General features: G+C 73.6%; 50 protein-coding genes, 1 tRNA gene and 2 pseudogenes (1 of these 53 only partly in view). 26 read left to right on the top strand and 27 right to left on the bottom strand.

Translation table 11 applies throughout. From position 1 onward, the window contains the following. A protein-coding gene (locus OG956_RS34145; RefSeq protein WP_330341878.1) for a DUF2267 domain-containing protein crosses the window boundary here: on the top strand, window positions 1-336 show its 3' portion. It extends 99 nt beyond the left edge of the window; only the last 336 of its 435 coding nucleotides appear in the window; its start codon lies off the left edge, out of view; its stop codon occupies window positions 334-336. A gap of 197 nt (window positions 337-533) precedes the next feature. Continuing rightward, entirely contained in the window at window positions 534-902 is a 369-nt protein-coding gene (locus tag OG956_RS34140; protein ID WP_330341877.1) for an ANTAR domain-containing protein, read from the top strand. A 41-nt stretch (window positions 903-943) separates the two neighbouring features. Here OG956_RS34140 and OG956_RS34135 read toward each other — a convergent pair whose 3' ends face one another. Then, complete coding sequence (locus tag OG956_RS34135) at window positions 944-1,120, bottom strand: hypothetical protein (protein ID WP_330341876.1); 177 nt, start codon at window positions 1,118-1,120, stop codon at window positions 944-946. Window positions 1,121-1,362: 242 nt separating this feature from the next. On the opposite strand from OG956_RS34135, the gene OG956_RS34130 reads away from it, so the two are divergent. Next, window positions 1,363-2,097, top strand: a complete 735-nt coding sequence (locus OG956_RS34130) for a nitroreductase (RefSeq protein ID WP_330341875.1) — start codon at window positions 1,363-1,365, stop codon at window positions 2,095-2,097. Window positions 2,098-2,231: 134 nt separating this feature from the next. Continuing rightward, the gene (locus OG956_RS34125) at window positions 2,232-3,395 is read left to right on the top strand and encodes an AI-2E family transporter (RefSeq protein WP_443065632.1); all 1,164 of its coding nucleotides are present in this window, start codon (window positions 2,232-2,234) and stop codon (window positions 3,393-3,395) included. Window positions 3,396-3,418: 23 nt separating this feature from the next. On the opposite strand, the pseudogene OG956_RS34120 reads toward OG956_RS34125, so the two are convergent. Further along, window positions 3,419-3,829, bottom strand: a pseudogene (locus OG956_RS34120) (TetR/AcrR family transcriptional regulator); the annotation flags it as partial. A gap of 44 nt (window positions 3,830-3,873) precedes the next feature. On the opposite strand from OG956_RS34120, the gene OG956_RS34115 reads away from it, so the two are divergent. Together OG956_RS34115 and OG956_RS34110 are read left to right on the top strand one after the other, a co-directional pair. Continuing rightward, window positions 3,874-5,031 (top strand): FAD-dependent monooxygenase, encoded by a 1,158-nt coding sequence (locus OG956_RS34115; protein WP_330341873.1) that lies wholly within the window; start codon window positions 3,874-3,876, stop codon window positions 5,029-5,031. 116 nt (window positions 5,032-5,147) lie between these two features. After that, entirely contained in the window at window positions 5,148-6,278 is a 1,131-nt protein-coding gene (locus OG956_RS34110) for an FUSC family protein (RefSeq protein ID WP_330343023.1), read from the top strand. Here OG956_RS34110 and OG956_RS34105 read toward each other — a convergent pair. Beyond that, complete coding sequence (locus OG956_RS34105; protein WP_330341872.1) at window positions 6,275-6,772, bottom strand: molybdenum cofactor biosysynthesis protein; 498 nt, start codon at window positions 6,770-6,772, stop codon at window positions 6,275-6,277. The genes OG956_RS34110 and OG956_RS34105 overlap by 4 nt on opposite strands. A gap of 187 nt (window positions 6,773-6,959) precedes the next feature. On the opposite strand from OG956_RS34105, the gene OG956_RS34100 reads away from it, so the two are divergent. Further along, the gene (locus tag OG956_RS34100; RefSeq protein WP_330341871.1) at window positions 6,960-7,595 is read left to right on the top strand and encodes a LysE family transporter; all 636 of its coding nucleotides are present in this window, start codon (window positions 6,960-6,962) and stop codon (window positions 7,593-7,595) included. A 171-nt stretch (window positions 7,596-7,766) separates the two neighbouring features. Here the strand turns inward: OG956_RS34100 and OG956_RS34095 are convergent, their stop codons facing one another. Further along, complete coding sequence (locus OG956_RS34095; RefSeq protein WP_330341870.1) at window positions 7,767-8,606, bottom strand: lysozyme; 840 nt, start codon at window positions 8,604-8,606, stop codon at window positions 7,767-7,769. A 227-nt stretch (window positions 8,607-8,833) separates the two neighbouring features. Beyond that, window positions 8,834-9,490: a maltokinase N-terminal cap-like domain-containing protein gene (locus OG956_RS34090; RefSeq protein ID WP_330341869.1), complete on the bottom strand. Its 657-nt coding sequence runs from the start codon at window positions 9,488-9,490 to the stop codon at window positions 8,834-8,836. Window positions 9,491-9,796: 306 nt separating this feature from the next. Here OG956_RS34090 and OG956_RS34085 point away from each other — a divergent pair, with 306 nt between their 5' ends. Further along, window positions 9,797-10,714 (top strand): SGNH/GDSL hydrolase family protein, encoded by a 918-nt coding sequence (locus OG956_RS34085; RefSeq protein WP_330341868.1) that lies wholly within the window; start codon window positions 9,797-9,799, stop codon window positions 10,712-10,714. Between the two features lie 43 nt (window positions 10,715-10,757). On the opposite strand, the gene pgm is transcribed toward OG956_RS34085, so the two are convergent. Beyond that, entirely contained in the window at window positions 10,758-12,398 is a 1,641-nt protein-coding gene (gene pgm, locus OG956_RS34080; RefSeq protein ID WP_330341867.1) for a phosphoglucomutase (alpha-D-glucose-1,6-bisphosphate-dependent), read from the bottom strand. Window positions 12,399-12,554: 156 nt separating this feature from the next. Here pgm and OG956_RS34075 point away from each other — a divergent pair, with 156 nt between their 5' ends. Further along, on the top strand, window positions 12,555-13,175 hold the full coding sequence (locus tag OG956_RS34075) for a DUF4328 domain-containing protein (protein ID WP_330341866.1): 621 nt from the start codon (window positions 12,555-12,557) through the stop codon (window positions 13,173-13,175). 10 nt (window positions 13,176-13,185) lie between these two features. On the opposite strand, the gene OG956_RS34070 is transcribed toward OG956_RS34075, so the two are convergent. Both OG956_RS34070 and OG956_RS34065 read right to left on the bottom strand, forming a co-directional pair. Further along, entirely contained in the window at window positions 13,186-14,040 is an 855-nt protein-coding gene (locus tag OG956_RS34070) for a chitosanase (protein ID WP_330341865.1), read from the bottom strand. Between the two features lie 148 nt (window positions 14,041-14,188). After that, window positions 14,189-15,664 carry an MFS transporter gene (locus OG956_RS34065; RefSeq protein WP_330343022.1) on the bottom strand — a complete coding sequence of 492 codons (1,476 nt, stop codon included), beginning with the start codon at window positions 15,662-15,664 and terminating at the stop codon, window positions 14,189-14,191. Between the two features lie 222 nt (window positions 15,665-15,886). Between OG956_RS34065 and mgrA the strand changes: the two genes are divergently transcribed. The 3 genes from mgrA to OG956_RS34050 all read left to right on the top strand — a co-directional run bounded on the left by mgrA (window position 15,887) and on the right by OG956_RS34050 (window position 17,970). Then, window positions 15,887-16,930 carry an L-glyceraldehyde 3-phosphate reductase gene (gene mgrA / locus OG956_RS34060; RefSeq protein WP_330341864.1) on the top strand — a complete coding sequence of 348 codons (1,044 nt, stop codon included), beginning with the start codon at window positions 15,887-15,889 and terminating at the stop codon, window positions 16,928-16,930. A 172-nt stretch (window positions 16,931-17,102) separates the two neighbouring features. Further along, window positions 17,103-17,285, top strand: a complete 183-nt coding sequence (locus tag OG956_RS34055) for a hypothetical protein (protein ID WP_330341863.1) — start codon at window positions 17,103-17,105, stop codon at window positions 17,283-17,285. A 61-nt stretch (window positions 17,286-17,346) separates the two neighbouring features. Beyond that, a complete protein-coding gene (locus OG956_RS34050) occupies window positions 17,347-17,970 on the top strand; it encodes a DedA family protein (protein WP_330341862.1) in 624 nt (207 codons plus the stop codon). Between the two features lie 163 nt (window positions 17,971-18,133). Here OG956_RS34050 and OG956_RS34045 read toward each other — a convergent pair whose 3' ends face one another. Together OG956_RS34045 and OG956_RS34040 are read right to left on the bottom strand one after the other, a co-directional pair. After that, window positions 18,134-19,798 carry an MFS transporter gene (locus OG956_RS34045; protein WP_443065700.1) on the bottom strand — a complete coding sequence of 555 codons (1,665 nt, stop codon included), beginning with the start codon at window positions 19,796-19,798 and terminating at the stop codon, window positions 18,134-18,136. A gap of 134 nt (window positions 19,799-19,932) precedes the next feature. Next, the gene (locus OG956_RS34040) at window positions 19,933-20,355 is read right to left on the bottom strand and encodes a MarR family winged helix-turn-helix transcriptional regulator (RefSeq protein WP_330341861.1); all 423 of its coding nucleotides are present in this window, start codon (window positions 20,353-20,355) and stop codon (window positions 19,933-19,935) included. A gap of 160 nt (window positions 20,356-20,515) precedes the next feature. On the opposite strand from OG956_RS34040, the gene OG956_RS34035 reads away from it, so the two are divergent. Both OG956_RS34035 and OG956_RS34030 read left to right on the top strand, forming a co-directional pair. Next, window positions 20,516-20,689, top strand: a complete 174-nt coding sequence (locus tag OG956_RS34035) for a CsbD family protein (RefSeq protein ID WP_330341860.1) — start codon at window positions 20,516-20,518, stop codon at window positions 20,687-20,689. A gap of 275 nt (window positions 20,690-20,964) precedes the next feature. Next, window positions 20,965-21,399 carry an ATP-binding protein gene (locus OG956_RS34030; RefSeq protein WP_330341859.1) on the top strand — a complete coding sequence of 145 codons (435 nt, stop codon included), beginning with the start codon at window positions 20,965-20,967 and terminating at the stop codon, window positions 21,397-21,399. A 79-nt stretch (window positions 21,400-21,478) separates the two neighbouring features. Here the strand turns inward: OG956_RS34030 and OG956_RS34025 are convergent, their stop codons facing one another. Next, window positions 21,479-23,191: a thiamine pyrophosphate-dependent enzyme gene (locus OG956_RS34025; RefSeq protein WP_330341858.1), complete on the bottom strand. Its 1,713-nt coding sequence runs from the start codon at window positions 23,189-23,191 to the stop codon at window positions 21,479-21,481. A gap of 131 nt (window positions 23,192-23,322) precedes the next feature. On the opposite strand from OG956_RS34025, the gene qcrB reads away from it, so the two are divergent. Genes qcrB through nrfD form a run of 3 tightly spaced genes read left to right on the top strand, consistent with a single transcriptional unit; the run spans window position 23,323 to window position 27,045 of the window. After that, window positions 23,323-25,002, top strand: coding sequence for a cytochrome bc1 complex cytochrome b subunit (gene qcrB / locus OG956_RS34020; protein ID WP_443065631.1), 1,680 nt, complete (start codon window positions 23,323-23,325; stop codon window positions 25,000-25,002). A 16-nt stretch (window positions 25,003-25,018) separates the two neighbouring features. Then, the gene (locus OG956_RS34015; RefSeq protein WP_330341857.1) at window positions 25,019-26,035 is read left to right on the top strand and encodes a 4Fe-4S dicluster domain-containing protein; all 1,017 of its coding nucleotides are present in this window, start codon (window positions 25,019-25,021) and stop codon (window positions 26,033-26,035) included. Continuing rightward, a complete protein-coding gene (gene nrfD, locus OG956_RS34010) occupies window positions 26,032-27,045 on the top strand; it encodes an NrfD/PsrC family molybdoenzyme membrane anchor subunit (protein ID WP_330341856.1) in 1,014 nt (337 codons plus the stop codon). The genes OG956_RS34015 and nrfD overlap by 4 nt, the downstream gene beginning before the upstream one ends. Before the next feature lie 30 nt (window positions 27,046-27,075). On the opposite strand, the gene OG956_RS34005 is transcribed toward nrfD, so the two are convergent. Next, window positions 27,076-28,566, bottom strand: coding sequence for an MFS transporter (locus tag OG956_RS34005; protein ID WP_330341855.1), 1,491 nt, complete (start codon window positions 28,564-28,566; stop codon window positions 27,076-27,078). 219 nt (window positions 28,567-28,785) lie between these two features. Here OG956_RS34005 and OG956_RS34000 point away from each other — a divergent pair, with 219 nt between their 5' ends. Next, complete coding sequence (locus OG956_RS34000) at window positions 28,786-30,297, top strand: MFS transporter (protein ID WP_330341854.1); 1,512 nt, start codon at window positions 28,786-28,788, stop codon at window positions 30,295-30,297. A gap of 167 nt (window positions 30,298-30,464) precedes the next feature. On the opposite strand, the gene OG956_RS33995 is transcribed toward OG956_RS34000, so the two are convergent. Genes OG956_RS33995 through OG956_RS33980 form a run of 4 tightly spaced genes read right to left on the bottom strand, consistent with a single transcriptional unit; the run spans window position 30,465 to window position 33,631 of the window. Further along, window positions 30,465-30,986: a hypothetical protein gene (locus tag OG956_RS33995; protein WP_330341853.1), complete on the bottom strand. Its 522-nt coding sequence runs from the start codon at window positions 30,984-30,986 to the stop codon at window positions 30,465-30,467. Between the two features lie 7 nt (window positions 30,987-30,993). Next, window positions 30,994-31,353, bottom strand: a complete 360-nt coding sequence (locus OG956_RS33990) for a hypothetical protein (protein WP_330341852.1) — start codon at window positions 31,351-31,353, stop codon at window positions 30,994-30,996. Then, window positions 31,350-33,008, bottom strand: a complete 1,659-nt coding sequence (locus tag OG956_RS33985) for a cytochrome c oxidase subunit I (protein ID WP_330341851.1) — start codon at window positions 33,006-33,008, stop codon at window positions 31,350-31,352. Before OG956_RS33985 ends, OG956_RS33990 begins: the two co-directional genes overlap by 4 nt. After that, the gene (locus tag OG956_RS33980; RefSeq protein ID WP_330341850.1) at window positions 33,005-33,631 is read right to left on the bottom strand and encodes a cytochrome c oxidase subunit II; all 627 of its coding nucleotides are present in this window, start codon (window positions 33,629-33,631) and stop codon (window positions 33,005-33,007) included. Before OG956_RS33980 ends, OG956_RS33985 begins: the two co-directional genes overlap by 4 nt. 340 nt (window positions 33,632-33,971) lie before the next feature. Here OG956_RS33980 and fdh point away from each other — a divergent pair, with 340 nt between their 5' ends. Beyond that, entirely contained in the window at window positions 33,972-37,232 is a 3,261-nt protein-coding gene (fdh, locus tag OG956_RS33975; protein WP_330341849.1) for a formate dehydrogenase, read from the top strand. Here the strand turns inward: fdh and selD are convergent. Next, the gene (gene selD, locus OG956_RS33970) at window positions 37,229-38,272 is read right to left on the bottom strand and encodes a selenide, water dikinase SelD (RefSeq protein WP_330341848.1); all 1,044 of its coding nucleotides are present in this window, start codon (window positions 38,270-38,272) and stop codon (window positions 37,229-37,231) included. The two genes, fdh and selD, sit on opposite strands and share 4 nt — an antisense overlap. Window positions 38,273-38,309: 37 nt before the next feature. Between selD and OG956_RS33965 the strand changes: the two genes are divergently transcribed. After that, window positions 38,310-38,406 (top strand) — tRNA-Sec (locus OG956_RS33965). A 4-nt stretch (window positions 38,407-38,410) separates the two neighbouring features. On the opposite strand, the pseudogene OG956_RS33960 reads toward OG956_RS33965, so the two are convergent. Then, window positions 38,411-40,246 (bottom strand): annotated as a pseudogene (locus OG956_RS33960) (SelB domain-containing protein); the annotation flags it as partial. Further along, entirely contained in the window at window positions 40,246-41,685 is a 1,440-nt protein-coding gene (gene selA / locus OG956_RS33955) for an L-seryl-tRNA(Sec) selenium transferase (protein WP_330341847.1), read from the bottom strand. The gene selA and the pseudogene OG956_RS33960, both read right to left, overlap by 1 nt. Window positions 41,686-41,817: 132 nt before the next feature. Here selA and OG956_RS33950 point away from each other — a divergent pair, with 132 nt between their 5' ends. Continuing rightward, complete coding sequence (locus OG956_RS33950) at window positions 41,818-42,204, top strand: hypothetical protein (RefSeq protein ID WP_330341846.1); 387 nt, start codon at window positions 41,818-41,820, stop codon at window positions 42,202-42,204. A 109-nt stretch (window positions 42,205-42,313) separates the two neighbouring features. Here OG956_RS33950 and OG956_RS33945 read toward each other — a convergent pair whose 3' ends face one another. From OG956_RS33945 to OG956_RS33930, 4 genes are all read right to left on the bottom strand, one after another. Next, a complete protein-coding gene (locus tag OG956_RS33945) occupies window positions 42,314-43,363 on the bottom strand; it encodes an MASE1 domain-containing protein (protein ID WP_330341845.1) in 1,050 nt (349 codons plus the stop codon). Window positions 43,364-43,490: 127 nt separating this feature from the next. Then, the gene (locus OG956_RS33940; protein ID WP_330341844.1) at window positions 43,491-44,354 is read right to left on the bottom strand and encodes a PP2C family protein-serine/threonine phosphatase; all 864 of its coding nucleotides are present in this window, start codon (window positions 44,352-44,354) and stop codon (window positions 43,491-43,493) included. Window positions 44,355-44,473: 119 nt separating this feature from the next. Continuing rightward, window positions 44,474-44,794, bottom strand: a complete 321-nt coding sequence (locus OG956_RS33935; RefSeq protein ID WP_330341843.1) for a hypothetical protein — start codon at window positions 44,792-44,794, stop codon at window positions 44,474-44,476. A gap of 88 nt (window positions 44,795-44,882) precedes the next feature. Then, a complete protein-coding gene (locus OG956_RS33930; RefSeq protein WP_330341842.1) occupies window positions 44,883-46,091 on the bottom strand; it encodes a hypothetical protein in 1,209 nt (402 codons plus the stop codon). 184 nt (window positions 46,092-46,275) lie between these two features. Here OG956_RS33930 and OG956_RS33925 point away from each other — a divergent pair, with 184 nt between their 5' ends. After that, window positions 46,276-47,721 carry a glyceraldehyde-3-phosphate dehydrogenase gene (locus OG956_RS33925; protein ID WP_330341841.1) on the top strand — a complete coding sequence of 482 codons (1,446 nt, stop codon included), beginning with the start codon at window positions 46,276-46,278 and terminating at the stop codon, window positions 47,719-47,721. A 76-nt stretch (window positions 47,722-47,797) separates the two neighbouring features. Here OG956_RS33925 and OG956_RS33920 read toward each other — a convergent pair whose 3' ends face one another. Further along, complete coding sequence (locus OG956_RS33920) at window positions 47,798-49,777, bottom strand: collagenase (RefSeq protein WP_330341840.1); 1,980 nt, start codon at window positions 49,775-49,777, stop codon at window positions 47,798-47,800. Window positions 49,778-49,911: 134 nt separating this feature from the next. Further along, window positions 49,912-50,865: a LysR family transcriptional regulator gene (locus OG956_RS33915; protein WP_330341839.1), complete on the bottom strand. Its 954-nt coding sequence runs from the start codon at window positions 50,863-50,865 to the stop codon at window positions 49,912-49,914. Between the two features lie 256 nt (window positions 50,866-51,121). Between OG956_RS33915 and OG956_RS33910 the strand changes: the two genes are divergently transcribed. Both OG956_RS33910 and OG956_RS33905 read left to right on the top strand, forming a co-directional pair. Beyond that, window positions 51,122-51,691 (top strand): TetR/AcrR family transcriptional regulator, encoded by a 570-nt coding sequence (locus OG956_RS33910; protein WP_330343019.1) that lies wholly within the window; start codon window positions 51,122-51,124, stop codon window positions 51,689-51,691. Between the two features lie 21 nt (window positions 51,692-51,712). After that, window positions 51,713-52,879, top strand: a complete 1,167-nt coding sequence (locus OG956_RS33905; protein ID WP_330341838.1) for a GDSL-type esterase/lipase family protein — start codon at window positions 51,713-51,715, stop codon at window positions 52,877-52,879. 15 nt (window positions 52,880-52,894) lie between these two features. On the opposite strand, the gene OG956_RS33900 is transcribed toward OG956_RS33905, so the two are convergent. Next, window positions 52,895-53,650: a class F sortase gene (locus tag OG956_RS33900; protein ID WP_330341837.1), complete on the bottom strand. Its 756-nt coding sequence runs from the start codon at window positions 53,648-53,650 to the stop codon at window positions 52,895-52,897. A gap of 201 nt (window positions 53,651-53,851) precedes the next feature. Then, window positions 53,852-53,977, bottom strand: coding sequence for a hypothetical protein (locus OG956_RS33895; RefSeq protein ID WP_330341836.1), 126 nt, complete (start codon window positions 53,975-53,977; stop codon window positions 53,852-53,854). A gap of 6 nt (window positions 53,978-53,983) precedes the next feature. Between OG956_RS33895 and OG956_RS33890 the strand changes: the two genes are divergently transcribed. Next, entirely contained in the window at window positions 53,984-54,709 is a 726-nt protein-coding gene (locus tag OG956_RS33890; RefSeq protein WP_330341835.1) for a hypothetical protein, read from the top strand. 249 nt (window positions 54,710-54,958) lie between these two features. Further along, window positions 54,959-55,837: an SCO6745 family protein gene (locus OG956_RS33885; RefSeq protein WP_330341834.1), complete on the top strand. Its 879-nt coding sequence runs from the start codon at window positions 54,959-54,961 to the stop codon at window positions 55,835-55,837. The last annotated feature ends 324 nt before the right edge of the window (window positions 55,838-56,161 follow it).

Genomic DNA, 56,161 nt, shown 5'->3' with positions numbered 1-56,161 from the left:
GCGGAGCGGCTGCCGTCCGGGCTGGCCCGGCATGTGGCCGCCCAGTTGCCGCCCGACATGGCGGCGGCGATGCGGGAGGCGGCCGATGCCTCGGCCGGGACGGACGCCGGTGCGGCGGGCGAACGGTTCGGGCTGACGGTGTTCGCCGGACGCATCGCCGACCGTGCGGGCACCGACGAGGACAGGGCGCTGCGCGAGGCCGCCGCCGTGCTGGAGGTGCTCGACGCCGCGCTCGCCCCGGAACTGACCGAGCGGATGGCCGAGGCTCTTCCCCGGGACATCCGCGAGCTGCTGCCGGTGGCCCGCGCCACCGAGAGCGCACGCCAGGAGGCCTGACACCGGCGCGCGGGCGCGGGCGCACGGGCGCGGAACCGGCGCACGGATGTGCGCACCGTAAGAGAGGCCCGTGCGGCGTGACGGTGCCGCGCCCCGCTGGTTCAATTGGTGGTCAAGCGCTCATCGAGGGCCGGTGTGCCGGCGCCCGTCGAGGGCAGGCGTGGCAGTATGACGCCCTCCACCCGCAAAGGTGCTCCATGACCTTCTTCGCCCTCTCGCGGCATGAGCCGCTGGTCCTGCTCTCGAACACCGACCTCGCCGCGGAGTACGACCGGCTGGTCGCCGAGAACCAGCAGTTGCAGCGTGCGGTGACCTCGCACGCGGTGATCGACCAGGCCATCGGCGCCGTGGTCGTCCTCGGGCAGATCGCCCCGGAGGAAGCCTGGCGGGCGCTGCGGGACGTCTCCCAGCGCACCAACACCAAACTGCGGACCGTCGCCGAGCACATCCTGGACTACGCCCAGGGCGGCACCCTTCCCGAAGAGGAGCGCATCGAGCTGGGCCGGGCGATCGTGCGCTACCGGCGGTGCGCCGAGGGCGGCACGGGCAGCACGACCGACCGGTGAGCGGTGCGCCGAGGCGGCCTCCCGAGGAATCGGGGGCCGCCTCACGGCTGTTCGGTGACGCGGCTGTTCAGTGACGGCCCGCCTTGACTACGGCGGTGCCGGTGCGGCTTGGCCTTCCGAGCCGCGGGCGGCCGTACGAACCACCGGTCCTCGACCTGGTCGAGGCCGTACAGCAGGATGCTGAGCACGGGGAGCAACAACACGGCGACAGTTATCACGGCGGACTTCTCTCTGCCGGCGACACCGCCCGAGTGCCCCCGGCACACCCGGCCACCCGTCACATATGTGAATGTCCTGTGAGTGCCTTCCGGCGGCGTCGCCCACCGACTCCCGTCTGTGGCATGAGCGCGCGGCTGGGGCCGGCGTGGCGAGCCGCCCTCCGCGCGCCCACCTCGTCACATCCGCCGGCCGGCCTCCGTCAGTACGGCAGGAGACGCCGGACGGTCAGGAGGTCATACGGGTGGATGTGTACGAGGCGGTGGCGAGCCGGCGGGCGGTGCGGGCCTTCACGGACCGGCCGGTCCCGCGTGCGGCACTGGAGCGGGTGCTGACCGCCGCCGCGCGCTCGCCCTCGGGCGGCAACCTCCAGCCCTGGCGGATCCACGTGCTCACCGGCGCCCCGCTGGCCGAGCTGAAGCAGCGCACCGCCGAGCGCGCGGCGGCCGGCGATCCCGGGGACGAGCGGCAGTACCGGATGTATCCGCCGGATCCGAAGTCCCCCTACCGTCAGCGGCGCGCGGCTGCCGCCGCCCAGCGCTTCGGGGCACTGGGGATCCGGCGCGGAGACGGGACGGCCCGCCGTGCGGCCGTCGCCGCGAACTGGCGCTGCTTCGGCGCCCCCTGCCTCCTGCTGTCCTACATCGACCGGGACATGGGCGCGGCCCAGTGGGCCGACCTCGGGATGTACCTGCAGACGGTGATGCTGCTGCTGCGCGCCGAAGGGCTGCACAGCTGCCCCCAGATGGCGTGGTCGGTCTACCACCGGACGGTCGCGGAGGTGGTCTCGCCCCCACCGGAGCTGGTGCTGTTCGCGGGCGTGTCGATCGGCTACGAGGATCCGGCGGCGCCCTTCGCCCGTATCGACCGGGCGCCCCTCGACGAGACCGTCACGTTCCTCGGCGACGGCGGCGGTGGGGACACCGGGGCCCGGCGGGAGGCCTCGCCGGAGAGGAACGAGGGCACGGCGACCGGCTGACGGCACCGAAACGCCGCCGTCCGGCGGAAACCGCGCACGGACACGTTCCGCGCGCCCCGCACGCCGTGGGCGCTTACCGTTCTGTTCATGTGACCGGGCGTCATCAGGGGTGACGGAGAGGAGCCGGAAGCGTGGTGGGCGATCCGCGTCGGCGGGCGGCCTGGCCGGACGGCCGGCGCGGGCGGCGCGTGCTGGGGAGCCGGCCGGCGTACACCGTGCGGCTGCCGGCCGTCCCGCGCACCGAGCCGGTGCCGGCGGCCGAGCGCACGGTGCCGTGGCTCCGGGTCGGCGCGGCCTACGCCTGGCGGCTCATCCTCGTCGGAATCGTCGTCTACGGCGTCTTCAGCGTCCTCGGCAGCTTCCAGCTCATCGCCGTGGCCCTGTTCCTCGCGCTGATCGTCACCTCCGTGCTGCGCCCGCTCACGGATCTGCTGAACCGGGCCCTGCCGCGGCCGCTGTCCGTCGCCGTGGCCCTGGTGGGCAGCATCCTGCTGCTCCTGGCGCTGCTCGCGCTGGTGGGCAACGCCGTGGCGGGCGAGTCCGCCCGGCTCGCGGGCGAGTTCCGGGGCGGTGTGCACCGCATCGAGCAGTGGCTGCGGCGGCCGCCGTTCCATCTCAGTCCCGGCCGGCTGTCCGCGCTGGAGAACCAGGTGACGCAGTACCTCGCCGCGCACCGGTCCAGCCTGCTCAACCGCGCCGTCAGCGGGCTGACGCGGGTGATCGAGCTGGCCGCCGGGGGCGCGCTCGCGCTGTTCGCCTCCGTGTTCTTCATCCACTCCGGGGAACGCCTGTGGCGCTGGATCAGCGACCAGCTGCTGCCGGCCGGTGCGCGTCCGGCCTGGGACAGGGCGGGGCGGGCGGCCTGGCGGGCCTTCGCCGGGTACACCCGCGGGATCATCATCGTGGCCGCGACCAACGCCGTACTCGTCGGCGTGGTGCTGCTCGTGCTGCGGGTGCCGCTCGCGCTGCCGCTGACGCTGCTGGAGTTCTTCGCCGCGTTCGTGCCGCTGGTGGGGTCGCCGGTGGCGCTCGGCGTGGCCACGGTCGTCGCGCTCGCCGGGCGGGGGCCGCTGACGGCGCTGGCCGTGCTGGCGCTGATCGTGGTGATCGGCCAGCTGGAGGGGCATGTGCTGCATCCGCTGGTGATGAGCTGGGCGGTGCGGCTGCATCCGCTGGTCGTCGCCGTGTCGGTGATCGCCGGGAGCATCGTCGCGGGGGTGATCGGCGCCGTGGTGGCCGTCCCGCTGGTGTCGGTGGTGTGGGCCGTGCTGCGCGCACTGCGCGCGGTGCCGCCGTAGCGGGCGCCTGCCCGGCCGCTCGGTCACGCCGGCCGCGCCGCTCGGCGCAGAGCCGCCGTCACCAGTCCGCGGATCTCCTCCTCCGACACGCTTCCGCCGTTCACCAGCCGGTCGAAGACCAGGCCGTCCACGCAGGTCAGCAGCGTCACGGTGCGCTGCTCCGGGTCCGCCACGCCCTGGGCGGCGAGGAAGTCGGCCACCGCCCGGCGTGCCGCGTTGTCGCGGGGGACGAGGATCTCGCGCAGCTCCGGATGCCGCGCGCTCTCCACCGCGCACGCGTAGCGCGCCAGCGACCGCCTGCGGCTCTCCCCGGCGAGCCGTACGCCGGCGAACTCCACGAGCCCCGCGACCAGTTCCCCGGCGGTCAGCGGCGACGGCGCCCGCGACCCGACCTCCGCCAGTTCGGCCTGGTCGAGTGCCACCAGACGCCGGACCGGTAGAAGAACCGAGACGAACCGAGGTCGAAGGGGGTTCCGGGATGAGTGGCACGGCGGTGGTGGTCGGGGGTGGCATCGGCGGTCTCGCGGCGGCGATCGGGCTGCGCCGGGCCGGCTGGGACGTACGGGTCCTCGAGCGGGCCGGCACCCTGGCCGACGCGGGCGCGGGCATCTCGCTGCACGCCAACGGGCTGCGCGCGCTCGACGCGCTCGGCGTCGGCGCGGCCGTGCGGGCGGCGGCCCGCCCGCAGTACACCGGCGGCACCCGCACCCCCGGCGGCCGGTGGCTCACGGCGATGGACGGCGCCGCCCTCGAACGCGCCCTCGGCACGCCCATCGTCGGCATCCGGCGCGCGCAACTGCACCGGCTGCTGCGCGCGGCCCTGCCGCCGGAGTGCCTGCTCGTCGGCGTCACCGTGCCCGGGGTGGACCGCTCCGCCGCGGGCCGGGTGGGCGTGCCGGCCGGGGACGAGGTGCTGGAGGCGGACCTGGTCGTCGCGGCCGACGGGGTGGGCAGCCGGTTGCGCGGACAGCTGTTCCCCGGCCATCCGGGCCCGGCGTACAGCGGCTCGACGGTGCTGCGGGCCGTCACCGACCGGCCGCTCGATCTGCGCACCGACTTCGAGCTGACCTGGGGCGAGGGCGCGGAGTTCGGGCACATCGCGTTCGCCGACGGCCGGGCCGAGTGGCACGCGGTGCTGACCGCGCCGCCCGGTGTCCGCCACGCCGACCCGCTCGGCATGCTGCGCCGGCGTTTCGGCGGCTGGCACGATCCGATCCCGGCGCTGCTGGACGCGACCCGGCCGGAGGCCGTGCTCCACTACGACATCCATGAACTGGCCACACCGCTGCGGTCGTTCGTCGCGGGCCGGGTGGTGCTCCTCGGCGACGCGGCGCACGCCATGACGCCGAACCTCGGCCAGGGCGCCTGCCAGGCCCTGGAGGACGCGGCCACACTCGCCGCCGCGCTCGCCGCGGAAACCTCGGTGGCCTCGGCACTGGCCCGCTACGACGCCGAACGCCGCCCACGCGCCCAGGCCGTAGCCCGCGCCGCACGGCAGGCGGGCAGGATGGGGCAGCAACTGTCCCGTCCTTTGGCCGCCGCCCTGCGCAACACCGCGCTGCGGATCACCCCGTCCCGTGTGGCGATGCGGACGATCCTCCGCCACGCCGACTGGACCCCGCCCACCCTGCCCTGACAGCCTCCGGGCCACGCCCACACCCGCCCTTGTGACCGCAGTGACCGCCGACACCGCAGGTCGGCGGTGTGGGCCGGGCCCTGGGTGGCACCCAGGACGGTGTGCGGGACATACGGATGACGGGGCAGGCGCTGCGGCGGGAGGTGACCGCCGCGGCGCACGCCGTGGGGCGGGCCTGGGCGGGGCCGTGCCGGGAGCGGGATCTGGCGGCGCAGGCGGTGAAGGCGGCGCTGGCCGCGTGGCTGGCGTGGGCTGTGGCGGGCTGGTGGCTGCACGCCCCGGTGGCGTTCGTGGCGCCCTGGGTGGCGGTGGTCCTGGTCGAGTCCACCGTGTACCGGTCGATCGCGCACGGCCTGCAGCAGCTGGCGGCGATCGCGGCCGGCACGATCCTGGCCACCGCCCTGGCGCTGCTGCTGCCCGGCACGATGGCCGCGATGGCCGTCGTCCTGCCGCTCGCGATGCTGCTCGGCCAGTGGCGGCGCCTGGGCAGCCAGGGCATCTACGCGGCCACCGGCGCCCTGTTCGTCCTGACCAACGGGGCCGTCAGCGTCGCCACGTCCGCGGCCCGGCTCGCCGAAGCGCTGTTCGGCGCCGTGGTCGGCATCGCCGTCAACGCGTTGCTCAGGCCGCCGCTGTACCTGCGGGACAGCCGGGCCGTGCTGCGGGACGCGACCGAGGAGGCCCACGACATTCTGCGGGCCGTCGCGGAGGGGCTGACCGAGGGACGCTGGGACGCCGAGGAGGCCGCCGCCCGGCACGAGCGGGCGCTGCGGCTGCACGGGCTGGTGGAGCAGGCCCGCTCCACGGTCGCGTGGAGCCGGGAGAGCCTGCGGGCCAATCTGCGCCGTCGCACCGGTCGCGTGCCACCGCCCGGCAAGGGGTACGACGACGCGATCCTGGTGCTGGACTACGCGGCCGTACACACGGCGGGCGTGACCCGCACGGTGCTGGAGGCCGCCACCGAGGACCGCGCCGCACCGCGCCCGCATCCCGAACTGGCGCGCCGCTACGGCGAGTTCCTGTACCGCACCGCCCACGCGCTGCGGCTCTACAGCCACAGCCGGTTCGACGACGAGCGCGACGACGAACTGCGCGCCGCCGTGGCGCGGCTGCGCACGACACTGGACACGCTCCGCCGGGACCTGGTCCGTTCCATGACGGACGACCCCGACGAGGTCGCCACGTACGGCGCGCTGCTCGCCCAGGCGCACCGGCTGGCCGATCAGCTGGTCGTCCCGGACGCCTAGGGCGAGCCGGGCTCCCGTACGCCGAACAGGGCCGGGCCCACGGTGAGGATGCCGTCGGTCAGCGGCCGGCAGCGCACTCCCCCGCCGCCGCGCAGCGCGCGCTGCGCACCGGGGCCGACGGTGGTGTCCATCCAGGCACAGGGCCGCGCCGCGCTGTGCACCTGCAGGTCCACGGGGCCGGCGCCGCAGTCGAGGAAGACGGTCGCCCCGACGTAGGCGTCGATGTCGACGCCGCGCAGCAGGACGTTGCGCCGGGTGCGCAGCAGGTCCGCCGGTCCCGGCCGCGGAAGCCGTTCGACGGCCATGAGGGTGAGCGAGGCGTTGCGGTGCGCGGGCTGGTTGAAGTACCGGTCGCCGACGAGTCCGAGCCCGGCACGCACCTCTGCCGTCGTCACCAGTTCGCCGGGCGGCAGGTCGGGCATCCCGTCCCCCGGCCGGCCCGCGAGCCGGTGCACCGGGGAGACCAGCAGCTGAAGGATGTCCACACGCGGCACATGCCGAGCCTACGGGCCGCGCCGCCCGGGCGGCAGTACCGGAAAAGAAGTTGTGGCGGCGGAGTGACCGCCGTCATGATCGCCCCATGATCTCGCTGACCGCCTTCCTGTCTCCGGCCACCACCGACCGATCGGTGTCCGGGCAGCAGCAGCGCGGCCGACGGCGGAGGCCGACGCCCGTCCCCGCATGACCGCCGCGCTGGTCGCGGGGCTCGTCGCCGGGTACGGCATCGCCGTGCCGGTGGGGGCCGTCGGGACGTATCTGGTGGCGCTGACCGCCCGGACCTCGTGGAGGACCGGCGCGTGCGCCGCGCTGGGGGTCGCGACCGCGGACGGCGTCTACGCCCTGATCGCCATGATCGGGGGCTCGGCGCTGGCACACGCCCTCCAGCCCCTCATGAGCCCCCTGCGCCTGCTCGCCGGCTTGGTGCTGGTGGTGCTGGCGGTCCGCGGTGCGACGACGGCGATCGCGCATCACCGCAGGCCACCGACGGCCACGCGGAGCGACGGGACGCCCCCGCACCCGGCCCGGGCCTTCCTGGCGCTGTGGGGTGTCACGATGATGAACCCGGTCACCGTGATCTACTTCGCGGCCCTGGTGCTGGGCGGTCAGGCCTCCGCGACCGCGGACCGCCTCGACCGGGCCGTGTTCGTGCTGGCCGCCTTCGCGGCGTCCGCCAGTTGGCAGCTGCTCCTGGCCGGCGGAGGGGCGCTGCTCGGCCGGCTCCTGACCGGCAGCCGCGGCCGGCTGATGACGGCCGTGCTCTCCAGCGCCGTGATGGCCGCGCTCGCCCTGCGCATGCTCGCCGCGCCCGGCTCCTAGGTCCTGTCGTCAAACTCCCGCCGTCCGCCCGGAGGGCGGGAGTTTGACGACAGGACCTAGCGGCGCCACCCGCAGGAGGGCGACCGGCCGTTCGGCCTCGATTCGCGGTGCCGGAGCAAGCCTCGCCGAACGGGTGACCCGTCCGCCGGTGCCGCGGCGCCGGCGGACGGGTCAGCCGTTCGCGAACACCTTCAGCCGGCTCAGGGAGCCGTTGAAGCGGTCGTGGTCGCCCACGGTCCTGCCGGACGAGGTGTACTGCCACATGGTGTAGATGGACCAGCCCCTCGGCAGTGTCCCGGCGGTCGAGGCGTAGCGGGCGATCCACAGCGGATTGCCGCCGAAGCCGGAGTAGTTGCCGGTGCACTGCTTCCACCAGTTGGTCGCCGTGTAGATGACGGCGTCCCGTCCGGTGCGGGACTTGTAGCGGTTGAGGAAGTCGCGGATCCAGCGGACCATGGCGCTCGCGGACTTGCCGTAACAGGCGTCGCCGTACGGGTTCCACTCGATGTCGAGCACGCCGGGCAGCGTCTTGCCGTCACGGCTCCAGCGGCCGCCGTGCGTCACGAAGTAGTCGGCCTGCGCGGCGCCGCCGGTCGAGTCCGGGGTGGCGAAGTGGTACGCCCCGCGGATCATGCCCATGCTGTAGGAGCCGTGGTACTGCTGGGGGAAGTAGGGGTTGGTGTAGTACGTCCCCTCGGTGGCCTTCGTGTACGCCCATTTGATGCCGCCGGCCCACAGGGTGGGCCAGGCGACGTCTCGCTGGTAGCTGGAGACGTCGACGCCCTCCGGCTGGCTCGCCCGGCTGGCGGAGGGCAGGCCGTCGACGGAGCGTCCGTCGTGGGCCAGGACGCCGATGCCCATGTAGGCACTGCCGCGCGGGGGTGTGTCCGGGGCCCAGTCCGATCGGGCCGCGGGGCTGGACAGGGTCAGGAGAAGGCCGGTCAGGGCGCCCATGAGGGCCAGCCGTGAGCGGCCGCGCTTGAGGCATACGGAGCTTCGCACGTAACCCATCTGACCCGGTCTCGGGCCGTACCGCACTCCGGGAGCGCCCCAACGAAGCCATCGCGGGCCGTGCTTGGGCCGTATGGGTGGCCCCTGCCGGCGTACGGCCCGGCCGTGGGAGCAGCCGGAAAGGGACGCGTCACGCGGCCGGCCCGCGCCGGATCAGCCGTCGGCGCGGGCCGGGTTCGGCGGGAGGTGAGGCCCGGTGCTGGGGGCGGCGGCAGTGGCCGTGCCGGTCACGCCGTGTGCAGCGACACGAAGACCGCCGCCAGCGGCGTGCCCTGCGGGTCCTGCCAGCCGCGTGCCACATGTCCGACGGCTCCCTCGGGGCGCAGCGGCGGGTTCTCGGGGACGGGGCGCAGAACCCTGTGGATGTGGAGGACCGTGCCGTGCGGCGCGGGGATGCGGGTGCCCTCGCGGTCGTCGGCCGGCTCGGGGGTGAGGCCGTCCGGGGTCAGGGGGGCGCCGGTGTACGAGCGGACCACCTCGGGGTCGAGGGCGCCGTCGATGCTCTGGGCGTGCGCGGGGACCCTGCCCTCGATCAGCGCGAGGAGCTCGGCGACCAGCACCGGGTCGTGGCAGCCGTCGTAGACCCAGCGGCTGCCCAGTACGCCGTGCTCCGTCGTGCCGACCAGCGCGTGCTCGGCTCCCGCCAGCGGCGCGGCGCGGTAGGTCAACGGGGCCAGATAGGCGGTCGGTTCGGGGGCGGAGGTGTCGGTGGCCACCATGAACTCGATGCCGACCTCGCCCTCGGGGTCCTCCAGCCGGAAGCCGCCGGACTTCGTCAGCGCCGGGGCGTCCGGGCCGCCGCGGTACCAGGGGCGCGAGGGCAGCCAGTCGGTGAGCAGCTCCAGCTTCGTGGGCTTCAGCGTGGTGCGGTGGATGATGGCCATACGGGCAGGGCTCCTGGACGTGGTGCGGAAACTGACCCGCACCAGCTTGGCACATGGTTCCCGCAGGTCGTTCCCCCGCGCCGCCGTCGGCTGCGGCCTCCATCTGCCGCCCGCCCGGGGGGAGTTGGGGCTCGGCGTGCAGCGCGCGGCCGTGGCCGACGCCGGCGGCCCGTGGGACGCCCAACTCGTTGCCTCCCGCTTCTGGCCGGGGAGACCTACCGGACGGTATACAGAACCGGTCGAACGCGCGAGGGCCGCTCTTCGGGGCCGCAACCGTGCGATGAACCGGCCTCAGGGGGAGGATCCATGGCGAACGGCACGGGTGCGGCGAGCGGGGCGAGAGGCCGGCGGGGAGCGGCCGTACTGGGAGCGGTGCTGGGCGGTTGCGCCCTCGTCGGCGCCACCACGGCGCCCGTCTCCGCGCATGTCCAGGGAGACGGACACGGCACCGAGTACGTCGCGCTCGGCGACTCCTACACCTCGGGCCCCGGCATCCCGCAGCAGGTGGACGCCGGCTGCGCCCGCTCCGACCACGACTACCCCTCACTGGTGGCGGCCCGGCGGCAGGTGAGCGGCTTCGACGACGTCAGCTGTGCCGGGGCCACGACCGCCGAGATGTGGCAGGCGCAGGGCACCAACGCGCCCCAGCTCGACGCCGTGCACCGGGACACCGACCTGGTCACCCTCCAGATCGGCGGCAACGACGTGGGCTTCGGGCCGATCATCAGCACGTGCGCCCGCCTGGCCGCCCAGGACCCGACGGGCAACCCCTGCGAGCGCTCCTACACCGCGGCCGGCTACGACCAGCTGACCCTGGCGATCGTGGAGACCGCGCCGAAGGTCGCCCGGGTGCTGCGGGCCGTGCACGCGCGGGCGCCGCACGCGCGCGTGGTCGTCGTCGGCTACCCGGACCTGCTGCCCGACGACGGCAGCGGCTGCTTCCCGCAGGTGCCGTTCGCGCAGAAGGACTTCCCGTACCTGAGGGACACCGAGAAGCGGCTGAACCTGATGCTGCGCCTGGTGGCCGGGGTGAACCGCGCCGAGTACGTGGACACCTACACCCCCACGGCCGGCCACGACATGTGCAAGGCGCCCGCGGACCGCTGGATCGAGCCCCTTCGGCCGGCCTCCCCGGCGGCCCCGGCCCATCCCAACGCCAAGGGAGAGGACGCCATGGCGCAGGCCGTGCTGGAGCGGCTCGGCCAGGGACGCGGACGGGACTGAGTCCGGGCGCGGGGCCGCCGCATCGGACGGCCCCGCTCTCCGTTCAGCCGCCCAGCGCGCCCAGCACCACCGCCTGGGCCTCCTCCTGCACCCGGGCGAGGTGGTCGGGGCCGAGGAAGGACTCGGCGTAGACCTTGTAGACGTCCTCGGTGCCCGAAGGGCGGGCCGCGAACCAGGCGTTGTCGGTGGTGACCTTGATGCCGCCGATCGCGGCGCCGTTGCCGGGCGCCTCGGTCAGCACCGCCGTGACGGCCTCCCCGGCGAGCGTGTCGGCGGTGACCTGGGCCGGTGACAGCCTGCCCAGCAGCGCCTTCTGTTCGCGGGTCGCGGGCGCGTCGGTGCGGGCGTAGGCGGGTTCGCCGAAGCGGGCGGTCAGGTCTGCGTAGTGCTCCGACGGGGTCCGGTCGGTGACGGCCGTGATCTCGGAGGCGAGCAGGGCGAGGAGGATGCCGTCCTTGTCGGTGGTCCACACCGATCCGTCCCGGCGCAGGAAGGAGGCGCCGGCGGACTCCTCGCCGCCGAAGCCGAGGGTGCCGCCGGCCAGTCCGTCCACGAACCACTTGAACCCGACCGGCACCTCGACGAGCCGCCGGCCGAGGTCGGCGGCCACGCGGTCGATCATCGTGGAGGACACCAGCGTCTTGCCGATGCCGGCGTCCGAGGGCCAGCGGTCGCGGTGCCGGTAGAGGTAGGAGATGGCGACCGCGAGGTAGTGGTTGGGGTTCATCAGGCCCGCGTCGGGGGTGACGATGCCGTGCCGGTCGGCGTCGGCGTCGTTGCCGGTGGCGATGCGGAACCGGTCGCGCCGGTCGATCAGGGAGGCCATCGCGTACGGCGAGGAGCAGTCCATGCGGATCCGGCCGTCCCAGTCCAGCGTCATGAACCGCCAGGTGGGGTCGGTGTGCGGGTTGACCACGGTGAGGTCGATGCCGTGCTGTTCGGCGATGCGCCCCCAGTAGGCCACGGAGGCCCCGCCGAGCGGGTCGGCGCCGATGCGGACCCCGGCCGTGCGCACGGCGTCCAGGTCCAGCACGCTCGGCAGATCGCCGACGTAGGCGCCGAGGAAGTCGTACCGCCCGGTCGTCTGCGCCGCCAGCGCCCGCGCGTACGGCACCCGGCGTACGTCCTTCAGGCCGCCGGTGATGATCTCGTTGGCCCGGTCCTGGATCCAGGAGGTGGCGTCGGAGGCCGCGGGGCCGCCGCTGGGCGGGTTGTACTTGAAGCCGCCGTCGGCGGGCGGGTTGTGGGACGGGGTGACGACCACGCCGTCCGCCAGGCCGGTGGTGCGGCCCCGGTTGTGGGTGAGGATCGCGTGCGAGACGGCCGGGGTCGGCGTGTACCCGTCGGCGCTGTCGACGAGCACGGTGACGCCGTTGGCGGCGAACACCTCCAGCGCGGTGACCTTCGCGGGCTCGGACAGGGCGTGGGTGTCGGCGCCGAGGAACAGCGGGCCGTCGGTCCCCTGCTGCGCGCGGTACTCGCAGATGGCCTGGCTGGTGGCGGCGATGTGGTCCTCGTTGAAGGCGCTCGCCAGGGACGAGCCCCGGTGGCCGGAGGTGCCGAACGCCACCCGCTGTGCCGGGTCGGCCGGGTCCGGGTGCAGTGCGTAGTACGCCGTGACCAGCCGGGCAACGTCGACAAGGTCCTCGGGACCGGCCGGCCGGCCGGCTCGCTCGTGCGGCATGAGTCCGCTCCTCCGCGTCGTCGGATCGATCGCTCACGCCCATCTTTCCCGGTCAGGCCCCTGACACGCGAGTGCACCCCGCCCTATGATCCGGTGCCGCGATCTTTCCCGCAGGCCCGCCGCCGTGCGGGACGCCTTCCACAGACAGGTCTCACCGTGACCGGATCCTCCGTCAGAGCTCCTTGGCTCCTCGCTCGTTGCGCCCAGCTCGCCGTGCTCGCCGCCGCCGGTGCCGGGCTGGTCCGGGCGCTGGACGTCCGTGCCCGTCTGCTGCACCCGTCGGCCGCGACGGCCGCCGGCTCCGCCCGGGTGTCGATGATCTACGTGAATCTGATGACGGCCGCGGTCGTGCTGTTCCTGCTGTGGTTCGTCCGCTGCCGGCGCAACGCCGAACTGCTCTCGCCGGGCCGGGTTCCCGGTTCCGTCGGCTGGGCCGTACTGCTCTGGCTGATACCGGTGCTCAACCTCTGGGCGCCGCGCGGGCTGGTACGGGACGTCCAGCGCGCGAGCGCACCCGACGGCGCGGACGCGGGCCGCGGAGACCTTCTCGTGAACGTCTGGTGGGCGGCCTGGGTCGGGCACGCGCTGCTGGCACTCGCCGCCGTGAACCTGGCCGGCGGAACCTCGCCGTCCCTGCTGGTGGCGTCCGAGTCCCTGGACCTTACGGCCGCCGCCCTGGCGGTCGTGCTGATCCAGCGCATCACGGTGCGGCAGGCCGCCGGGTTCGGCGCGGGGGGCCAGGTGCCCGCTCCCGCCGGCCTGCCGCACGTCTCATGACGCCCGCGCGTCAGCCGATGTGGTAACTGTCGCCGTACACCTTCCAGTCGAGCGGGGTGTTCAGGTCGAGGTTGCCCTTGCGCAGGAAGACCCGCTGCTCGGTGTCGACACGGCTGGTGTCGCTGTGCGCCTCCTCCTGCTTCATCGCCCACACCCGGGCGTCGAGGAAGGCGTTGAGGTACGTCTTCTCGTCGCCGCCCTGCGCCGGCGGCCGGGCGCTGCGCAGGGCGCGCGCCCGGATGTTGCGGAAGCTGGTGGGGTCGTCGCCGTCGCCGTGCATGACGATGGCGTCGTAGTAGCAGAACTGGCCGAGGGCGCGCAGTCCGTCGGCCTTGCCCCGGGCGACGGCGGGGTCGAAGTAGACCCGGTCGCGTTCGTCGTTCTGGCACTGCTGGAACACCGGGTCCTGGGCGGCCTTGCGCCAGTCCTTGGGGAAGTTCGGGTCCAGGCCCGCGTGCGAGTCGGTGCCGTTGACCTTGCGCAGGGCGGGCAGGTACTTGGCGAGGCCGTTGCCGGGTTTGCGGTCGGCGTAGAGCTGGACCACCTCGAGCATGTCGCCGGTGCCGGAACAGAACCCGATGATGCCGGCGGTGTAGCCGCGGCCGTCCCCGATGTCCTCGATGTACTTGTACTGGGCCTTCCAGTCGAGCGAGGAGTTCTCCGCGCTCGACACCAGTTCCATGGCGATCTCCTTCTTCGCCGGGTCGTCGAGGCCCGGTGCGGCGGCCGGTGCGGCGGCCGGGGCGGCGGTGGCGCGCTGGGACACCAGCAGGGCGCCGGAGGCGACGCCGGCGCCGAGCAGGGCGACGACGCTGCGGCGGGAGATGTGGGCGGGGGCTGCTGTCTCGCGGTCGGCGTTCACCACAGGACTCCTGGGGAAGTGGGGGGTGGGCAGCGGGAGTTGGCTCGCACCAGCTCTGGTAGGAAAGTTTCCTATCAAACGTGGCGGAGCGCGGTAACCCGGTGCGCGAGAAGTTCGTAGGATCGAACGACGACGGGACGGCGGTGCCGCGTCAGCGCCTGCGCGCGCCGTCCCCGTGCTCCGCCAGGGTCGACAACTGCCGTGACACGGTGATGAGTTCGCTGCGCTCCTCGCGCGAGCCGACCATCGGCTGCGAGCCCTTGAGCGGCACCTGGGCGCTCTCCGGGAGGAACTTCACCGTCAGCAGGCCGATGGCACCGGCGAGCATCAGGTAGTACGCGGGCATCAGGTCGTCATGGGTGGCGGTGACCAGCGCGGCCGTGACCAGCGGGGTGGTGCCGCCGAAGGCGGAGACGGCGACGTTGAAGCCGATGCCCATGGCCGCGTACCGGACGGCGGTGGGGAACAGGGCGGGCAGCGTGGCCGCGCTCGGCGCGGCGAAGCAGGCCAGCAGGGTGGACAGCACGAGCACCCCGAGGTACGGCGGCCAGGTGCCCTGCGCCTTGATGAGCAGGAAGGAGGGCACGGCCAGCACGATCATCGCGGCGGCGGAGACACCGTATATGGGCCGCCTGCCGACGCGGTCGCTGAGCCGGCCGATGAAGGTGATCAGCACGACGATCCAGACCATGCCGACCAGCACCAGGAGGTCCGCCGTGCCGCTGGAGCGGTGCAGGGTCTCGGTCGCATAGGTCGGCAGATAGCCGGTGACCATGTAGTTGGTGACGTTGTACAGCAGCACCAGGCCCATGCAGACGAGCAGTTCCCGCCAGTGGCCGCGGATGATGTCCTTGAACTCGCTGCGCGCCGACTCCTGCGCCAGCGCCTTCTCGTGTTCGTCCAGCTGCTTCTGGAAGGCCGGGGACTCCTCCAGCTTGAGCCGCATGTAGAGGCCGATCACGCCGAGCGGCCCGGCGACCAGGAACGGGATCCGCCAGCCCCAGGACAGCATCTGAGCGTCCGTCAGGGCGAGGTTGAGCACGGTGACCACGGCCGAGCCGAGCGAGTAGCCGACGAACGTGCCGAAGTCGAGCCAGCTGGAGAGGAAACCCCGCCTGCGGTCCGGCGAGTACTCGGCGACGAAGGTGGTGGCGCCGCCGTACTCACCACCGGTGGAGAAGCCCTGGACCATGCGGGCCAGCAGGAGCAGCATCGGCGCGGCGATGCCGATCGTGCCGTAGCCGGGGATGACGCCGATGGCGAAGGTGCCCACCGCCATCAGGATCATGGTGGTGGCGAGCACCTTCTGCCGGCCGATGCGGTCGCCGAGCGGCCCGAACACCAGGCCGCCGAGCGGCCGGACGACGAAGGCGGCGGCGAAGGTCGCGAAGGAGGAGATGACCTGGGCGGCCGGGGAGGCGCCGGGGAAGAACACCTTGCCGAGGGTGGCGGCGAGATAGCTGTAGACGCCGAAGTCGAACCACTCCATGCAGTTCCCGAGCGCCGAGGCGCCCACGGCGCGGCGCAGCAGCGGCGGCTCGACGACCTGGATGTCGTCCTTGCCGAAGGCCCGCCGGCCCCGGACCCTGCGGATCAGCTCGTCACGGACCTGGCGGGGCAGCCGCATCACGGCCCCCGGCGCCCGCCCGTCCAGCCTCGCCTCGCTCACGAAACGCCTCCTTCCGTCGGTCCACCGGTCACCGCCTGCCCCCTCGGGCGATTCAGAAACGGAACCGCTCAATCCCATCGCGTGCGGCGGTTGGACTTGCGGTGCGCGCGGGCGCAGGGTGGACGGGCCCGTCCGCGCACCGGAGGGGCGACCACCACGGCACCACCCGGAGAAGACCCGATGACCCATGTCGCGGACCCCGCACGCTACGACGGCACCATGCGCTACCGGCGCACCGGCCGCTCGGGGCTGGACCTGCCCGTCCTGTCCCTGGGCTACTGGCACAACTTCGGCGACGACCGCCCCTTCGAGACCCAGCGCGAGATCGCGCTGCGCGCCTTCGACCTCGGGATCACCCACCACGACCTGGCCAACAACTACGGGCCGCCGTACGGCGCGGCCGAGCTGAACTTCGGCCGGCTGCTGAAGCGGGACCTCGCGCCGTACCGGGACGAGCTGGTGATCTCCACCAAGGCGGGCTGGGACATGTGGCCCGGCCCCTACGGGCAGGGCGGCGGCTCCCGGAAGTACCTGCTGGCCTCGCTGGACCAGTCGCTGCGCCGGATGGGCGTGGACTACGTGGACATCTTCTACTCGCACCGGCTGGACGCGTCCACGCCGCTGGAGGAGACGATGGGGGCGCTCGACACCGCCGTACGCCAGGGCAAGGCGCTGTACGTCGGCATCTCCTCGTACGACGCGGAGCGCACCCGGCAGGCCGCGGCGATCCTGCGGGAGCTGGGCACCCCGCTGCTGATCCACCAGCCGTCGTACAGCATGCTCAACCGCTGGATCGAGACGGACGGCCTGCTGGAGGCGGCCGAGGAGGAGGGTTTCGGGGTCATCGGCTTCACGGCGCTGGCCCAGGGCCTGCTGACCGGGCGCTATCTGCACGGGGTGCCCGAGGACTCGCGGGCGGCGCGCGGCACGTCGTTCGACCCCTCGTGGCTGACGGACGACATGCTGCGGCGGCTGCGGGCCCTGAACGACATCGCGGCCCGGCGCGGTCAGACGCTGGCGCAGCTGGCGCTGGCCTGGGCGCTGCGCGACGGGCGGGTGACGTCCGTCGTCATCGGCGCCTCCCGGACCGAGCAGCTGGAGCAGAACGTCGCCGCACTGGAGAACCCGGCGTTCGACGCGGAGGAACTGGCCGAGATCGACACCTACGCGACCGACGGCGGCGTGGACCTGTGGCGGGAGGCCCGGCTGGGCCGGATGGGCTGAGCCGGATGCGGTGGGCGGGGCGGGCGGCTGCGGGCGCGGAAGGGCGCTCGTGAGATTCGTCACTGACAGCAGGAATAAATAGGACATAATGGACGTCATACGGACAGCGTTGTCAGTGCGGACGACAGCACGCTCACCGTTCTCACGCGACTTCCGAGGAGCCGCTCACCCTATGGCGCACGGAGCCCACCGCAGCCCCTTCCTGCCTCCCCGCCCCGACATCGGCCTCGCCCGCGACTGCGAAGTGTGTCTCGGCTGGGGCACCATCGTCACCCGCGACGGGACCCACGAGCTCTGCCACATGTGCCAGGGCGCCCCCGCCGAGGGCGAGGGCATGATCCGCTCCGAGTCGTAGCCGCTCCCCCGCCCGGCGACCGCGCCCCGCCGGTGCGCGCGGCCGAGGCTACCGTGGAGGCATGGCCGCCCCACCGCTTCCGGGCCCGCTCGCGCATCTGGCGCCGCTGCTCGGCCACTACGGCTACTGGGCCGTGGGGGCCGTGATCCTGGTGGAGGACTTCGGGGTCCCCGCACCCGGCGAGACGATCCTGCTGGCCGCGGGCGTGTACGCGGGCGCGGGGCGGCTGAACATCGTGGCCGTGGCGGTCATCGCCTTCGCGGCGGCCGTGGTCGGGGACAACATCGGCTATGTGATCGGCCATCTCGGCGGGCGCGCCTTCGTGCACCGGTGGGGGCGGTATGTCTTCCTGACACCCAAGCGGTTCCAGGCCGCCGAGGAGTTCTTCGGCCGGCACGGCGGCAAGATCGTGACCGTGGCCCGGTTCATCGAGGGTCTGCGCCAGGCCAACGGCATCATCGCCGGCACCACGGGCATGCGCTGGCGCCGGTTCCTCGCCTTCAACGCCCTCGGCGCGGCTCTCTGGGTGGGCCTGTGGACCACCCTGTCGTATCTCGTCGGCAGCCACATCACGACCGTCTACGACGAGGTCGCCCGCTACCAGCTCTATGTCCTCGTCGCCGCCGCGGTGCTGATCGCGGCCTTCGCCGTACGGCACGTCGTACGCCGGCGCCGCGAGCGCTGACCGCCCGTCGGCAGTCGGCCGACGGCTGTGGCCGGCGCTCGTCCCGGCGGCGCACACTGGAAGATGGCCGCGCCCCGGGGTCGCGGGTCCGCGGCTCCCTCGGTTCGGAGAAGTGCCGGGGGAGCTTCGCCGTGTCCGGTCCCGCGCGCCGCGGGGTGTGCACCTACCTCGGCCGGGGCGAGGCGTCCGTGGCCCGGTTCTCCGGCGTGCGCTCCGGCTCGGTCTGCCGGGTGTCGTCGTCGGCGCGCTGGTGGCCGCCGCGCAGGGCGGAGGCGAGCGCGGACACCAGGGCCATGCCCGCGGCGACGCCGAACACGATGGTCAGGCCGTGGTGGAAGGGCCCGGAGACCAGCCCGGGGAAGAAGGTGTGGCCCGTCAGGGTGGCTCGCTGGGCGGCGGTCAGATGGTCCAGGGTGCCGCCGTCGCCGAGCAGATGGCCGATCGGGTTGTTGCCGAGGAACGTGGCGAACAGGGTGCTGACCGGCGGCAGCGAGGCCACCTCGTGCGCGGTCCCCGCGGGCACGCCGTGCGCCTGCAGTCCGCTGCTGAGCGTCTTGGGCAGGGAACCGGCGAGGCCGGAGACCATCAGCGAGAAGAAGACGCCGATGGACAGGGCCGTACCCGAGTTCTGGAAGGTGGAGCGCATGCCGGAGGCGACGCCCCGGTAGCGGGCCGGCACGCTGCCCATGATGGACGAGGTGTTCGGCGAGGAGAACATGCCCTGGCCGAGGCCGTTGAGCAGCAGCAGCGTCGCGAAGACGCCGTAGTCGAAGTCGACCGGCAGGGCCAGCAGGCCGAGGAAGGACCCGGCGACGACGAGCAGTCCTGCGGTGGAGAACAGGCGGGCGCCGAACCGGTCGGACAGATAGCCGGAGACCGGCCCGGCGACCAGGAAGCCGACGGTGAGCGGCAGCATGAAGATGCCGGCCCACAGCGGGGTGTCCTCGAAGTCGTAGCCGCGCAGCGGCAGCCAGATGCCCTGCAGCCAGATGATCAGCATGAACTGCAGTCCGCCGCGGGCGATCGCGGTCAGCAGGGCGGCCAGGTTGCCGGCGGCGAACGCCCGCACCCGGAACAGCGACAGCCGGAACATCGGCTCGGCCACGCGCCTCTCGACGCGGACGAACGCCACCAGCAGGAGCACCCCGCCGATCAGGCCGGTGAGCACCCAGGGGTTGGTCCAGCCGGTGGGGTGGCCGCCGTAGGGCTGGATGCCGTAGGTGATGCCGGCCAGCAGGATGCCGGCGCCTGCGGCGAAGGTGAGGTTGCCGAGCCAGTCGACGCGGCCGCGGCCGCCGGCCGAGGTCTCGCGCAGGCTGAGGTACGACCAGACGGTGCCGGTGACGCTGACCGGGACGCTCACCCAGAACACCGCCCGCCAGTCGACCTCGGCCAGCAGGCCGCCGGCGAGCAGGCCGAGGAACTGCCCGGCGAGCGCGGTGATCTGGTTGACGCCGAGGGCCATGCCGCGCTGCCGGGCCGGGAAGGCGTCGGTGAGGATGGCGGCCGAGTTGGCGGTGAGCATGGAGCCGCCGAAGGCCTGCACGATGCGCCACAGGATGAGCCACAGCGCGCCCGCCCCGGCCGTGAAGGGGTCCAGGGAGAGCGCCACGGAGGCGCAGGCGAAGACCAGGAAGCCCAGGTTGTAGATGCGAACCCGGCCGAACATGTCGCCGAGCCGGCCGAGGACGACCACCAGGACGGCCGAGACCAGCAGATAGCCGAGGATCATCCACAGCAGATAGCCGATGTTGCCGGCGGCGAGCGGGTCGAGGCCGATGCCGCGGAAGATGGCGGGCAGCGAGATGATCACGATGGAGGCGTCCATCGTGGCGATCAGGACGCCGAGGGTGGTGTTGGACAGGGCGATCCACTTGTAGCGGGGACCCGCCGGCGTGTCCCTCAGCCGCGCCGAACGGGCGAGGAGGCGTCCGCGTATGCCCGCGGCGGGCGCGCCGCCGGTCACAGCCGGTCCGCCAGCCGGTCGAGCAGGGGCAGTGCGTCCTGCAGGGCCTGCCGCTCCTGCGCGGTGAACTCGTCCAGGGCGTGGGCGAGGCGGCCCACGGACTCCGAGCGACGCTGTTCCAGCATGGTCCGTCCCTCGTCGGTGATCGAGACGATGGCCCGGCGGCCGTCGGCCGTGTCGGGCGTACGGCGCACCAGGCCGCGCTGTTCGAGTCCGGCGAGGGTGCTGGCCATCGCCTGCGGCCGGACCCGTTCCAGTTCGGCGAGCGCGCCGGGCGAGTCCGGGCCGGTGCGGGCGAGCCGGGCCAGCACCGAGACGCCGGACAGCGTCACGTCGCCGACCGCGTGTGCCTGACGCAGTCGGCGCACGATCCGGCCCATGGCCAGCCGCAGGGCGGCGGCGAGTGCAACCGTGTCCATGATTACTAACGATAAGTTTATCAGTCTGGACTGTTCAACCAAGCGTAAGTAATCCGGGACACCGCTTGCCCATGTGTCCGGGATTTCCGGTTTGGGGGGCGTCCCAGCGGCAAGCCGAGTGGGGACCGGAAATCGCAGAGAACACGGGAGATGAGACCCGATGGCTGGCAACCAGAAGGCGAAGGCCAAGGCGGAGCAGGCCAAGGGGAAGGCCAAGGAGGCCGTGGGCCGCGCCGTCGGCAACGAGCGGATGGAGGCCGAGGGCCGGATGAAGGGCGCGGAGGGAGACGCCCGGCAGGCCAAGGAGAAGGCCAAGGACACCTTCAAGCACTGATCGCGCCCTTCGAGGCGCTGCGCCGAACACGAACCGGTCCGGGGGGGAGCAGCGTGTGTCGCGTGCCGACCGCCTCCGGGCCGGTTCCGTGTGCCCGGCCGGATGCCGCCCGTGACCAGGGGGATCCGTGCAACCGGAGGATTCACGGCGGACGTCCCCTTGCCCGGGGGATCAGCGGGTATCCGGGCAACGAGGGACGATCGGGCGGGCAGGGACGACAGCAGGGACAGGGACCGGAACCAGGTGCCGGAGGAAAAGGGCGACGCCATATGGACATGACGGCCGGGACGCACACGACGACGCGGGCACGGCCCGCGCCCCTGCGCTACAGCCGTACCTGGGACTCCGCCGCGGCCGGCATCGCCGACGCCAGGGATGCCGTCGCCGACCTGCTCTCCCGGGTGCGCCCTGCTCCGGGGAAGCGCTCGGTGCAGGACGCCCAGCTCGTCGTCAGCGAACTCGTCACCAACGTGGCCAAGCACGCCCCCGGGCCGTGCGCCGTGCGCCTGGAGCTGCCGCCCGACGCCGCCGTGCTGCGCATCGCGGTGGCGGACACCTCCCCCGACCCGCCGCTGCGGCGCCCTCCCGATCCGCGCCGGGTCGGCGGCCACGGCCTGCATCTCGTCACGATGCTGTCCGACGCCCTGGAGGTGACACGGCTGTCGTACGGCAAGCGGGTCACCGCCACGGTGCCGCTCACCGCCGAGTGAGGGCCCACGCCGGCCGCACTGCCGGACGTCCGGGGCCCGGCCGGGCCTCCGCCGGCCGCTGGGACGTTCCGCCGGAACGCTACCGCGACGACAGGAGGGAACCGGGCGTCTTCCTGCGCGCCGTCCTCCCCGCCTGGCCGGATCCCCGGCCCCGGGCCCAGTCCGGCGGGATCTCGCCGTCCACCACGAACTCCACCACCGCCGGGCCGGGTCGGCGCAGCACGTCGGCCCAGACGGAGGCGACGTGCCGGGGCCGGTCGCAGCGCACGGCCGGCAGGCCCGCGAGCCGCGCCCACTCGGCGTACGGCATGGCGGGGACCTCGGCCGACAGCGGGATCAGCGGATCCCCGGCCGCCGAACGGCGCCGCCAGGTCAGCCGGTTCAGATCGCCGTTGTTCAGCACGCAGAAGACCAGCGGGGGCAGCTCCGCCAGCCGGTCCAGATGCCGGCGGACGGTGATCAGCTCGTTCAGCCCGCCGGCCTGGAACGCACCGTCGCCGACGAGGGCGACGACCGGCCGGTCGGGGGCGGCGAACCGGGCGGCCACGGCGTAGGGGACGGCGGCGCCCGGCATTCCGAGCCGGCCGGACAGCAGGGAGCGCATGCCGTTGCGGAGCCGCAGATGCCGGGTCCACCAGTCCAGGGCGGTCCCGGAGTCGGTGACGACGACGGCCCGTTCGGGCAGCCGCTCGGACAGCTCGGCGACGACGGAGCGCGGGTTGACGGACGTACCGAAATAGCGGTTCGCCCGCGTGTGCCCCTCGTCCCGCCAGGTCCGTACCGCGTCCTCGACCCGGGAGCGCCACGTCCGGTCGGCGGCGCGGTGCAGCAGCGGGATGAGCGCTTCCAGGGCGGCGACGACGTCGCCGGTCAGCCGCACGGCCGGACGGGCCCGGTCCAGGGGGCAGTCGGCCGGTCCGGGGTCGACGCTGACGATCCGGCATGCGTCCTCGGAGGGAAGCAGCGCGGGGTCCAGGTCCTCCGCGCCGACGAGCAGCAGCGTGCCGCACTCCCGCAGCAGTGCGGCAGCCGCCTCACTGCCGAGGGGGCCGGCCACGCCCGTCAGGTACGGCAGGTCGTCGGGCAGGACGTCGCGGGCCAGCGCCGTCGTGGCGACACCGGCGCCGAGGAGGGAGGCCACGCCCGTGGCCTGACCGGAGGCGGCGCGCCCGGCGTTGCCCACGACCACCGCCGGCCTCCCGGCGCCGTCGAGCGTCTCGGCGGCGCGCCGGAGGTCCCCTTCGTCCGGGATGCGCACCGGCGGGGCCGCGCCGACGGGTACCGCGCGGCCCGGCCCGTCGGGCGCCGTCGCCTCGAGGACGCGGCGCGGGACGGCGAGGCTCGCCACGCCCCGGTCGGTGAGCGCGGCCCGTGCGGCCCGGTCCAGGGCGTCGCCCATGAGCTCCGGCCCGGAGACCTCCTCGCAGAACACCGACAGCTCCGCCAGATGGCGCACGATCCGGCCCCCCGTCGGCCGGGCGGCCGCTTCCTCGCCGACCACGGCGAGCACCGGGGTCCGGTCCGCCGCCGCGTCCCAGAGTCCGCCCAGCAGCCGGAGCGCCGCCGCGCCGGCCGGGGCGAGGCAGCAGCCGAGGCGGCCGGTGAGCTTGGCGTCGGCGCACGCCATGAGGGCGGCGGACTCCGCGCCGCGCGCCTGGACGAACCACGGCGCGTCGGGCCCGCCGCACAGGGCGGCGGCCAGCGGATCGGTCTCCGGTCCCGGCACGCCGTACACCCGCTCGGCGCCCCACGCCCGCAGCCGGGCCGCGACACCCTCCGACACGTTCACCACGCCGGCCTCCTCCCGCCCGCAGACGTCCGCGCCCACGGGTAGCCCGGCACCGGTCCGGGCAAACGAGTGGCGGCCGTTTCGGGCGGGCGGAGCCGGGGGACCCGTGCCAGGCTCGAGGGAGAGCACCCTGAGTGAGGGATCCGGCACGGACGGAAGGCGAGAGCGCGGTGGCGGTGTCCGAGGAACGGCCGTCGGAGGGGGGCGAGAGGCGCGGTGAGCGCCTGGTGTCCGCGCTGGACCGGCGGCTGCCCGTCGCCTCGGCCGGCAAGGAGTTCCTGCGCAAGGCGTTCCCGGACCACTGGTCGTTCCTGCTGGGCGAGCTGGCGCTGTACAGCCTGCTGGTGCTGGTGCTCACCGGGGTGTGGCTGACGTTCTTCTTCCACCCGGACATGACGGAACGGCCGTACACCGGCTCGTACCTGCCGCTGCGCGGCACGATGACGTCCGAGGCGTACGCGTCGGTGCTGCACATCAGCTTCGACGTGCGCGGCGGACTGCTGATACGGCAGATGCACCACTGGGCGGCGCTGGTGTTCGTCGCGGCGATCGGCGTGCACCTGCTGCGGATCTTCCTCACCGGGGCGTTCCGGCGGCCGCGGGAGGTCAACTGGACCGTCGGCGTGACGCTGTTCATGTTCTCCCTGCTGGAGGGCTTCTGCGGGTACTCGCTCCCGGACGACCTGCTCTCGGGCACCGGCCTGCGCACCGCCCAGGGCATCGTGCTGTCGATCCCGGTCGTGGGCAGCTATCTGTCGTTCTTCGTCTTCGGCGGCCAGTACCCGGGGCACGAGATCATCCCGCGGCTGTACGTGACCCACATCCTGCTGGTGCCGGGTCTGCTGCTGGCGCTCGTCGGGGCGCATCTGACGTTCGTCGTGGTGCACAAGCACACCCAGTGGGCGAAGCCCGGCCACACCAACCGGAACGTGATCGGCAAACCGCTGGTCCCCCAGTACGCGACGAAGTCCGCGGGCCTGTTCTTCATCCTGACGGGCGTCCTCGCCCTGATGGCGGCCCTGTTCCAGGTCAACCCGATCTGGGCCTTCGGGCCCTACCGCGCGGACCACGTGTCGCTGGACTCCCAGCCCGACTGGTACGTGGGCTATCTGGAGGGCGCACTCAGGCTGATGCCGGCCTGGGAGACGGACTTCGCCGGGCACACGATCGTCTGGGACGTGTTCCTGCCGGGCGTGGCGCTGCCCGCGGTGCTGTTCCTGATCCTGTACGCCTATCCGTTCTTCGAGCGCTGGCTCACCGGGCCGCTGCCCGAGCAGCACCTGTGCGACCGGCCGCGCAACCAGCCGACGCGCACCGCGCTGGGTGCGGCGGCCGTCGCGGCGTACGGGGTGCTGCTGATGGCCGGGGGACAGGACGTGCTGGCCTACAAGTTCGACCTGCCGGCCGAGCTGATCACCCGCTCCCTGCGCACCGCCCTGTTCGTGCTGCCGTTCGTGACGTACCACGCCACCAAGCGGGCCTGCCTCGGTCTGCAGGCCGCCGACCGGCAGCGGCTGCTGGACGGCGGGGCGACGGGGGAGGTGCGGCGCACGGCGGGCGGCGGCTACGAGGAGGCCCACACCCTGCTCTCCCGCGAGGAGGCCTACCGCATCCTCGTGCGCGCCACGCCCCGCCCGCGCGCGGAGGGCACGGAGGCCTGGCGCTGGTTCCACCGGCACCGGCTGCGCAACGCCCTCAGCCGCTGGTACTTCGGCAAGAGCGTGGAGATGCCGGCGACCGCCTGGGAGAAACGCCGGGTGGAGTTCGTGCGGGCCGCGCCGGGCGAGGTACCCGAGGGGGGCGACGAGTCGTGAGCAGAGAGGTACGGCGATGAGAGACGGCGACGAGGTGCACGGACATCTGCTGTACGGCCCGCAGCCGGACGTGGCCGGGGCCTCCGGTTACCCGGACGCCCCGCCGAGGATGGGGTTCTTCACGGACACCTCGGTGTGCATCGGCTGCAAGGCGTGCGAGGTGGCGTGCAAGGAGTGGAACGCCATCCCGGAGGACGGTCTGGTCTTCACCGGCATGTCGTACGACAACACCCAGGGTCTGGGCGCCGACACCTGGCGGCATGTGGCCTTCATCGAGCAGCGCAAGCCGTTCGGCGGCCAGGAGCCCGGGGTGGGGCACGAGGACGTCGACGTGTTCGCCGCCGCCGCACGGCTCGGCACCGGCGCCTCCTCCCCCGGACCGGGCGCCACCTCTCCCCCGCCCGGGCGGGCCCCGGCGGGCGCCCCCGCCGGGGAGATCTCGCCCGTCTCCCCGGACGGCCGCACCGAGCTGCGCTGGCTGATGGCCTCCGACGTGTGCAAGCACTGCACGCACGCCGCCTGCCTGGACGTGTGCCCGACGGGCGCGCTGTTCCGCACCGAGTTCGGCACGGTCGTCGTCCAGGAGGACATCTGCAACGGCTGCGGCTACTGCGTGCCCGCCTGCCCCTACGGCGTCATCGACCAGCGCGAGGGCGACGGCCGGGTGTGGAAGTGCACCCTGTGCTACGACCGGCTCGGCGCCGGCATGGAGCCCGCCTGCGCCAAGGCCTGCCCCACCGACTCCATCCAGTTCGGCCCGCTTCAGGAGCTGCGGGAGCGGGCGGCGGAGCGGGTGGCGCAGCTGCACGCGGCCGGGGTGACCGACGCCCGGCTGTACGGCGAGAGCCCGGACGACGGGGTCGGCGGCGACGGCGCGTTCTTCCTGCTGCTGGACGAGCCGGAGGTCTACGGCCTGCCCCCGGATCCGGTGGTGACCACCCGGGACCTGCCGGACATGTGGCGGCACGCGGCGCTGGCCGCCGTCTCGCTCGCCGCCCTCGCCCTCGGCAGCTTCGCGAGGAGGCCGCGATGAGCGAGTCCGACGTCACCCGGGACGGCGTCCGGGGCGCACGGCCCGGCAGGCAGGCGCCGACGGGCGCGCACGCCGGGCGGCGGCGCCGCGGACGGCGCGGGCGCGGCGAGCAGCCGATGGTGCCGGAGGCGGAGTTCTCGTCGTACTACGGCAAGCCGGTGCTGAACAAGCCGACGTGGAAGCCGCTGGACATCGCCGGATACCTGTATCTCGGCGGCCTGGCCGGGGCGTCCTCGCTGCTCGCGGCGGGGGCGCAGGCGAGCGGCCGGCCGGGGCTGGCGGCGCCGGCGAAGCTGGGGGCGGCCGGGGCGATCTCCGTGTCGCTGGCCGCGCTCGTCCACGACCTGGGCCGGCCGGCCCGGTTCCTGAACATGCTGCGCGTGCTGAAGCCCACCTCGCCCATGAGCGTGGGCTCGTGGCTGCTGGCCGGGTACGCGCCGCTGACGCTGACCGCCGCGGCCACCGAGGTGGCTGGCCGGTACCGGCTGCTGGGCTCGGCGGCCACGGCGGCCTCCGCCGTGCTCGGCCCGGCCGTGGCGACGTACACGGCGGTGCTGCTCGCGGACACGGCCGTTCCGTCCTGGCACGAGGGCTACCGCGAGCTGCCCTTCGTCTTCGCGGGCTCCGCCGCGACCGCGGCCTCCGGCCTGGCGCTGGCCGCCGCCCCGGCCGCCCAGGCCGGCCCGGCCCGCCGGCTGGCCGTCCTCGGCGCGGCCCTGGAACTGGGCGCGTTCCGGGCGATGAAGCGGCGCATGGGCCTGTCCGCCGAGCCCTTCGAGCAGGGCAGGCCGCACCTGCTGCTGCGGGCGGCGGAGGCGCTGACGGCGGGCGGTGCGGCCCTGGCCCTGTTCGGCGGGCGGGACCGGCGTCTGTTGCTGGCTGCGGGGGCCGCGCTGCTCACCGGCTCGGCGGCCCTGCGCTTCGGCGTCTTCCACGCCGGGGTGGCCTCGGCTCAGGACCCGAAGTACACGGTCGTGCCGCAGCGGGAGCGGCTGGAGCGCGGGCGCTGACGGCCGCGCTCCCGGCGGTGCCCGACGTGCTCAGAACCGGGGGCGCGGGGACTGGTCCTGGACCAGTTCGGCCGCCTCTTCGTCCGTCTCCACGCACGGCGGCGAGCCGGCCAGGGGCTTCTGGGCGGTCTCCTTCATGCACAGCACCGCGACGACGCCGACGGCCGCGGCGAGCGTGGCGTAGTAGGCCGGCATGAGCGTGGTGTGGAAGACGCTGATCAGGGCGGTGGTCACCAGGGGGGTCGTGCCGCCGAAGAGCGAGGTGGAGAGGTTGTAGGCGACCGCGAGGGAGCCGTAGCGGACGTGGGTGGGGAAGATCGCCGGAAGCGCCGCGGACATCGTGCCGAGCAGCGCCACCAGGCAGAGCCCGAGCAGCAGCAGGCCGAGGGCGATCAGGGCGATGCCGCCCTGCCGGATGAGCAGGTACGACGGCACGGACAGGACGAGGAAGCCGAGCATCCCCGTCATCAGCAGCGGCCGTCGCCCGAAGCGGTCCGAGAGCCGCCCGACCTGGTTGATCACGCACATCTGGACGACCATCACCAGGACCAGGATGAGCAGGCCGCGGTTGGTGCCGTAGCCGAGCTCGTCGGACAGGTACGCCGGCATGTACGACAGCAGCATGTAGTCGGTGACGTTGTACGCCGCGACGAGGGCGAGGCACAGCACCAGCGGCCGCCAGTAGCGGGTGAAGATCTTTCCGAGGTCGGCGGTGGCCGAGGTCTCCACCGCCGCGGCGTCGCTCGCACCGGCCCGTCCGCCCTCCAGTTTCAGGAAGGCGGGCGTCTCGTCCAGCTTCAGCCGCAGGTAGAGGCCGATGAAGCCGAGCGGGGCCGCGACCAGGAAGGGGATGCGCCAGCCCCAGTGCAGCATCTGGTCCTGGGTGAGGACGCCGCTGAGGACGACGACCAGGCCGGACGCGCCGACGTACCCGCCGAGCGTGCCGAACTCCAGGAAGCTGCCGAAGTAGCCGCGCCGTTTGTCCGGCGCGTACTCGGCGATGAAGGTCGCCGCGCCGCCGTACTCCCCGCCGGTGGAGAAGCCCTGCACCAGCCGGAAGAAGATCAGCAGGCCGGGCGCCACGAGGCCGATGGCGTCGTGCGAGGGGATGAGGCCGATGGCGAAGGTCCCCGCCGCCATCATGATCATGGTGACGGCGAGGACGCTCCTGCGGCCGATCTTGTCGCCGAGCGGCCCGAAGACCATGGCGCCGAGCGGGCGCACCAGGAAGGCCACCGCGAACGTCGCGAAGGAGCTGAGGAGCTGGGCGGTGGCGCTGCCCGAGGGGAAGAAGACCTTCCCGATCGTGCCGGCCAGATAGCTGTAGATGCCGAAGTCGTACCACTCCATCGCGTTGCCGAGGGCGGCGGCCTTGGTGGCGCGCTTGACCACGGCCTCGTCGGTCACGGTGATGTCGCTGCGGCGCAGCTTGGGGTGGCGTCGTTTCTCGACCGCGCGGAACAGCACCCGGTGCCGCCTCATCGCCGCCGGGTCCACCGACTCGCCGCCCGTCACCGCCATGGGGTCGTTCCTTTCGCCGTACGTGTTCTCCCCCCTGCGCCTGCGCAGTTCTCGCGGGCTCAAACGGAGGCGTCCACCCGGCTACCGAGCGTTATGGGACGGCGTCCCCGGTGTGCTGCGGGGGCGGGCCGGGCCGTTGGGAACGGCGCCGTGTGTGTGCCCCTGCCCCGGTCGGGGAACCTCGTCCAACCGGGTGTGCACCCGGTGAGAGGAGCCCAGGTGACGGGGTCGGTTGCGGGCGGGCGGCACCAGGACGACCCGGAGGCCGGGCACGCGCCGGATCCGAACCGGTGGCGGGCGCTGTGGGTCACCCTGGTGGCCGGCTTCATGAGCCTGCTGGACGTGACGATCGTGGCGGTGGCCCTGCCCACGGTCCAGCGCGATCTGCACGCCTCGCCCGCGCAGGTGCAGTGGGTGGTGTCCGGATACGCCCTCACCTTCGGCCTGGCCCTCGTCACCGCGGGGCGCCTCGGGGACGCCCTCGACCGGCGCCGGATCTTCCTGCTGGCCCTCAGCGGTTTCGTGCTCTTCAGCGCGGCCTGCGGAGCGGCCCCGGACATCACGCTCCTGGTGGTGGCCCGGCTGGCGCAGGGGCTCGCGGCGGGCTTCATGGCGCCGCAGAACTCCGCGCTCATCCAGCAGATGTTCCGCGGCGCCGAGCGCGGGCGCGCCTTCGGCTTCTTCGGCGCCACGGTCGGCCTGTCGGCGGCCACCGGGCCGATCACCGGCGGCGCCATCCTCGCCCTGGCCTCGGGCCCCGCGGGCTGGCGGTGGATCTTCTACGTCAACGTGCCCATCGGCGTCCTGGCCGTGCTCCTCGGCCGCCGCCTGCTGCCCCGCACCCGGCGCTCCGGCCGCGGGCACCTGGACGTGCCGGGGATCCTGCTGCTCGGTCTCGGTGTCCTCGCGCTGATGTACCCGCTGGTCCAGGCTGACTCCGGGGGGATCGGACGCGTGTGGTGGCTGTTCCCGGCCGGCGCGGCGATCCTCTGTGTCTTCGCGTGGTGGCAGCGCCGGCTCGTCGCCCGGGACGTCCAGCCGCTGCTCGACCCGCGCCTGTTCACCACCGTGCGCGGGTACGCCGTCGGGGCCGGCGTCGGCACGCTGTACTTCGTCGGGTTCAGCGGCGTGTGGCTGGTCTTCGCGCTGTTCTACCAGCACGGTCTCGGCTACTCGCCGCTGCGCTCCGGGCTCGCCGTGACCCCGTTCGCACTGGGCTCGGCGGGCTCGTCCGTGGTCGCCGGCCGGCTGGTGGACCGGCTCGGCCGCCTGCTCACCGTGTGCGGTCTGACCGCCGTGATCGTGGGCCTGGGCGGCACCGCGCTGCTGCTCCGCCTCGCGCCCCTCGGCGTCGCGCCCTGGGCCGCCGTTCCGGTCCTGTTCCTGGCGGGGGTGGGCAGCGGCTCCGTCGTCTCCCCCAACATCACCATGACGCTGCGGGACGTGCCGGTGCGCATGGCGGGCGCGGCGGGCGGCGCCCTGCAGACCGGGCAGCGGCTGGGCGCCGCGGTCGGCACCGCCGCCCTGCCCGGCATCTTCTACCTGGTCCTCGGCAAGGGCGGCGACTACCGCGGCGCCCTCGCGACCGCGCTGGGCGCCGCCCTCGTCGGTATGGCGGCCTCCCTGGCGCTCGCGGCGTTCGACTGGCAGCGCGACCGGCGCAGGCCCCGGCCGCACGGGAGGTGCCCGGACGAGGTCGCCAACGACCCCATGCACTCCCGGCAGACGTGAGGTGGCCGCGCGGTCCGGCCGGTCGCTCTGCGCGGGCCGGCGGTGCCGGCCCGCGGGCGGTGCCCCGGCGGTGCGCTGCACCCCTCCGCCTGGAGGGCCGGGTGCAGCGCGGTGTGCCGGCGCGCGCAGGCGTGCCGTTGCCGGAGCGCCGGGTGCGTGGCCACGGATCAGCGGGTGAGCGGGCCCGCTCCGGGTGCGGGGGCGCCGAGCCTCTGGGCCTCCCGTTCCTCGCGGTTCACCCAGGACCAGGTCAGGGCCGCGGCGGCGATGCCGACGGGGAGCATGCCGACGATCATGGTCAGGCCCTCCGTGGAGCGGCCCGTGGCGACGACGCCCACGGCGGGCAGGTCCAGCAGGGGCGTGGCGAGGAACAGGTACAGGCAGCGGCCCGGGTCGTCGAGGCGGTGCCGGGTGCGGGCCAGGACCGGGATCCAGAACAGGACGGCGGCGGCGAGCAGGGCCGGCTCCTCGGCCAGGGCGCCGCCGGGCGCGCGCAGGCCGGCGTCCGCGCCGAGCACGGCCCAGGCGTGGACCAGCACCAGCAGGGGCAGGGCCACCGGCGCGGGGAGGCTGATCCGCTCCCACAGCGGGGAGCGCCGCAGCAGGCGGACGGCGCCGGGGATCACGGCGGCGACCAGGACGGCGGAGAAGGCCATCGGGAGGACGGACATGTGCGCGGAGTGGTCCATCGCGCCCTCACCGCTCCCGGGCCGTCGTGCCGCGCACCGCGAGGGCCGCGGAGACGGCCAGCAGCGGTACGGCGACGGCGAGCAGCCAGCGGCCGTAGACGAAGCACAGGGCGACCAGCAGCAGGCCGGCCGCCGCGGGCAGGACGGCGCCCGCGCCCCGGTCGGGCACGCGGTAGCGGACATGCTCGTCGGGGGCCGTGCGGGAGGACAACAGCACGGCAGCGGCGGCCAGTTCGAGGAGGAGGACGACGCCGCCCCACAGCCAGAAGACCAGCGCGCTCTCGCCGTAGACCGCGAGGACGGCGAGCAGGACGCCGTTCAGCAGGCCCCAGCCGGCCACCACCACCGCGGACAGGTGCCGTTTCACGTGCCGCTCCTCCCCCGCTGCCGCAGGTCCAGCAGCGGGGCGAAGCTGCTGACCGGCGGGAGCGGTCGGTCGGCCGGGAAGTTCAGCCGCGGGGGCGGGGAGGTGGTCGCCCACTCCAGGGTGTGCGCCTCCCACGGGTCGTCACCGGCCGGTTCCGCCCGGCCCAGCGAGCGCCTGCGCAGGGTCCACAGCACGTTGACGGCGAACACGGTCATGCCGGCGGCGAGGAAGCCGGCGCCGACGGTCGCGAGCAGGTTCAGCAGGCCGAAGCCGTCGAAGGCCGCGTAGGTGGCGACCCGGCGGGGCATGCCGAGGTAGCCGAGGGCGAACATCGGCAGGAACGTCAGGTTGGTGCCGACCACCAGCAGCCAGAAGTGCGCGCGGCCCATGCCTTCGTCGAGCAGGACGCCGGTGACCTTCGGGAACCAGAAGTACACGGCGGCGAAGAGGCCGAACGCGCTGCCCGCGAAGAGCACGTAGTGCAGATGGGCCACCACGAAGTAGCTGTCGGTGACGTGGTAGTCGATCACCGGGGTGCCGACCATGATGCCGGTGAGGCCGCCGATCAGGAACTGCGGGACGAAGGCGAGCGCGAACAGCATCGGCGTGCGCAGCCGCAGCCGGCCGCCGAGGAGCGTGCCGAGCATGCCGAAGTACTCGACCCCCGCCGGGACGAGCAGGGCGATGGAGGTCAGCGAGTAGTAGTCGTTCGCCGCCTGGCCGGTGGCGAACATGTGGTGGCCCCACACGCTCATCGAGAGCGCGGCGAACACCAGCAGCGACAGCGCGGTGCCCTTGTAGCCGAAGAAGCGGCGTCCGGAGAACACCGCCAGCACCTCGGCGACGGCGGCCAGATACGGGAAGAACATCACGTACACGACGGGATGGCCGTAGAACCAGAAGATGTGCTGGTAGCCGATGTTCCACACGTTGGAGGCGAAGACCGAGGGATCGGCCCGGCCCACGGCGAGCAGGACGAGCGCGGCGAGCAGCGCCGGGAAGGCGCCGATGACCATCAGGCAGGTGGCGACCATCGACCAGCAGAAGACCGGCAGCCGGAGCATGGTCATCCCGCGGGTGCGGCGGCGCAGCACGGTCCACAGCACCGCCCAGCCCATCAGGATGGTGCCGGTGACCGCGAGAAGGACGCCCGCGATCCACAGGTCGGTGCCGGCGCCCGGCGAGTGCGTGCTGTCGGCCATCGGCGGATAGGAGAACCAGCCGTCGGCCGCCGCCCCGGTGGGGGTGGCGAAGCCGGCCAGCATGGTGAGCGCGCCGAACACGTAGAGCCAGTAACCGAGCAGGGTCAGGCGGGGCAGCGCCATGCCGGGGGCACCGATCTGCAGCGGCACCAGGTAGACGCCCATGCCGACGGCGAACGGGGTCATGACCATGTAGATCATGCCGGAGCCGTGGATGGTGAACAGCTGGTCGTACGTCTGCGGGGTCAGGAGGCTCTCTTCGGGCTGGGCGAGCTGGCTGCGCATGAAGAGGGCGAAGACGCCGTAGACCAGCATGAGGACCAGGGAGGTGCCGGCGGTCAGCAGGCCGATGCGCTTGTGGTCGGTGGTGGAGACCCAGCCGAGCCAGCCGCCCGGCGGCACCGGGCGGCCCGCGTCGCCGCGCTGCTCGGCGGCGGGTGGCGCGACCGTCATACGGCAGCGCTCCCGCCGTGCGCCCAGCGGTCGTACTCCCGGGGCGGGACCGCCTTGATCCAGAAGTCCATGGTGGCGTGCCGCTGTCCGCAGAACTCCGCGCACCGCCCGCGCCAGCGGCCCGCCCGGTCCAGGGTGAGGGTGAAGGTGTTCACGTGGTGCGGGAAGGCGTCCATCTTGTACCGCAGGTCCGGCACCCAGAGGGAGTGGATGACGTCGCGGGAGGTGAGGCGCAGCTGCACCGTGCGGCCGGCCGGCACGACGAGCGTGGGGATGTCCTTGCCCTTGCAGGTGCCGGTGACGCTGCGGTGCGCCGGGGACCGCGGATAGCCGAAGGTCCAGCACCACTGGAAGCCGGTGACGTCGACGCGCAGCGGTGCGGGGTCGGCAGCGTGGTGTTCGCGGTGGTTCTGCCAGGCGGTCCAGGCCACCAGGAAGACCGCGAAGGCGGCGAGGGCGCCGACGTAGAAGGCCTCCAGCCGGGGCCGTTCGGGCCGGTCCGAGGCCTCGGAGCGGCGCCGGGCCAGCGCCCAGGCGAGCACGCCGAGGATCACCAGGAACACACCGCCGGCGACGACCGCCTCCAGCGCGAAGACGCTGCCGAAGATCTGACGCTGTCTCACCGGGCCACTGCCTTCACCTCGCCGGGCACCGTGGCCGGCCGCCCGCCGAGCGTCGCCGGCGTCTTGCCGGCGGGCTCCGCCGCCTTCACCCCGATGCCCCTGACGCTCATGCGATCACTCCCGTCACCTCCGTCGGGACCGTGGCCATCCGGACCTTACGGGCACCCGGTACGGTCCGTGCGCCGACACACCAGCGGCGGAGTTTCCCGGCTCGTCGCCCTCACACCTGCCGGTGTCCGTTTGGTCACCGCCGGTGCGGGTACTCCACGTCCACCGCGGCCCCGGATGCCGTGGCAGGCGGGCTGCGGGAAAATCGAGGCACCGAGCGGGAGGAGTGGCCGTGGGCGTACGCACCTGGATCGGCTCCTGGCCGGTCTACCGCCAGTTGACGGGCACCGATCCGCTGGGCCGGGGCGCGGCGGCGAAGAGCGGGCGCAGTGAGCGCCTCACGCCGCGCGTGGCCGACGCCGATCGTGTGGTGAAGTCCGTCTGCCCGTACTGTGCGGTCGGCTGCGGCCAGAACGTGTACGTCCAGGACGGCAAGGTCACCCAGATCGAGGGCGACCCGGACTCCCCCGTCTCGCGCGGCCGGCTGTGCCCCAAGGGCTCGGCGAGCCTGCAGCTGACCACCGGGGAAGCCCGCGAACACCAGGTGCTCTACCGGCGCCCGCACGGCACCGAGTGGGAGCGCCTCGACCTGGACACGGCGATGGACATGATCGCCGACCGGGTGATCGAAGCCCGCCGCGCGGGCTGGCAGTGGGAGGTCGACGAGACCCGCACCCGGCGCACGCTCGGCATCGCGAGCCTGGGCGGGGCCACCCTCGACAACGAAGAGAACTACCTGATCAAGAAGCTGTTCACGGCGCTCGGAGCGATCCAGATCGAGAACCAGGCGCGCGTTTGACACTCCTCCACCGTTCCCGGTCTGGGAACCTCGTTCGGACGCGGCGGCGCGACCACCTTCCAGCAGGACCTGCAGAACGCGGACTGCATCGTCATCGAGGGATCGAACATGGCCGAGTGCCATCCGGTCGGGTTCCAGTGGGTGATGGAGGCCAAGGCGCGGGGCGCGAAGGTGATCCACGTCGACCCGCGCTTCACCCGCACCAGCGCGCTGGCCGACGTCCATGTGCCGCTGCGCGCGGGCACGGACATCGCCTTCCTCGGCGGGATCATCCACTACGTGCTGGAACACGAGAAGTACTTCCGCGACTACCTCGTGGCCTACAGCAACGCCCCGGTGATCCTGCGCGAGGACTTCCGCGACACCGAGGACCTGGCGGGGGTCTTCTCGGGCCTCGACGCCCGGAACCGGTCCTACGACAACGGCAGCTGGCAGTACGAGGGCACGGAGGTCCAGGCGGCCTCCGGTGAGCGCGACCAGGAGTACGAGAAGCGCACCCGCGGCGGCAGCTCGGTGACCGACGCGGCGCGCGGCGAGGCGCACGGCTCCGGCGGCGCGGTCATCGGCGAGGGCAAGCCGGAGCGGGACGAGACCCTGACCCATCCGCGGTGTGTGTTCCAGCTGCTCAGGCGGCACTACGCCCGCTACACGCCGGAGATGGTGGAGCAGGTCTGCGGGGTGCCGCGGGACCTCTTCCGGCAGGTGTGCGAGCTGGTCACGGAGAACTCCGGCCGCGACCGGACCACGGCGTTCGCCTACTCGGTCGGCTGGACGCAGCACACGGTGGGCGTGCAGTACATCCGTGCGGCGTCCGTGCTGCAGACCCTGCTCGGCAACATCGGCCGCCCGGGCGGCGGCATCCTCGCGCTGCGCGGGCACGCCTCCATCCAGGGCTCCACGGACATCCCGACCCTGTTCAACCTGCTGCCGGGCTACATCCCGATGCCGCACGCGCACCAGAACCAGGACCTGGAGGCGTTCGTGCAGGCCGATGCGGCCCACAAGGGCTACTGGGGCAACATGCGCTCGTACCTGGTGAGTCTGCTCAAGGCGTACTGGGGCGACGCGGCGAGGGCCGACAACGACTTCTGCTTCGACTATCTGCCCCGGCTGACCGGCAGCCACTCGACGTACGAGACGGCCATGGCCCAGCGGGAGGGCACCTGCAAGGGCTACTTCCTGTACGGCGAGAACCCGGCGGTCGGCCACGCCAACTCCAAGCTGATGCGGCTCGGCATGGCGAACCTGGACTGGCTGGTGGTGCGCGACTTCTCTCTGATCGAGTCGGCGACCTGGTGGAAGGACGGGCCCGAGATCGACACCGGTGAACTGCGCACCGAGGACATCCGCACCGAGGTGTTCTTCCTGCCGGCCGCCGCGCACACCGAGAAGGACGGAAGCTTCACCAACACCCAGCGGCTGCTGCAGTGGCACCACCAGGCGGTCGAGCCGCCCGGCGAGGCGCGCAGCGACCTGTGGTTCACCTACCACCTGGGGCGGATCATCCGGGAGAAGCTCGCGGGATCCGCCGACGAGATGGACCGGCCGGTGCTCGACCTGGCCTGGGACTACCCGACGAAGGGCCGGCTCGCCGAACCGGACGCGGAGGCCGTGCTCGCCGAGATCAACGGCCGGGACGCCGAGGGCCGTCCGCTGTCCTCGTACGAGGAGCTGAAGGACGACGGCTCGACCGCCTGCGGCTGCTGGATCTACTGCGGGGTGTACGCCGACGGCGTCAACCAGGCCGCCCGCCGCAAACCGGGTCGGGAGCAGGACTGGGTGGCGGCCGAGTGGGCGTGGGCCTGGCCGGCCAACCGCCGGATCCTGTACAACCGCGCCTCCGCCGACCCGCAGGGCAGGCCGTGGAGCGAGCGCAAGGCGCTGGTGTGGTGGGACGCGGAGAAGGGCCAGTGGACCGGGCACGACGTGCCCGACTTCAAGAAGGACAAGTCGCCCGATCACGAGCCGCCCGAGGACGCGACCGGCCCGGAGGCGCTGACCGGCACGGACGCGTTCATCATGCAGGCCGACGGCAAGGCCTGGCTGTACGTGCCGTCCGGCCTCACCGACGGCCCGCTGCCCGCCCACTACGAGCCGCAGGACTCGCCGTTCGCGAACCTGCTCTACGACCAGCAGCGCAATCCGGTACGGCAGTTGATGCCGACGGTGCCCGACAACCGCTACCAGCCGAGCGGTGACGAGCCGGGCTCCGAGGTGTTCCCGTACGTCGCCACCACCTACCGGCTCACGGAGCACCACACGGCGGGCGGCATGTCCCGCTGGCAGCCGTATCTCGCCGAGCTGCAGCCGGAGTTCTTCTGCGAGGTGTCCCCCGAGCTGGCGGCCGAGCGGGGCCTGGAGCACACCGGGTGGGCGACGATCGTCAGCGCGCGCGGGGTGATCGAGGCGCGGGTGCTGGTGACGGACCGGATGGCGCCGCTGACGGTGCAGGGCCGCCGGCTGCACCAGGTCGGGCTGCCGTACCACTGGGGGCCCAACGGCTACAGCACCGGGGACGCGGCCAACGAGCTGCTGCATCTGTCCCTGGACCCGAACACCCACATCCAGGAGACGAAGGCGTTCGCCGTGGACATCCGCCCGGGCCGCAGGCCCCGGGGCCCGGCGTCCGTCGAGCTGGTGCGGGCCTACCGGACGCGGGCGGGCATCGACGAGCACACCGGAACGGAGCCTTAGCGGCCTGCCCCGCAGCCGCGCCGGCGGAGGACGATCGAGTGGGTCCCGCGCGGCACCAGCTCCCCCACGACCGGCGCCCCGGGCACCTCCCCGGCGACCAGCAGGCCGCCGGAGGTCTGGGCGTCGGCCAGCAGCAGCCGGGTGTCCTCGTCGGTGTCGCCGAAGTCGGTGTGCGGGGCGACCCATTCCAGGTTGCGCCGGGTGCCGCCGCTGACGTACCCGTCGCGTACGGCCTCCCGGGCACCTTCCAGGTACGGGACGGCCGCGGTGTCGACCACGGCGGTCACGCCGGAGGCCCGCGCCAGCTTGTGGAGGTGGCCGAGGAACCCGAACCCGGTGACGTCGGTGGCGCAGGCGGCCCCGGCCGCGAGGGCGGCCTCGGCGGCGTCCCGGTTGAGCGCGGTCATGGTGGCGACGGCCTGCTCGAACCGTTCACCGGTGGCCTTGTGGCGGTTGTTCAGCACGCCCACGCCCAGCGGCTTGGTCAGCGACAGCGGCAGCCCCGGCCGGCCGGCGTCGTTGCGCAGCAGCCGGCCTGGGTCGGCGAGGCCGGTGACGGCCATGCCGTACTTCGGCTCCGGGTCGTCGACGCTGTGCCCGCCGCCGACGTGGCAGCCGGCCTCGGTGGCGATGTCCAGGCCGCCGCGCAGCACCTCGCGGGCCAGGTCGAAGGGGAGCCGGTCGCGGGGCCAGCCCAGCAGGTTCACGGCGAGCACCGGCCTCCCGCCCATGGCGTACACGTCGGACAGGGCGTTGGCGGCGGCGATGCGCCCCCAGTCGTAGGGGTCGTCCACGACCGGCGTGAAGAAGTCGGCCGTGCAGACGAGTGCCGTTCCCCGGTGCGTGACGACGGCGGCGTCGTCGCCGGTGGCGAGCCCGACCAGCAGCGGGGTGTCGCCCCCGGCGAGCGGGGCCGCGGTCAGCCCGGCGACCACCTCCTCCAGCTCCCCGGGCGGGATCTTGCAGGCGCAGCCGCCGCCGTGGGCGTACTGGGTGAGCCGGACGGGCGCCTGGCGGGTCGGTGCGGATGTCGAGGTCATACCGGCGGTCTCCTGGGGCAGTAGCCTGACGAGCGGTGGAGGCGTGTGGGTGCCTGGTGGCCCTCCCGGTCTTCAAAACCGAGGGGCCCGAGGATCTCGGGCCGGCGGGTTCGATTCCCGTCCGCCTCCGTCCACCGCCTGCGCACGGCAGCGCCGGCGCTGGTCGTCGACGCGCTCGGTGTGTCCCCGGGCGTCCAGGAACTCCAGCAGCGGTACGGCGACCCGGCGGGTGGTGTCCAGCGCCTTGCGGGCCTCGCTGAGCGTGAACGGCTGGGGCAGGGTGCGCAGCACGGCGGCGGCCTGGGCGTCGGCGCCGGGCAGCAGCACGATCCCGTCGGCGATCCGCAGCAGCGCCCCGGCCGTGACGGCGGCGGCCAGCGCCCGGCGGTCCAGGCCGAGTTCGGTGAGCCGCCCGGCCTCGGGGGCGCGGAAGGGGGCATGGGCGAGGTCGCGGCGCACGGCGTCGACGGCGGCGCGCACGGGGGGCGGCAGGTCGGGGCGGAGGCTGTCGGCGGGGTACAGCCGGCCCTGGTGGGCACGGAGTCGGGGTGTGGCCTCGGCGAGCGCGTCGACCAGGGCGCGGTCGGGCAGGCCCAGCAGACGGCGGGCCGCCTCGGCGGGCAGGCCGGGGTCCAGCGGGTGGGCGCGGGCGTGCCGGGCGGCCTCGGCGGCCAGCCGCTCCTTCAGGGTGTTCCAGTACGCCGCGTCGGCCAGCCAGTCCCCGGCGACGGGGCCGACGGGCACGCCCTCCTCCGCGCCTTCCGCGGGGGTGGTGCGCGCCGGGTCCCCCGCCTCGGAGGCGGGAGGCGGCGGGACGCCCATCGCCCGCAGCTCCGCGCGCCGGATCAGCCTGCGGCGGCGGAGTTCGTCGGCGGCGTCGGGACGGCCGGTCATCCCGGCGAGTTCGGCGGCGCGGGCCCGGCCGGCGCCGCGCCGGGTCAGCCGGGGCGGCCGTACGTCGAGGACGGTCACGCCGCAGGGCGTCCGGCCGCCGCCCGGCTCGCGCAGCACGGCCCGGTCGCCGACCCGCAGGGGCAGGGCGCGGGCGAGGGTGAGCCGGGCCGTGTCCTCGCCCAGCGGGCGGACGGTCACGGGCACGGCGGCGGTGCCGATGTGCAGGGTGACGCAGCGGGGCAGGCCGGCCACCGGCTCCCCGGTGACCCGCACATCGGCCACCTCGCTGCCCAGCCAGCGGTCCGGGGTCAGCAGCACCTGGCCGCGGCGCAGGGCGCCGTCCCCGGGGCCGTGCACGTTGACCGCCACACGGGCCACCCCGCTGACCGCCGTCCGGTCCTCGTGCAGGCTCTGCAGCCCGCGCACCCGGAGCACGGCCGAGCCGCCGCCGGTGACCAGCCGGTCGCCGACCCGGAGGGTGCCCGCGCCGAGGGTGCCGGTCACCACGGTGCCGTGCCCGCGCACGGTGAAGGCCCGGTCGAGCCACAGCCGCACGTCGGCGTCGGGGTCCGGATCGGTCAACTCGCCTGCCAGCCGGGCCAGTTCGTCGCGCAGCTCGTCGAGTCCCGCGCCGGTGACCGCGCTCACGGCGACCGCGGGCGTCTTGCCGAGACTCGTGCGGGCCAACCGCTCCACGGCGTCGGCGCGGACGGGTCCGGGGTCGGCGAGGTCGCTGCGGGTCACCGCCAGGACGGCGTGCCGGACGCCGAGCGCGTCGAGGACCGCCAGGTGCTCCTCGGACTGCGGCTGCCAGCCCTGGTCGGCGGCGACCACGAACAGCACGGCGGGCACCGGTCCGACGCCGGCCAGCATGGTGGGCACGAACCGTTCGTGGCCGGGCACGTCCACGAAGGCGAGGTGGTCCCCGTCCGGGCCGAGCCGCGTCCACACGAAGCCCAGGTCGAGGGTCAGGCCCCGGCGGCGTTCCTCCTCGTACCGGTCGGGCTCCATGCCGGTGAGGGCGCGGACCAGGGCGGACTTGCCGTGGTCGACGTGGCCGGCGGTGGCGAGCACCCGCATCACGCCCGCCCTCCCCCGGCCGGCCGGGCGGAGCGCACGGCGCCGGCCAGCCGTTCGTCGTCGTGCTCGGGCACCGCGCGCAGGTCCAGCAGGCAGCGGCCCGCCTCCAGCCGTCCCACCACGGGGACCGGGCCGGTGCGCAGCGCCGCGGCGTACGCCTCGGGCAGACAGAGCGCCGCGCTGGGCAGCACGACGCCGGGCGCGCCTCCGCCGCCGACGGTGGCGCAGGAGTCCACGGCCCGTACGTCGATGCCGTCGGCGGCGAGAGCGCCGGCGAGCCGGTCGGCGCGCTCGCGCAGGCGGGCCGGGTCGGCCGTGAGGGCGCGGGCGGTCGGGGTGGGCGGGCCGGTGAGGGTGGCCTCCAGCGCGGCCAGGGTCAGCTTGTCGACGCGCAGGGCGCGGGCCAGCGGGTGCCGGGCGAGACGGCGCACCAGGTCCCGGTCGCCGAGCAGCAGCCCGCACTGGGGGCCGCCGAGGAGCTTGTCGCCGCTGGCGGTGACGAGCGAGGCGCCGGCCCGCAACTGGGTGTCGGCGTCGGGTTCCCCGGGCAGCGCCGGGTGCGGGGTGAGCAGCCCGGAGCCGATGTCGACGACGACGGGCACGCCGAGACCGGTGAGTTCGGCGGTCCGGGCGGACCGGGTGAAGCCGGTGATGCGGAAGTTGGAGGGGTGCACCTTGAGCACGAACCCGGTGTCCGGGCCGATCGCCGCGGCGTAGTCGGCGGGTGTCGTGCGGTTGGTGGTACCGACCTCGCGCAGCCGGGCGCCGGTGGAGACCAGCAGGTCGGGCAGGCGGAAGCCGTCGCCGATCTCCACCATCTCGCCGCGGCTGACGACGATCTCCCGGCCGGCCGCGAGGGCGGTGGCGGCGAGCGCGAGCGCGGCGGCGCCGTTGTTGACGACGTGCGCGGCCCCCGCCGACGGGACGCGCTCGGCCAGGGCGGCGAGGGCAGAGCGGCCCCGGCGGGCGCGTACTCCGGTCGCCAGGTCCAGTTCGACGTCCGTCGGCCCCGCGGCCTCCTGGACGGCCTGCCGGGCGGCCGCCGACAGCGGGGCCCGGCCGAGGTTGGTGTGCAGCAGCACGCCGGTGGCGTTGATCACCGGTCGCAGCCCGCTCGCGGTGCCGGGCAGCAGCGCGACGGCCGTGTCCGGCACCTGCTCGGGCCGGATGGCGCCCTCCCGGGCCCGCTGCTGCGCCTCGCGCACGGCGGCCTTCACCACACCGGCGCCGAGTCGCTCCACCGCCGCGGCCAGCCGGGGGTCACGGAGGAGGCGGTCGGTGCGCGGAATACGGCGGCGGGCATCGGCGCCGCCGGGAGGGGGCGCGCCGTCCTCCGGCAGCCGTACGACGCCGTCCGGCGCTCCGGCCGCCCTGCCGCCGGGCCGTACGTCGTGGTGGGCGCGGGGCCGGTCCGCCGCGCCCGTCGTCCGCTGGTCCATGCCGCGTCCGCTCCTCCGGTCCCGCCCGTGCCCTTCCGGGCTCCGCCCATCGTCTCCCAGTGCCCCGGACCGGCCGTCCGACACGCCGGGACGTGGGGTGACGGCGGGCGCCGCCCGGGTACTCGGCGCCGCATGAACGACAGGGACCGTAACCACGACGACGGCCGTACGCACGGCCAGGAGCACGGACGGCGGAGCGAGACCCGGTCGGCCGCCGAGCAGGCCGCACGCCGGCAGCGCGAGAGCGACCGCGAGCGGGCCTCCGCCGAGCCGTTCGACTACCCGTACCCGGAGCGCCGGGCGGGGGTCCGGGCGCGGCGCCATGTGAGCGAGGCGCAGGCCGCCGCGGACATGCCCCCGGGTATCCCGGGCGGCTACGGCACCACCGGCGGCGGTCAGCCCGGCGCCGCCGGCGCCGCGCACCCGCCGACGCCCACGCCACGGGACATCGCGTCACGCAAAGGACCGGCGGAGCCGGGCAGCGACGACGAGGGCCCGGTGAACCGCTCCGGCCGATGAGCCGGGACAGGCTCGCAGGGCCCGCCCTGGCCTTGCTGACGCCGGACCGTCTACGGGGGTCTGAGTGGCGCCGGACCGGCATCGGCTGCCCAGAGGTGCGGGGTCCCCGCTACGGGGATGCGCCCGATGAACCCGATGACAGCGGGCCCGGCCCGCCGTCGGTGCCCTCGCCGTGCCCGGTGTCCGGCTGGACGCGGGGCGGTGGGGCCTCGCCGGCGGTGAGGTGTTCCAGAACCTCGACGAGCTCCTGGCACGCCTTCTCCACCGAGCGCCGGGTGTTGCGCTGCTCGGTGATCAGGGCGGACAGCAGGAGTGCGGTCAGGGCCATCGCACCGTTGAACGCCTGGAGCTTCGCCATGACCTCGATCCGGCTCAGGCCGGTGAAGGCCCCGGCACCGTCCGTCGCCGCGACGGTCGCCAGCACGGACGTCGCCAGCGCGCACAGCACACTGCCCGCCAGCAGAAACCGCAGGGCGGCCCAGATGATCAGCGGGTAGACGAGGAAGAGCACGCTGACCGAGCTGTAGACGGCCACCGGGACGACCGTGCACGTGACGACGGCCAGTGCGGTCGCCTCCTTCCAGCGGGCCGGCGAGGGCGGCCGGCGGGCGTTGTGCAGCAACAGCAGCAGGGGCGTGATGAGCAGCACCCCCATGGCGTCGCCCACCCACCAGGCCAGCCAGGCGGGCCAGAAGCTGTGCGCGTTCAGCCTGTGCATGAGGACGAGCAGGCCGGCGCCGGTGGTCGCGCTGATCAGCATCGCGGGCAGCGCGCCCAGGAACACCAGGGCGATGCCGTCCCGCAGCCGGCTCAGGTCGGTACGGAAGCCGGCCCGGCGCAGCAGCAACGCCGCACACACGGGTGCGAGGGTCTGACCGGCGATGGTGCCGAGCACGTCGATGCGGGGTGTGTCGATGGCCAGCACGGCGAAGAAGGCGCCGAGGGTGATGCCGGGCCAGCAGCGCAGGCCGAGGACCAGCAGGGCGGCGACGGCGACACCCGTCGGCGGCCAGATGGGGCTGACGACCGCGCCCTCGACGGAGAGTTCACGCAGGAGTCCCAGCCGGGCCGAGCCGTAGTAGCAGGCCGCGACGGCCAGCACCTGGACGGCGGAGCCGCCCGGTCGGCGCTGATCGTCGTTACCCACCACAGCAGCCATCTCACACCGAAGGCCCCGGCTCGGCGAGGCGGGACCCGGCGCGGGCCAGCCCTATGGCTGAATTCCGGGTCACTTTGCGCGCGGACGGCCGCGGGGCCCTTTTCAGCCTCCGACCGGGCCAGGGCCCTCACCTGGAACCCGCCGTACGGACCGGCCCCGGCGCTGGGTGTCTGTCGGGGCCGTCCAGGCCCACGACCAGGACGGCCGCGTCGTCGTCGTGGCCGACGCCCTCGGCGCCCTTCATCACGGCGGCGGCCAGCGCGGGGGCCGCAAGGCCGGCGACGGCGGCGATGCCGGCGAGGTTCACCACGTGGTCCAGGCCGTCGTCGATGTCCAGCGAGGGGCCCTCCACCACTCCGTCGGTGACCAGGACGAAGTGGCCGCCCGCGGTGAGCCGGTGCCTGCTCACCGGGAACGCCACGCGCGAGTCGATGCCGAGCGGCGGCCCGCCCTCGTCGTCGGCGACGCCGGCCTTGCCGTCCGCCGTGGCCCACACGAACGGGATGTGGCCGGCCCGTGCGCTCTCCAGCACCCCGGTGGCCGGGTCGAGACGCATGAAGGTGCAGGTGGCGAACAGGTCGGCGCCCAGGGACAGCAGCAGCTCGTTGGTGCGGGAGAGCAGTTCGCCGGGATCCCCGGTCACGGTGGCGAGGGCGCGCAGTCCGGCCCGCACCTGGCCCATGAACGCGGTGGCCTCGATGTTGTGGCCCTGGACGTCGCCGATGGCCAGCCCGATCCGCCCGTCGGGCAGGGTGAACGCGTCGTACCAGTCGCCGCCCACGTTGAGGCCGAGGTTGGCCGGTGTGTAGCGGACGGCGATGTGCAGTCCGGGGGCCGCGGGCAGGTCCCGCGGGAGCATGCCGCGCTGGAGGGCGATGGCCAGCTCCACCTGGCTGCGCTGCAGCTCCGCCCGCTCCCGTGCCTGGGCGGTGAGCGAGCCGAGTCTGGCCAGCAGCTCGTCGCCTTCGTCCGTGGAGCGCTTGCGGAGCATCGATCACTTCCGGCGAGGCGGTGGCCCTGGACAACGGCCGCCTGACATTTCGGCAAACGCCTAAATTTTACCCATAGCCGGATATTTCGCCCCGCGGAGGGCCGTGGTACGGCTCCCGGTCAGCGCACCTCGGAGTCGATCCCGGTGATCACGGCGGGACCGAGCGCCGCGCTCCGCTCGTCCAGCCCCGCGTCCCGGAGGGCGGCGTCGGCGACCCGGCGGGCCTCCTCCTCGGCGTGCCGGCCGGTGTCCGCCTCGACGGTGAGGCGGAGCGTGAAGGTGTTGTCCTCGTTGACGCTGAGCACGTCCAGGCCCTGGGCGTTGCCCATCCGGGTCCCGTGGGGGTCGGACGGGCCGAGCGTGCCGGCCAGGCGGGCACGGGTCTCCGTCCCGATGTCCGCGATGAAGGTACCGGGGACGCTGATCACGTACGTCGTCATGGCGATCCTTTCCTCGGGCGTCCCCCCGCCTACCCCGATTCACGGCGTTCGCACAACGCCGCCCGTGGCATGACGCTCCGGCGCGGGCTCACAGCGGGGAATGCGCCACCACCGTCACGAAGGCGCCGAACAGCAGGGACACCACGGTGAGGCCGCCGTAGACGACCACGGCGTGGGCCGACCGGACCCGCCAGGTGCGGGTCAGCGCCCGGGCCATGGGGATGAGGAGCGGGAAGGCGGGCAGCAGGAACCGCGGCTTGGAGGAGAAGGAGCCGGAGCCGCCGACCACGAGCAGCACCAGGACCCCGGCGAAGACCACCAGAGGGAGCGGGGCCCGCTCCAGGCACAGCAGCGCGAACAGCAGCACGCCCGCCGCGACGATCACCAGGGACATCGGGTAGACGGCGCCGCCCCCGTGCAGCAGCAGGGCCTTGACGAACCGCGCCGCGCCGACACCGAAGTCGAAGCGGGAGTCCCAGGCGCTCTGCACCTTGAAGTAGCCGCCGAGCAGGTCACCGGTCTGGCTGCCCACCCACAGCACGTAGGCGAGCCAGCCCAGCGGGGCGATCAGGGCGCCGGCCCACAGGCTCGCCGGGACCCGGCCGCGCCGGCGCAGCACGTCGTAGGCGGCGGCGAGGGACACCGCCACCGCGACCGCGAAGCCGCTCGGCCGGGACAGGCCGGCGAGCGCCGCCAGCACGCCGGCCCACAGCCAGCGGCCCTTGAGCACGCAGTACAGGGACCAGACGGCGAGGGCGGCGAACAGCGACTCGGTGTAGGCGATGGTCAGTTCCACGGAGTGCGGCAGGGCGGCCCACAGGGCGACCAGCGCGGTGGCGACCCCGCGCCCGTAGAGGTGATGGCCGACGACGTACACGCCGTACGCCGCCACGCCCGCGGCGGCCCAGGCGATCAGCAGCGCGGCCTGGCCGGGGGTGAACGGCAGCACGGCGGTCAGCGCCCGGATCAGGCCCGGGTACAGCGGGAAGAACGCCCAGTCGCTCTGCACGGCGCCCTGCGGGGTGATCCAGATCTTGTGGCCGTAGCCCTGGGCGGCGATGTGCAGGTACCAGCGGGAGTCCCAGGAGTGGGCGAAACTCTTGACGAGCGGGTGTCCTCGGACGGCGTTCGTCAGGATCACCACCAGCACCCCGGCGAGCCGTACGGCCGCGAACAGGGCGAGGGCCGGGAGCGCCCCCTCGGGGATTCCGCGCCGGGCGATGCGTGACAGGACCGGGGGACCAAGGGGCTGGGACGGGGCGGCCGCGTCGGACCGCGGTACGGAGGAGGTGCTCACTCTGTTGACCTTGGGCACGCCAGGTAAGACGTGCAATCCGCGACCCGGGTTTCTTACGGACTTCCACCCTGATTCAGGAATGAGTCAAGGAATGGGTGCATTTCCCTTACGCCGCCTCCCCCGGACGGAGCAGTTGAGAGGTGTGGTTACCATATGAGCGCTCCCTAGCTCGAAAGATGGATCCGTGACTGTCAACGACGACTCGTTCACCAACTGGAAGATCCGCGAGGAGATCGCGGAGGCGATGATCCCGCTCATCGGGAAGCTGCACCGCGAGCGGGACGTGACCGTCCTGCTGCACAGCCGCTCCCTGGTGAACAAGTCGGTGGTCAGCATCCTCAAGACCCACCGCTTCGCCCGGCAGATCGCCGGCGCGGAACTGTCGGTCACGGAGACCATGCCGTTCCTCGAGGCCCTGACCACCCTCGACCTCGGGCCCTCCCAGATCGACCTCGGCATGCTGGCCACCACCTACAAGGCCGACGACCGCGGCCTGAGCGTGGCCGAGTTCACCGCCGAGGCGGTCGCCGGCGCCACCGGCGCCAACAAGATCGAGCGCCGCGAGCCGCGCGACGTCGTGCTGTACGGCTTCGGCCGCATCGGCCGGCTCGTCGCCCGGCTGCTGATCGAGAAGGCCGGCTCCGGCAACGGTCTCCGGCTGCGCGCCATCGTCGTGCGCGGCGGCGGCGCCCAGGACATCGTCAAGCGCGCCTCGCTGCTGCGCCGCGACTCCATCCACGGCCAGTTCCAGGGCACGATCACCGTGGACGAGGAGACCAGCACGATCGTCGCCAACGGCAACGCCATCAAGGTGATCTACGCCGACGACCCGTCGCACGTGGACTACACCGAGTACGGCATCCGGGACGCCATCCTCATCGACAACACCGGCAAGTGGCGCGACCGCGAAGGCCTGTCGAAGCACCTGCGCCCCGGCATCGAGAAGGTCGTACTGACCGCGCCGGGCAAGGGCGACGTCCCGAACATCGTGCACGGCGTCAACCACGACACCATCAAGCCGGACGAGCAGATCCTGTCCTGCGCCTCCTGCACCACCAACGCCATCGTCCCGCCGCTGAAGGCGATGGACGACGAGTACGGCGTGCTGCGCGGCCATGTGGAGACCGTCCACTCGTTCACCAACGACCAGAACCTGCTGGACAATTACCACAAGTCCGAGCGCCGTGGCCGCTCCGCGCCGCTCAACATGGTCATCACCGAGACCGGCGCCGCCTCCGCCGTCGCCAAGGCGCTGCCGGACCTCAAGGCGAAGATCAGCGGCAGCTCGATCCGCGTCCCCGTGCCGGACGTCTCCATCGCGATCCTCAACCTGCAGCTGGCCCGCGAGACCACCCGCGAGGAGGTCCACGACTACCTGCGCGAGGTGTCGCTGACCTCGCCGCTCAAGCGCCAGATCGACTTCATCACGGCGCCCGACGCGGTCTCCAGCGACTTCATCGGCTCCCGCCACGCCTCGATCGTGGACGCCGGCGCGCTCAAGGTCGACGGCGACAACGCGATCCTCTACCTCTGGTACGACAACGAGTTCGGCTACTCCTGCCAGGTCGTCCGGGTCGTGCAGTACGTGTCGGGCGTGGAGTACCCGACCTTCCCCGCGACGTCGGTCTGATCGCCTTCACCCGCGTGTGCACGGCCGCCGACCGGTGTTTCCGGTCGGCGGCCGTCCTGTTGGCGCGTGGGCGGGGTCAGGTCCTGGCGGGCGTGGCGCAGGCGCCCGCGGCGCACGCGGTGAGCCACCGGTCGAAGTCGGCGTCGTAGCGGGTGCCGATCCCGTCGTGGTAGACGGCGTACCCGCCCGCGTAGTCGCCGACGCGGAAGCGGGCGAGCATGCGCTGGACGTCGTCGGGGTGCGTCTGCACCATGTAGCGCACGGCGAGGTAGCCCCACGGGTAGGTGCGGATCACGTCGCTGTTGTCGTAGGTGCTCTCGAAGAGGGTGCTGAGCGTGTACGTGTGTTTCGCGGCCTCCTGGACCGCCTGGTCGTCGGCGAGGCCGCGGTAGCCGTAGGAGGCGTACTCGGCGACGCCCTCGATCCACCACACGTCCGGCACGCTGATCTGCTGGGCGAAGTCGCCCTTCATGTCGTCCCGGCCGTCGAGGAAGTGCGTGTACTCGTGGTTGAGGTTCCAGATCCGGGCCGCGAACCCGTCGTCGTACGGCTTCTGGTACATGATCGACGTGACGTGGTTGGCCGGGTCGGACGGGTCTCCGTCCAGGGTCATGCCGCCGTTGCCGGTGTCGATGCCGTAGATCGCGCCGGCGTAGGTCTGGTAGTCGGCGCGGCCGGCGAAGACCACCAGCTGGATGGTGGACACGTACTGGCCGGGTATGGGGCCGCCGGCCTTCACCAGAGTGCGGAAGTACGCGCTCTGGTGCAGCACACTCGCGCAGGCGGCGTCGAGGTCGGCGGCGGTCAGCGACTGGGCGAGGATGGTGACGTCCGCGTCACAGTGCCGGGTCACCGGCAGGACGGCCTCGGTCAGCCTGGCCGGCAGGTCGCAGATGTCGTAGGAGGCGCAGTCGGCGGCGTCGTAGGCGTTCGCCTGCGTGGCCACGGCCACCCAGAGCCCGGCCGTCGGGCCGGTCATCGCGGTCGCCGCCAGCAGGTCCTCTACCAACGGCTGGACGGTGGCGCGGAGTTCGGGATGCTCGACATAACGGGCCAGATTCATCCCGGCGTTGGAGTCCAGAAAGGCCCGCTCGGTGCCGAGCAGGCCGGTGTGGGCGAGGGCGAAGTCGTGGAGGTCGCCGATGATGCGCGGGTCGGCCTCCACGGCCTTGACGTACTCGGGGTTCCAGTTGCCGCGCCACAGCGGTGTGTAGACGTCGTTGACGGCCCTGACCATGCTGTCGACGGAGTCGTAGGAGCTGTCGTAGCCGTCCAGCAGCCGTCGGTAGACCGGGAGATAGCGGTCCTGCTGGCCGGCGCTGTCGGTGAGGATGACGCTCTCCCCGAGGATGTCGCCGTTCGCCGCCGTCACGTCACGCGCGTGGCGGCGGGCGAAGAAGGCGTCCAGGCCGGCCGTGACGGCTCTGGTGAGGCGCGTGGTGTACGGACCTACGTCCCCGGGGTGGTTGAACTGCACGTAGTAGCCGGCCCGCAGGAAGAGGACCAGTTGTTCCAGACCGCCGGCGTCGTCGCCGCGGTACCGCCGGGCCGTGCGTGTGTACGCGGCCGCCACGGTGAGCATCCGGCTCTGGCGGAACACGTCGTGCGCGTCCTTGCCGGTCACCGAGAACAGGGTGTTGACGCAGTCCGTGGACGAGGCCTTCACGAAGGACACGAGCGCGGACCCGCTACGGCTGCCGAAGTCGGCCGGACTGCAGGAGGCCGCCTTGGCCTGCCGTGCGGCCGGGTGGGCCGACAGCGGTTGCTGCGGCGGGAGTTGGGCGGGGCTGAGCCGCCGGGCCCGGCTCGTGGGACGCTCGGTGACGGCGGTGGTGGCGCCGGCCGGCGACGGCACGGGCCAGTGCCGCTGGGGCTGGTCGGCAGCACCGGTGCGGTACGGCTGCCGGGGCGCCGCCGACGCCGGTGTGGACAGCAGTCCGGCGACGGTGACGCCGACGACCGCGGCGACGGCCAGGCGTGCGGCCCTACGCGGGCGGGCCCGGCCTGGCACGCGTCCGGGCAGCGCGAAGCGATAGCGCATCTGGGTGTCCTCCACGAAAGGATGCGCCTCGGTGGGGGGTTGAGGCGTGTGTGGCACTGTCTCAGCGCGCCGACCGCCCCAACAATGCCGTGTGACATAGCACATGGCACGGAGGCCTCATAACATCGCGGCGCCTGCTTCGACTTGCGCTACGCCCCGGTGACGCTCCAGATGCGCGACGCCCAGGCCCGCAGGTGGGGCGCCTGCGCCACGAGGTCGCGGTAGGCGGCGGTCGCGGACTGGCACAGTGCGTCCACGACCTCGTCGGTGACGGTGTCCGGCCGCCAGGCCAGTACGTAACGGCACCACAGCGGGGAGCCGGCCAGCGGTCTGACCAGGACCTGCGGGATCGGCCGCAGCGTCGGCTGCACCAGGGACACCCCGAGCCCGTCGGCGATCATGCTCTGCAGCTGGGCCTGGTCACCCAGGAACTCGTGCACGGTGACCGGCGCGAACCCGGCCGCCGCACAGGCCTCGTAGAACACCCCGGGCCACCCGGCGCCGTCGTCCGGGGTGACGAACCAGGCGTCCTCGGCCAGATCGGCGAGCTGCACCTGCGCGCACTGCCGCAGCCGGTGCCAGGAGGGCAGGGCGACGAACGTCGGCTCGGTGACGATCCCGCGGTGCCTGACCGCGCCCGAGTGACGCAGCTCCATACCGGGGTAGTCGGCGGCGATGGCCACGTCCACCGTGCCTTCCTCCAGCCGCTCCACGATCCGCGAGGAGGCGTAGACGCTGGTGACCGACAGGGACGGCTCCAGCAGGCGGGTGCGGACCCGGGATACCGTGCCGGACAGCATGGGCGAGTTGGTGGCCGCCACCCGCAGGGGACGGCGGGCCCGCGCACCGGCCGGGCGGTGGCCGATGGCGGCGGCGCGGGCCAGTACGTCGCGGGCCCGGGCGACGACCTCGGCGCCGTAGCGGGTCGGCCGCACACCGCTCGGGCCGCGCTCGAACAGCGGCTCGCCCAGGTGGCGCTCGATGCGCCGGAGCTGGGTGCTGACGGCGGGCTGCGAGTAGCCGAGCTGTGCCGCGGCGCGCCCGACACTGCCGGCATCGGCGATCGCGCACACCACCCGCAGATGCCGCAGCTCCAGTTCCATCGCTCGACTCCCCGTCTCCGTCGCCGGGCGACCGGTCCACGTCTTCCGGCAAAGCCACTGTTCACGGCCCCGGACACCGGGGTCGGACCGGCGGACCGAAGCGTCGCACCGCACGGCCCCGGAGACAAGTCGCACGTCCGCCGGGGTCAGGGCCCGGGAGCGGCCGCGGGTGGGGGCGGTCTTTCTTCACACACTCTGATTTGCCTAAAGGCTTTAGGAAACTCCATACTCGCTTATGGCGAAGGAGGGAATCGTGATGGTGCGCGCAGGGCTGACCACCGAGCGCCTCGTGCGTGCGGGCGCGGAACTCGCCGACGAGGTCGGCTTCGACCAGGTGACCGTGTCGGCGCTGGCCCGCCGGTTCGACGTGAAGGTCGCGAGTCTGTACTCGCACCTGAAGAACTCCCAGGACCTCAAGACCCGGATCGCGCTGCTGGCACTGGAGGAGATGGCCGACCGCGCCGCCGACGCGCTCGCCGGGCGGGCCGGCAAGGACGCCCTCGCCGCCTTCGCCGACGTGTACCGCGACTACGCCCGCCGGCACCCCGGCCGCTACGCGGCGGCACGGTACCCGCTGGACCCCGAGACGGCCGCCGCGAGCGCCGGCCCCCGGCACGCCCAGCTGACCCGGGCGATCCTGCGCGGCTACGACCTGACCGAACCCGACCAGACGCACGCCGTCCGGCTCCTCGGCAGCGTCTTCCACGGTTACGTCAGCCTGGAGTCGGCCGGCGGATTCAGCCACAGCGCCCCCGACTCCCAGGAGTCCTGGACCCGGATCCTGGACGCCCTCGACTCCCTGCTGCGCAACTGGCCCACCCCCTGACACCCGAAGCAGGCCGACACCATGCACACCATCCCGCTCACCCCCGACCTCCTGCGCGGCGCCCTCGAATGGGAACGCACCGCCCACGGACTGCTGCCGCACCGGCTGCCGGCCCGTGCCCGCGCGCAGTGCGCCGATCCGCAGCTGGCCATGGCGGAGTCCCAGCCTTCCGGCGTACGGCTGGTGCTGCGCACCCGCGCCACCGCGCTCGAGCTGGACACCCTGCCGACCAAGCGCGTCTACACCGGCGCGCCGCCCCGCCCGGACGGGGTGTACGACCTGCTCGTCGACGGGCGGCCGGCGGGCAGCGCCGGCGTGGCAGGCGGCAACACGCTCACCATCGACATGACGACCGGCAGAACCGAGCACCGGCCGGGCGAGCCCGGCACCGTGCGGTTCTCCGGGCTGCCCGACACCCTGAAGGTCGTGGAGATCTGGCTGCCGCACAACGAGACGACCGAACTGGTCGCCCTGCGCGCCGACGCGCCCGTCGAAGCGGTGCCGGACCAGGGACGCAAGGTCTGGCTGCACCACGGCAGTTCCATCAGCCACGGCTCGGACGCCGCGAGCCCCACCACCACCTGGCCCGCCCTCGCCGCCTCCCTCGGCGGGGTGGAGCTGATCAATCTGGGGCTGGGCGGCAGCGCCCTGCTCGACCCGTTCACCGCGCGCACGCTGCGCGACACCCCGGCCGACCTGATCAGCCTCAAGCTCGGCATCAACGTGGTCAACGCCGATCTGATGCGGCTGCGCGCGTTCGGCCCCGCAGTCCACGGCTTCCTCGACACCATCCGCGACGGGCACCCCGACACGCCGCTGCTCGTCGTGTCGCCGATCCTGTGCCCCGCCCATGAGGACACCCCGGGCCCCAGCCTCCCGGACTTCTCCGCCGTGAGCGAGGGGCGGCTGCGGTTCGTCGCCGCCGGGGACCCGGCCGAGCGGGCCGGCGGAAAACTCACCCTGACGGTCATCCGCCAGGAGCTGGCCCGGATCGTGCGCGAGCGCTCGGCCGAGGACCCGCACCTGCACCACCTCGACGGCCGTGAGCTGTACGGCGAGGCCGACTTCGACGAACTGCCGCTGCCCGACGGCCTGCACCCGGACGCCGCCGCGCACCGCCGCATGGGCGAACGGTTCGCGGCGCTGGCGTTCGGTCCGGGCGGCGCCTTCGCGGACGGCGCCGCCTGACCCGTACGGGCCGGCTCACACCAGGTGGGCGAAGACCACGAGGTTCTCCGTGTAGTCCTTGGCCGTGTGGTCGTACGGACCCGCACAGGTGATCAGGCGGACCTCGGGGCGCCGGGCGTCGGCGTAGACGCGCCGGCTGGGGAAGTCGTCCTTGGCGAAGGTCTCGGCGTCGTCCACGACGAACTCGGCGTCGCGCCCGTCGGCGCGCTCCACGGTGAAATGGTCGCCGCGCCGCAGCGCGTCCAGGTTGGCGAAGACGGCCGCGGAGGTCTTGGTGTCGACGTGTCCGGCGATGATCGCGGTGCCCTTCTCACCGGGCGAGGCGCCCTTGGCGTACCAGCCGACGAGGTTGGTGCTGCCGGCCGGCGGCGGCTGGAGCTGGCCCGAGGAGTTGAGGCTCAGGGTGGTGAAGGGGGCGTTCACGGAGATCTTCGGGATGACCAGGCGGGTCGGCGTGGACCGGGGCAGCCCCGTGGCTCCCTGCTCCCCGTCGTTCAGCGGCGGTTCGTTCTGCCGCGTGCCGCCCTGCTTCGGGTCGCTCTGCTCCAGGTCGGTCTGGTCCTGGACGGTCTGCTGCGGGCCGGACTGGGCGACGCCCGCGCTCGCGGCACGGGACCGCCGCGGGGTGTCGTCCGAACCGTGGTGGCCGCCGAACACGCTGACGGTGAGAAGGACGATGGCCACGCCCCACAGCATCAGCCGCCCGCCACGGCCGGAACTCCGCCCGTCCGCCTGCTGCGCGGGGGGCGGGGAGGAGGGATCTGCTGCCATCGGACACCACCTCATTCGGACACGGCAGCACGGGGATCAGGACAGGGGGCGCCGGGAGAAAGAGCCCGGCGCACGGGGAGAACACGTACAGGGCGTACAGGGGACTTGCGGGGGGACGCGGGGAGAGCGGGTCCGGGCGCGGGCCGCCGACACGGTGGGAGCTGCCGGCGGCTGCCGCTGCCTCTGGACGGTTCGCGTCGGTCAGGACGCCGGCTGGCCGGCCTTGCGGCGGCGCAGCAGGTACATGCCGCCGGCCCCTACGGCCAGCACGGCCAGGCCACCCGCGGTGACACCCGGGTCGGCGAGCGCGCCGCCACCGGTGTGCATACCACCGTGCGGCCTCTCGTGTTCGCCGCGTTCGTCGTCCTCGCGACCGCCTTCCCGGCCGCCGTCGTGACCACCGTCGCGACCGCCGTCCTGGTAGCGGTCTTCGCCGTACCCGTCGTCGTCGCGGCCCGGGCCGGAACCCCATTCGTCATCGTGCAGCGCGGCGAGCGCCCCGCCGCCGGTGTGGATTCCGCCGCGAGGCCCGCTGTGTCCGCGGCCGTGGTCGTCGCCCCGGCCGTGGTCCTCGCCCCGGCCGTGGTCCTCGCCCCGGCCGTGGTCCTCGCCCCGGCCGTGGTCGTCGTCCCGGCCGTGGTCCTCGCCCCGGCCGTCCTCGTCGTCACCCCAGTCGTCACCGCGGTCGTCGCCGCGGTCGTCGCCGCGCACCACGGAGAGCGCTCCACCACCCGTGTGGACTCCACCGCGAGGGCCGTCGTGTCCACGGCCTCCGCCGTGGTCGTGTCCGTGATCACTGTCGTGGTCGCGGCCCGAGTCGTCGTCGCGGCCGTGCTCGTCGCCGGAACCGTGATCGTGGTCCTGGCTGTAGGAGGAATCGTCGCGGCCGCCGTCATCACCCGCGGGAACGGCGAAGGCGGCACTGGGCGCGGCGAAGGTCAGAGCGGCGGTTGCGGCCGCCGTGGCCAGAAGCATGCGGGCAGAACGCATAGCGATGTCCTTCCGCCGTGGCCGGGCAGCGGACACCTCATCAGCTGGATGGACCCGGCCTCGACATGAACCACCGTCAGGGAGTCCGCAAACTCCCACCATCCGAGCCGCCCGGCCGTGTCACCCTGCCACCCGTCTGTCCCAGTGTCCGCGCTCCGCGGCCCCTCGTCCGGCGCAATCCTCCGCCCGCACACGCCTCCGCGTGTGAGATGCGGCCGGGATCCGAGGCTCTGATCCTCCGCCCCCTCTTGTTATGACAGCCGTCATAACGCAGGCTGGTGCCGACAGGACGTCAGGTGGACGTGGCGGGAGGCATTGGTGGCGGACGCGATGGCACGGGTCCTGTGGGAGCGGTACGAGCCGGTGCACGATCTTCTCTATTTCGCCCCGGAGGTGCGCCGGGCAGCAGACGCGCTCGGGATGCGCGGGTACTGGATGGGCTACTTCGCGCTGCGCGCCGCACCGCTCGGCGCGGCGCATCCGTCCGTCGTGACGAGCTGTTTCTACGTCTTCCACCCCGCCCGGGTGACCCGTGCCCTGCCGGACGCCTGGACGTACGCGACTCCGGACGACGTGCTGGCCGCCCGCGAGGACGCCCTGGACGCGGCGATGACCGCCCTCTTCGGACCGGACACCGTCGGCTCGGCCGAGTTCGGCCGGGCCGCGGACCTCGCATGGGAGGCGGCCAAGGCGGCGGACACCACGGGCCGGGTGCTGGCCGCCGCCAACCAGGCGCTGCAGCGGCCCGGCCGCCCCGCGGCACGGCTCTGGCAGGGCCTCACCACCCTGCGCGAGCACCGGGGCGACTCACACGTCGCGGTGCTGGTCGCCCACGGGCTGGGGCCGGTCGAGGCCATGATCCTCAAGGCGGCGGCCGGCGAGTCCGACGGGGTGCTGCTGCGGGAGACCCGCAAGTGGGAGCAGCCGGACTGGGAAGCGGCCGGTACTCGGCTGCGCGAGCGGGGTCTGCTCGCGGCCGACGGGTCCCTCACCCCGGCCGGCGCGGCGGTGCGCGCGGAGGTGGAGGCCCTGACGGACGCGGCGGCCGAAGGGCCCTGGACCGTGCTCGGCGCCGACCGCGCCGCCCGCCTGGCCGAACTGCTGGACCCGCTGGCCCGTGCGGTCGAGACCTCGGGCCTGCTGCCGCCGGGCAACCCGGTCGGACTGACCCGAAGCGCCCACCCGGCCCACCGCTGACCCGGCTCGGCTCCTCTCCCCTCGGACGCCCCGTGGCCACCGGCTCCGGGCCCCTCAGCCCCGCCCCAACCGGCCTCTCCCACCCGACCCGTAACCGGACTCGGCTCCTCCCCCCTCGGCCGCCCTCGCGACCACCGGCTCCGGCCCCCCACAGACCCTCGCCCGCCCGACCGCTCCACGGCCCCGCAGGAACCCGGAAGCCGACGGACCGGCTCAAAGGCACCGCCCCCGGACCGACCCGATCGGCCGCCCGCCCCTCAGGAGCCACGCACGGACGCCCGCGGTCGGCTGCCCGGCTCCACGCCGCCCGCTACAAGGGCCGCA

The organism is Streptomyces sp. NBC_00557 (genome assembly GCF_036345995.1).
In the GTDB taxonomy this organism is placed as follows: domain Bacteria; phylum Actinomycetota; class Actinomycetes; order Streptomycetales; family Streptomycetaceae; genus Streptomyces.
This window is presented reverse-complemented; position numbering and strand designations above follow the sequence as displayed.

Bases quoted from the DNA above. Each gene is read 5' to 3' on its own strand.
- OG956_RS34140 (WP_330341877.1), top strand. From the start codon at position 534: ATGACCTTCTTCGCCCTCTCGCGGCATGAGCCGCTGGTCCTGCTCTCG.
- OG956_RS34115 (WP_330341873.1), top strand. From the start codon at position 3,874: ATGAGTGGCACGGCGGTGGTGGTCGGGGGTGGCATCGGCGGTCTCGCG.
- OG956_RS34110 (WP_330343023.1), top strand. From the start codon at position 5,148: ATGACGGGGCAGGCGCTGCGGCGGGAGGTGACCGCCGCGGCGCACGCC.
- OG956_RS34100 (WP_330341871.1), top strand. From the start codon at position 6,960: ATGACCGCCGCGCTGGTCGCGGGGCTCGTCGCCGGGTACGGCATCGCC.
- OG956_RS34095 (WP_330341870.1), bottom strand. From the start codon at position 8,606: ATGGGTTACGTGCGAAGCTCCGTATGCCTCAAGCGCGGCCGCTCACGG.
- OG956_RS34090 (WP_330341869.1), bottom strand. From the start codon at position 9,490: ATGGCCATCATCCACCGCACCACGCTGAAGCCCACGAAGCTGGAGCTG.
- OG956_RS34085 (WP_330341868.1), top strand. From the start codon at position 9,797: ATGGCGAACGGCACGGGTGCGGCGAGCGGGGCGAGAGGCCGGCGGGGA.
- pgm (WP_330341867.1), bottom strand. From the start codon at position 12,398: ATGCCGCACGAGCGAGCCGGCCGGCCGGCCGGTCCCGAGGACCTTGTC.
- OG956_RS34065 (WP_330343022.1), bottom strand. From the start codon at position 15,664: ATGCGGCTGCCCCGCCAGGTCCGTGACGAGCTGATCCGCAGGGTCCGG.
- mgrA (WP_330341864.1), top strand. From the start codon at position 15,887: ATGACCCATGTCGCGGACCCCGCACGCTACGACGGCACCATGCGCTAC.
- OG956_RS34055 (WP_330341863.1), top strand. From the start codon at position 17,103: ATGGCGCACGGAGCCCACCGCAGCCCCTTCCTGCCTCCCCGCCCCGAC.
- OG956_RS34050 (WP_330341862.1), top strand. From the start codon at position 17,347: ATGGCCGCCCCACCGCTTCCGGGCCCGCTCGCGCATCTGGCGCCGCTG.
- OG956_RS34045 (WP_443065700.1), bottom strand. From the start codon at position 19,798: ATGGACGCCTCCATCGTGATCATCTCGCTGCCCGCCATCTTCCGCGGC.
- OG956_RS34040 (WP_330341861.1), bottom strand. From the start codon at position 20,355: ATGGACACGGTTGCACTCGCCGCCGCCCTGCGGCTGGCCATGGGCCGG.
- OG956_RS34035 (WP_330341860.1), top strand. From the start codon at position 20,516: ATGGCTGGCAACCAGAAGGCGAAGGCCAAGGCGGAGCAGGCCAAGGGG.
- OG956_RS34030 (WP_330341859.1), top strand. From the start codon at position 20,965: ATGACGGCCGGGACGCACACGACGACGCGGGCACGGCCCGCGCCCCTG.
- OG956_RS34015 (WP_330341857.1), top strand. From the start codon at position 25,019: ATGAGAGACGGCGACGAGGTGCACGGACATCTGCTGTACGGCCCGCAG.
- nrfD (WP_330341856.1), top strand. From the start codon at position 26,032: ATGAGCGAGTCCGACGTCACCCGGGACGGCGTCCGGGGCGCACGGCCC.
- OG956_RS34005 (WP_330341855.1), bottom strand. From the start codon at position 28,566: ATGGCGGTGACGGGCGGCGAGTCGGTGGACCCGGCGGCGATGAGGCGG.
- OG956_RS33995 (WP_330341853.1), bottom strand. From the start codon at position 30,986: ATGGACCACTCCGCGCACATGTCCGTCCTCCCGATGGCCTTCTCCGCC.
- OG956_RS33985 (WP_330341851.1), bottom strand. From the start codon at position 33,008: ATGACGGTCGCGCCACCCGCCGCCGAGCAGCGCGGCGACGCGGGCCGC.
- selD (WP_330341848.1), bottom strand. From the start codon at position 38,272: ATGACCTCGACATCCGCACCGACCCGCCAGGCGCCCGTCCGGCTCACC.
- selA (WP_330341847.1), bottom strand. From the start codon at position 41,685: ATGGACCAGCGGACGACGGGCGCGGCGGACCGGCCCCGCGCCCACCAC.
- OG956_RS33950 (WP_330341846.1), top strand. From the start codon at position 41,818: ATGAACGACAGGGACCGTAACCACGACGACGGCCGTACGCACGGCCAG.
- OG956_RS33945 (WP_330341845.1), bottom strand. From the start codon at position 43,363: ATGGCTGCTGTGGTGGGTAACGACGATCAGCGCCGACCGGGCGGCTCC.
- OG956_RS33940 (WP_330341844.1), bottom strand. From the start codon at position 44,354: ATGCTCCGCAAGCGCTCCACGGACGAAGGCGACGAGCTGCTGGCCAGA.
- OG956_RS33935 (WP_330341843.1), bottom strand. From the start codon at position 44,794: ATGACGACGTACGTGATCAGCGTCCCCGGTACCTTCATCGCGGACATC.
- OG956_RS33915 (WP_330341839.1), bottom strand. From the start codon at position 50,865: ATGGAACTGGAGCTGCGGCATCTGCGGGTGGTGTGCGCGATCGCCGAT.
- OG956_RS33910 (WP_330343019.1), top strand. From the start codon at position 51,122: ATGGTGCGCGCAGGGCTGACCACCGAGCGCCTCGTGCGTGCGGGCGCG.
- OG956_RS33905 (WP_330341838.1), top strand. From the start codon at position 51,713: ATGCACACCATCCCGCTCACCCCCGACCTCCTGCGCGGCGCCCTCGAA.
- OG956_RS33900 (WP_330341837.1), bottom strand. From the start codon at position 53,650: ATGGCAGCAGATCCCTCCTCCCCGCCCCCCGCGCAGCAGGCGGACGGG.
- OG956_RS33895 (WP_330341836.1), bottom strand. From the start codon at position 53,977: ATGCACACCGGTGGCGGCGCGCTCGCCGACCCGGGTGTCACCGCGGGT.